A 55,514-nucleotide genomic window follows, 5' to 3' on the forward strand; every position below is an offset into this window, starting at 1 on the left:
AGGAGTTTTAACTTCTGGCACAATGGGAGATAGTTCTTCCTCGGCCTTAGGTTTTTCTTCTCTTCTCTCTTCTTTTATTATATCTTCCAAAGGGGCTGCTTCTTCACTTAAGATCTCTTCTATCCATGATAAGCCTGAACGTTTTTTCTTTTTCTCCTCCAAATTCACTCACCCTCATGAGGTTTTCCCATTTGATGCTGTAGGTGATTTCAAACTTATTACCTAAAAACACTATCCAAACCGGATAATCAAATTTTAGCTCAGGTTTTTTGGGTATCCGGGGTAACTCAGGCTCTTCTTTGCTCCCCGCAAGTAAACCAGTTCCAGAGGAAACAACTATTCTTGAAGAAAGCTCTGAGAGACTGCTTGAGCTTCCTTCAGGTGTTCCGTTCAGATACTCAGGTATGTACTCCCTAACGTATTGAGCATATTGGGAAAGAACAGTATCAACGTATTCGCTGTATTTCATTGTATACTCTGGAGTAAAGTCGCTCATTTCAGCCCCTTCAAAGAGTACCGGTAGTCCTATGGCAATATACTTTGAATTTCCGGGTGATGGATTCTCTATCGTTACCTTAACACTTCCGCTGTACTTGAGCACCTTCACATAACCATCTGAAATGAAGAACGTGTCAACTGCATAGTACTTCTGAGGATAGAGGATTAACTGAGGATATATAGGGCTGTAAAATATGTTTGGACCTTCCACTCCGCTTATTGTGCCCGTGGATAAAGGTTCGTTAATCTTTACATTTACCTGAAGTGTCTCATATGGGGCAATCCAAAATCCCAAGGTGTTAACGATTCCAATATCTCCGTCTTTCCTAAACAAAGTGTAGTTATAATCAGGATTTATTAAAACAAATTTGTAAAACGGACCCGCATTCACCAAGGTAACGTTTAGATCGACCGTGGCGGATGCGTTAACACTCTCTTGTGCATTAACCAAACCCGAAACTAGCAAAACAAGGAAAAAGAGCGGGAGCATCTTCCTTGGCATCCCGGTCACCCAACGATCTTTGTTATGTAGATGGCATTTCTATATTTAAGTATATCCTCAACGAATTCTGCTGGGACTTCAACTATCACCAAGACCTTAGCAGTGGGTTCCGTAGCCAATAACCCCGTGCTTTGCTCAAGGTCGAGCACCTTCCACCTGTACCTTGCGAGCTGCTCCTTAACTTCATCTGCCGCAGCTATCTTGTTGGCCGCAATGGCCTTTAATATCTCGTTTAGTGCAACATTGTAGGTGTAGGATGCACTTATCATCTGTGAACTTGATTGGGTTGTGGAGTGGCTTTCATCTTTATTCTGCTGGTATGAAATTGATTGATCACCGGGGGCATAGCTCTCCGAATATTGGTCTGAGTAGGAAGTTTCCGAAGAGGTCGTTATATCTTTGGTCTCTTGCTGTGACTCCGATACTGCAATCACACCAGAGTCTGTTAGGAAGAGAACCATGTTCACATATCCTTCATCCGCTATCTTTTGAATAGATGTTGAATTTATCTGAGCAAAAATCTTTATCTTGTCACCCGATGAGAGGAAGGCACCATTAACGTTCTCCCTTGGCAAAACTAAAGCGACTTGCACCATTTCAGCTTTCTCTACTGTGTACTGAAGAAGCTCAGTGAGGTACGTAACTTTGCTGAGCATGTACTTTGCTTCTGCTTTCGTGTATATGCTCTTTTCCGCACCTTTCTTGAGGATCACCTTTTGGGTGGGAGTGATGTCTATGAGGTAATAGTAATATTTCCTCCAGAGCTCAAGCAGATACGGATTGGGGTCAATTAAAGATACCTCATCTTCTGTTTTTGCAGAATTAACCTTATCCTTTAATTGGTTTAGAGTTTGAATAGCTTCGCTCTTTATCTCCTCTGGGAGAGGCTGAGAGAGGAGAAGTTCAAAAGATTGCTCTATTTGTGATAACTTTGTGCTCTTTGCCTGTTGAAGCTCCTTCTGAAGACGCTCTTGCTCTAATTGAGCTTTTCTCTGCTCTGCTATCGCCTTGACGTTTATCTTCTCAAGTTCCTCTATGCTCTTTGCTTGGTTGATCTGATTTATTAGCTGGGTTTTCATTGTATCATTCTCAAGTTCCCCTGTGAAATACTGGTTGACCTCCCCGATCTTTGCAAGTTTGGCCTCTTGAAGCTGTTTTGCAGCACGATTTTGATAGGTTGTGTATATCCCTATAACAACAGCAATGAGAATGACAGCTATAACAGATGCGCCTATAATTATTCTTTTACGTCTCTCCCTTTCCCTAAGCCTTCCCAATCTTGAAGGTTTTCTGGGAGGTGAAGCTCCTGGGACAGGAGCAGCAGGAGTTGTTTTCTCTTCTTTCTCCTCAACAGAAACTCTACCCAACTCCCTCAAGCGCCTTATTTTTTCTTCAATATCCTCCGCCACGGCCAGCACCACCGGATAATATTTAACTTCTCTTAAACTGATAGTCCTAAGTGTGAATATTCCAGTTAGGTATTTTAGGCTTTACTCCTTATTTACTTTTTGGTGGTGGAAGGTGGAAAAGCTAATAATAAAAGCCGTGGAGATTAAAGGAAAGTGTCCGGTATTTAAGGTTGGGGATGAGGTAGTTATAGAAGGACCAAAAGTCAACTTAAAAGAGACTGATGCAATCTGCACCCATGCATTTGCCTCTTTCCTTCCTTACATAGTGGCACTGCGAAAAGGAATTAAGGCTTCAGAGATAGGACTTGGGAAAGGGGAAAAAGCCTATGTGCAGTGCCTCGACCCCGGGCCTCCATACACGGATGGAGGAACGGTAATATTTGAAATAACGGTGATAAAAGATGAAGCAGAAGAAAGCATGGAGAATAGTGAGAGAAGCTATTAAAGAGGGGGACATTATAATAGAGGTAGTCGATGCAAGAGACCCAATTGGAACAAGAAACCCGAAAGTAGAACGGCTCGTCCAAGAGGAAGGAAAAAGGCTTCTCATAGTAATGAACAAAGCCGATTTAGTCCCAAAGGAGTGGGCCGAGGAGTACAAGAGGAAACATAAGGATGTTCCAATAGTGTTCATCAGTGCAAGGGAGAGAAAGGGAACTGGGATTTTAAGGAAGGAGATAAAGAAACTCGCAAAGGAACTCTTTGAAGAAGGCAAAGAGAAAGTGAAGGTTGTCTTAGTGGGTTACCCTAACGTTGGGAAGAGCACAATAATAAACGTGCTGAAAGGTAAACATGCTGTTGGAACGGCACCAATACCGGGCTATACAAAAGGAAAGCAACTTATTAAGCTTTCAAAAAAGATATGGTTAGTTGATTCCCCGGGAGTTGTTCCGATAGATGATTTTGACGAGCTCGTTATTAGAGGAGGCTTTCCGGCGGATAAGATTGAAGACCCCGTTAAACCGGCATTAAAACTTATAAAAAGAATTTTAGAAACCAGAAAGGAAGCAATTACCGAAAAGTACGGGATAGAGGAGTTTGAAAATGAGGAGCAAATTCTTGAAGCCATCGGCAGAAAGAAAGGCCTTTTAGAGAGGGGAGGTAAAATCAATCTGGAAGAGGCCGCTCGTTATCTCCTGAGAGAATGGCAAACAGGTAGATTCACCCTTTTTGGAAGAGAGGAGGAGAAAAAAGAGTTTTTCATTCGGGATTTCGAAGAAATTCTCGACGAAATCGAGAAGGATCACCTCTTAGACCCCAGAAGAATACTCTGGAAGTATGGAGAAAGGCTAACCCTTGATAACAAGAAGAGGGTCGGATTTAGAGAGATTGAGGGGTTTACAGTAGGAATAGCAACAGGATTTAAAAAGTGCGACTCTGCAATAAAATTCCTTGAAGAAATAACCAAAAAGAAGGTTATCGCAAGCGAGTGCTTTGGAGGAAAATGGAAGGGCGTAATAGCAATCATGGAGTGATTGGGATGAAGTTTATATTAACAACCTCACAGGGGATTGAAGATTTAGCGAAGAGAGAAGTTGAGATGCTCATTGAAAAAGCCGGACTAAAGGGAAAAGCAGAAGAGAAGCCCTTTGGAGTTGAGGGAAGAATAATGGCAGAGATTGAGAAAGGGGGTTATTTTGATGAAAAAGGAAAGAAGAGGGAGTTTGAAATAGCCTCCTTTTTGAAGGAAAACTCCAAGCTTCTTCACAGGGTTATTCTCCACATATTTTCAGCAAAGCTTACCAGCTTAGAAAAAGAAAATGCCCTTAAGGAGATTTACGATTTTGTGTTTAACTCCCCTATCGAAAGATATGTAAAGGTAAGCGAAAGTTTTGCCGTAAGATCTTTTAGAAAGGGAGAACATGAATTCACAAGCGTTGATATCGCAAAAACCGTCGGAAGTGCCATCTACGATAAACTTTCACAGTTTGGAATGCCGAAAGTGAACCTCGACCACCCGGCGGTCATCTTCCGGGCAGAGCTCATCGGCGATGTCTTCTTCCTTGGGGTAGACACCACCGGCGACAGCTCGCTTCACAAAAGGCCTTGGCGTGTTTACGACCATCCGGCCCATCTAAAGGCAAGTATAGCAAACGCGATGATAGAGCTTGCAGAGCTTGATGGCGGAAGTGTTGTAGACCCGATGTGTGGAAGCGGGACAATCTTAATCGAGCTCGCTTTGAGAGAGTACAAGGGAAGAATCACCGGTATTGAGAAGTATAAAAAGCATTTAAACGGTGCGAAAATGAACGCCTTAGCAGCTGGAGTATACGATAGGATTGAGTTTATTCATGGAGATGCCATGAAACTCTCTCAATACATCGAAAGTGTTGATTTTGCCATAAGCAACCTCCCCTACGGGCTGAAGATAGGAAGAAAAAGCATGATACCAGAGCTTTATATGAAGTTTTTTAGTGAGCTCTCAAAAGTCCTTGAAAAGAGGGGAGTTTTCATAACAACCGAAAAAAAGGCGATAGAGAAGGCATTTGGGGAAAATGGATTTACAATTACCCATCACCGTTTAGTTGGGCACGGTGGTCTGATAGTTCACCTATATGTTATTAAGTAAATAAAAATCAGCAAAGAATTGAGCGCTCAGAAAGCACTTCCTCCTTCAAAACCCCAATTCCCTCTATCCAAGCCTCAACAACGTCACCATGCCTCAGAGGTCCAACGCCTTCGGGGGTTCCAGTCGCTATTATGTCGCCCGGTTCGAGGGTCATTATGCCAGAGACATACTCTATTATCTCATCTACCTTGAATATCATCTTGCTCGTCCTTGAGAGCTGCCTTATTTCGCCGTTAACTTTTAGACCAATTTCAAGGTCGTCAACGTTTATTTCCCTCCTATCAACTATTCTCGGCCCTATAGGAGCAAATGTATCAAATCCCTTCGCCACAGTCCATGGAAGGCCTTTTTTCTTCGCCTCCCATTGGAGATCCCTGGCGGTTATGTCGAGCATTATGGTGTAGCCCATGACGTAGTCCATTGCCTCCTCTCTTGAAACGCGCTTTGCGCGCTTCCCTATGATGACGGCAAGCTCTACTTCATGATCAACGTGATTGCTTTTTCTCGGCAAGATTATCGTTTGATTTGGACCTATTAAAGCTGAGGGGGGTTTGAGAAAGATCACCGGCTCTTCGGGAACTTCATGCCCAAGTTCCCTTGCATGTTCAGCGTAATTTCTTCCGAGACATATTATTTTGCTTGGCTTAACCTCGTAGAAGCCATCTCTAAAGGGTAAACGAATCATGGAATCACCAGACAAAATTATGCTTTACAGAGCTTATAAATTATGAGGTACAAACCTCACGAAAGTTTGAAGAAGAGAAAGCTATTCCCTTAAAGGCTCCGGAATGGCCTTATCCCACTGCTCCCTTGCCAGTTCTCCAGTGTACTTGAACTTCTCAACAAGCTTTTTAGCCTCTTCCCTCTTCTTCTGGTGCTCCCTCAAGAAGTTTTGAACCTTTTCTATGAGATAACGCTTGCACTGGCCGCATAACAGTTCTCCATTCTTGCATGCATGGTACCTCTCAAGCAGGGCTTTGTCGTCTTCCTCAAAAAATATCTCGAGCCATTTGAATACGACACACTTATCCGGCTCTCCCCCAAGTTCTCTCTGTTCCTTTGCTGTAGCTCTTCCTCCGGTTAAAGCGTACTTCCATATTTTCTTACCAGCTTCCTCGGGATCGTCTGTTAGGTAAATAGCAGTTTCTGGCTTTGAAGCGCTCATTTTACCTCCAAGACCCATCAATCCGGGAACGAACTTTGAGTGCAGGGCAGCTGCTTTGTAATAGCCCAAACTTTCGGCAAAGTCCCTCTGTATTCTCCAGTAAGGATCTTGATCTATAGCTGCAGGGATGAGGGAACGTTTTTTCTCAAAGAAAGTCGGAGCCGCTTGGATTGCCGGATAAAATATCATTCCGATTTTGCTCTGGTCGTTAAACCCAAAAACGGCTTTTGCCATTGAATAGGTGACTTTCTTTGCTATTGGAATTGCCATCTCGTAGATTTTGGTGAACTCACTATTCTGAAAGATGAACGTCCTATCCGGGTCAAAGCCAACTGCAATGATATCGAGGATGTTTTCATACGCCCATCTTTTGGTGTCGTCGAAGGTTAAATTTGACTTGAAGAGGAACTTTTCATCATCCGTTATTTGAATATACAGGTTAACTCCAAAATTCTCCTGGAGCCATTTTGTTGCAAAGAACGGAATTATATGGCCTATGTGCATTGGCCCGCTGGGGCCTCTTCCCGTATAGAGGAAAAAGCTCCTTCCTTCTTCGTAGTCTTTAAGTACAAGGTCATAGTCCCTATGGGAGAAGAAAAACTTCCTCCTAAAGTATATTGGAAGCTCACTTTTGGTGAGTTCTCTGGTCTTTTCAAGCAGCTCTTCGGTAAGCGGCGTCGTTCCGAATTCCTTGATAAGCTTGTCGTAGTCTACTACACCTTTCACTTCCCATGGAGTTACTTCAAATTCCATCCAGAACACCTCCAAAGTTCAAACTAGCCAAAAAAGGATTAAGGTTGTCATCACCAAAGCCAAAAGCAATCACCGTGCATGATCTAAGAGTAGAAAATAAGAATATAAAGTTTTCCCAAGGCGAACCTAAAGCATCTCCCTGAGATACTGCCCATATTTAACCAAGGCATATACTGCATCAACGCCATCTTCGACGGTTTCAAAAACCGGCACCCCAGTTTTTTCTATCCTCCTCGCCATTTTCTCCGGGAACTCACCACCGGGAGCTACGAAAACTATCGGCTTTCCATACTTCTGCATTTCGCCAACTTTTTCCACGATACCTTCATCCAAAGCCGGGCTCTGGAAGAGTGCTATTACAGCGAGAACGTCAACGTTCTCATCCTCCAAAGCATAGCGCATGGCAATTTCATATCTGCTGGAGGGAGCGTCCCCAATTATGTCAATGGGATTCTTGTAGCTCATATGCTCGGGCAGTTTCCCTTCCTCTATTGCCCTCGCGAATTTTTCTTTGGTTTCCTCACTAAGCTCAGCCATTTTTAATCCTGCCTCAAGAATCCCATCGCTCATCATCACCCCAGCTCCGCCACCGTTTGTAACTATTGCAATCCTATCCCCCTTTGCAGGCTTCTGCATTGCCAGTGCCTTTGCATAGTTAAACAGTTGCCTCATGCTTTTCGCTTCTAAAACGCCAGTCTGTTCAAAAGCCGCTTTGTAGATCGCATAGCTTCCCGCCAGACTCCCGGTATGGGATGCTGCGGCTTTGGCTCCGGCTTCAGTTCTCCCGCTCTTAAGAATCACAACGGGCTTCTTTTTTGTTGTATCTCTAGCAGCTTTTAGGAACTTCCGGCCATCCTTAACTCCCTCAAGATATGCCGTGATGACCTTAGTTGCTTTGTCATCCTTCAAATACTCCATGAAGTCGCTCTCATCAAGATCGGCCATGTTTCCGAGGCTTATGAATTTACTCATTCCCACCTCATGTCTCGCAGCCCAGTCGAGAATTGCTGCACCGAAGGCACCGCTCTGGCTCATAAACGCTATTCCACCAAATTCTGGCCTAGCCTGCCTTTCCGGAGGATTAAAGGTACAATCAAAGCCATTTTCAATGTTTGTAATTCCCAAACAGTTTGGCCCAACAACCCTTATGCCCCATTTTCTTGCCACTTCAACGAGCTTCTCCTCAAGTTCTACATTTCCAGCTTCTTTAAAGCCCGCACTTATCACTACCGCTCCCTTTACTCCCTTTTGACCGCATTCCTCAAGCACCTGAGGCACGAACCTTCCAGGGATTGCTATAACAGCTACATCGACTTCTTCAGGTATCTCCAAAACGCTCCTATACGCTTTAATTCCCATCACTTCACTTTCCTTAACGTTTACTGGATAGATCTTGCCCTTAAAACCGGATTTTATGAGGCTTTTCATTATAGCATTTCCGATTTTTCCTTCTTTGTTTGAAGCACCTATTACAGCAACACTCCTTGGGTAGAACAGGAAGTCCAGATTCATACCGTTCCCCCCACAATAATGATCATGCTTGTCGTTCGATGTGGGGATTTTACATTTATAAAATTTTCCGGGTTTAGGGAAAAGGTTATATGCCGGAACGCTTAAATTCTTGTTAGAACGTTAAAATTGGTGGGGGCAATGAAAAAGAAGGTTAAACTAATCACGGATCCAGAGGTAATAAAGTTAATGCTGGAAGATACGAGGAGGCAGATATTGAAATTGCTCAGAAGCAAGGAGATGACGATTTCCCAGCTTAGTGAAATTCTCGGCAAAACACCACAGACAATCTATCACCACATCGAAAAGCTAAAGGAAGCCGGCTTAGTGGAGGTAAAAAGAACCGAAATGAAAGGAAATCTGGTGGAAAAATACTACGGAAGGACTGCGGATGTATTTTACATAAATCTCTACCTTGGAGACGAGGAGCTTAGATATCTGGCCAGATCACGGTTAAAGACAAAGCTTGATGTTTTCAAAGCCCTCGGGTATGAGTTCGATGAGGAGGAACTCTTAAACATAATGGACAGACTTTTAGAGAAGGAGCACTCGTACACGGCGAAAATTTCTGCAGAAATAGAGGAAAAGGAAGAGGCCCTCAAGGAATTTTCAAATGAAGATATAATCCATGCGATTGATTGGCTTACCATGGCAGAGCTTGGAAGGGATGAAGAAGCGATAGAGCTCTTGAGAAAGCTTGGAGAAATACTTAAAAAGGAGTAAGTTCAAATGGAAACGGGATAGAAAATGGCAAAAGGCATTAGACTTCTCGTGTTAGACGTGCTTAAACCTCACCAGCCCATGGTTACTGAGCTGGCTTTGGGGTTGAGTGAGCTGAGGGGGGTAGAGGGGGTTAATATTACCCTCGTGGAGATAGATAAAGAAACGGAAAACGTAAAGATAACAATCGTCGGAGATAATTTGAACTATGAAGAGATTGTAAGAACTATAGAAGAGTTTGGTGGAGTTGTGCACAGCATTGATATGGTTGCTGCGGGAAAGAAGATTATTGAGGAAAGCGAGACCCCTCAAGATAGGCTGGAGGAATACTGAGTGAGGGAAGTTTTAATTATTACCGAGCCTGAAAGAATTAAAGTGCTATCCGACCAGACGCGCTTCCAGATAGTCAGCTTACTCAGGGAAAGACCTATGAGCGTTGGCGAACTCGCGGAACTCCTTAGAAAGGACCGTTCCACAATACACCGCCACATAAAAGCTCTTGAAGAGGCAGGATTCGTGGAGGAGATCGGAAGGGACGGCGTCGAGCGTTTCTACTCGAGAACAGCGAGGCTCTTCCTCCTCAAGCCCTTCGGGGAAGAAGAGGATATAGTGGCATTCAGGATGCGCTACCTTCAAGTGGAGGCCGAGCGCATCTACAACCTCCTCAAAAAGGCCGGCTTTGACATTAAAGACAGGGAAGAGTTCATAGAGCTCACGAGAGAAGTCCTGGGAGACATGGAGGACCTGGCCAGAGAACCTTTGAAAAGACTCGAAAACGTTGAGCTTACGGAGATTGAGCTTTTCCACGTCCTCAACATGCTCGTGTTTCTCGAGTCCTGCGAACTCTGCGAGAAGGCCAAGAGGGCAAGGGAGCTCCTCGGCATCGGGGAGCTTAAGTAAAATTTTTTGCTTACCATTTTACATCTTAGCCATATCCTCAATGTCTCCTTTCCACATCTTTGCATTATCCGATCCATCTGTCACACTCCGTTGATTAATATCCACTATTTTGCATCCATGACCACAAATGGAAAGGTTTAAATATTCACCTGTAGTGATATATTTTTTTGACAATGATGTTTGGGGTGTGTAAAATGGGGGCAAAGATTAGAACCACTGCCATTTTCGTGGCTCTCGTGCTCTTCATGGGGGTCTTTGCGGTTCCTGCAAGGGCAGAAACCCTCGAGAACGGCGGGGTTATAATGCAAGCCTTCTACTGGGACGTTCCGGCTGGAGGAATATGGTGGGACACCATAAGGAGCAAGATACCTGAGTGGCATGATGCAGGGATATCAGCCATATGGATTCCTCCAGCGAGCAAGGGAATGAGCGGTGGCTATTCCATGGGCTACGACCCCTACGACTTCTTTGACCTTGGCGAATACTACCAGCAGGGGACCGTGGAGACACGCTTCGGCTCGAAGGAAGAACTGGTGAGAATGATAAACACCGCCCACTCCTACGGCATGAAGGTAATAGCTGATATAGTGATAAATCACCGCGCGGGCGGAGACCTTGAGTGGAACCCCTTCGTTGGAGGCTACACGTGGACGGACTTCTCGAAGGTTGCTTCTGGTAAATACACCGCCAACTACCTCGATTTCCACCCCAACGAGGTCAAGTGCTGCGATGAGGGCACCTTTGGAGGCTTCCCTGACATAGCCCACGAGAAGAGATGGGATCAGTACTGGCTCTGGGCAAGCAGCGAAAGCTACGCCTCCTACCTCAGAAGCATAGGAGTTGACGCGTGGCGCTTCGACTATGTTAAAGGCTACGGAGCATGGGTTGTCAAGGACTGGCTGAACTGGTGGGGCGGCTGGGCCGTTGGAGAATACTGGGACACGAACGTTAATGCACTCCTAAACTGGGCCTACGCGAGCGGTGCCAAGGTCTTCGACTTCCCGCTTTACTACAAGATGGACGAGGCCTTCGACAATAAGAATATCCCGGCTCTCGTCTACGCCCTTCAGAATGGCGGGACTGTTGTCTCCCGCGACCCCTTCAAGGCCGTAACCTTCGTGGCAAACCACGACACGGACATAATCTGGAACAAATATCCCGCTTATGCTTTCATACTCACCTACGAAGGCCAGCCGGTCATATTCTACCGCGACTACGAGGAGTGGCTCAACAAGGACAGGCTTAAGAACCTCATCTGGATACACGATCACCTCGCTGGGGGAAGCACGAGTATAGTCTATTACGACAGTGACGAGCTTATATTCGTGAGAAACGGTTACGGGAGCAAGCCCGGCCTTATAACTTACATTAACCTCGGCTCAAGCAAAGCCGGAAGGTGGGTGTACGTGCCAAAGTTCTCGGGCTCATGCATACACGAATACACCGGCAACCTCGGCGGCTGGGTGGACAAATACGTCTACTCAAGCGGCTGGGTTTATCTCGAGGCTCCCGCCCACGACCCAACCAATGGCCACTACGGCTACTCCGTCTGGAGCTACTGTGGGGTGGGCTGAACCCCGTCCCCACTCATTTCCCATTATTCTTCCCGTTTCTCCAGGCCAAGCGTTTTTTCAGCCCCCAACGCCAGTCCAACCCTGAACAGCAGGAGCGTCCATAGGAACGAAATTACCGCTGTGGAGTACGGGTAAAATCTGAAAACCCATACAAAAATATTCGACGCCGGAACTACAGCCGAGTAAACGAACCCTACTCTGCCCTCCCTCGCGCAGTACTCTGAATCTCTGTAGGCAGAGCATATGAGCCATTCCAAAGTTGAAAAAGCCAACCAGAAGAAACCGGTGATAAGAAGGGCCACAGGATGAAACCCATGGCTTCCGAAGTAACCTCCCCAGAGTGCCAAGACCAGCTCGGCAATCCACCAGCGTAAAAATAAAATGGGAGAAACCTCAGCCCCGTAAAGCCTCATTATCACCACCCCACAATGTCAGACACACTCCGCTCTTACACGGTGGAAACGGTGGGTAGTAGTGCTTATAAGGATATACACTGTAAGAGAGCTTTACCAGTGGGTTGGTATATTTAGGTTCTCTCCATGCACCAATGCCCCATCCAAGGCTTTCGAGTGCATCATGGAAAAGTTTGCTGATGCCCCAACTCACCGTTCCAGAAAGTACTCCCCAAACTATGCCCGGAGGAGTATGGATCACTACACTAACCGCTATACTCACGCCCAAGGAAATCAATCCCCACTGGTTCCAAGTATGGAGGTAAAACATTGGCATGTTGAACTCTGAACCCAACCACCTATCATTGGGCTGCACTCCCACGTAGACTATCCCGTACCCAATGTCATCATCTACATCAACACGAATGACTTTGTAGTGAATTTTAACTTTTTCTACGTGACCGTCAGGGAATCTAAAGTCCACCCACTTTTCCTGCCACTCCGCAGGTTTTATTTCAATGTCTGTTTTTGGGTTGTAGTAGAACTCATTGACTTTCACGTAAACCCAAGGGTCACTTTTAAATATGGGCTCAGTTGTACCATCCTGATACTCAATTATCCAGGGTATCGCAATCCTTATCGGATCCTTAGTGCCATCACCTGCCTCTGTATATCCCCTCCAGCTCCAGACGAATGCCAACCAGATTCTGCCACCGTAGACGTACGAATCGTATTTTGAGAAGTATATGCTCAGCTGATCTTTATCCCCAAAGTTCTGGGGAGTTATTGGGACTGAGTTGTCATTTGAAATTGGCGCCGCCATCGCACTCCCGGCTGTCACTCCAACCATCAGCAGTCCCAAGAGGACTGCCATTAATGGTTTCCACTTCAAGTTGTTCATCCTCAATAGTTTTCACCTGAGTATTAAGGCTGAGCCTTTAAAAATTTTTTTCTTTAATAGTAAATTACAAACTAATGAAAAAATATTTTAACAGTTAAAACACAACCTAATTTGACGAAAAGAAGTTGAGTAAAAGAGATTTATCCAAATCTCAAGAAGGCATCGAGAAATCCAAAATTAGAACTCTATCATCCAGTCACTTCTCCGGCCCGCACCATTCTTTATTTATTGTCACGACCTCGTCTGCTAGAGATGTCCCGTTGATGTTCCCCGGGTTGCGGAGTATCGTTACGTTGCCACTGACTATTCTAGCAAATATCCCCGGGTTCTGCCAAGCACTTCAACAGTATCGTTCACGCAGGTCGTCCCGTTGGAAGCTTCGAAGAGGAAGTAGACAATTGAGCCCCTCTCGATTTCGTGGCCAAGGTAAGTGCCGTTGACGCAGGCGCTGAGGGTTATCCTTCTCTTGAGAGCGCCTTCAAGGAGTGGGGAGCAGTTTTCTTCACGAATCACAAAACGTCCGTCCTCAAAACTCGCCCTGCAGTAAAAGGTGTCCCCATCGCGAATCTCAGCCACCACGTAATCGGGAGAAACGTCAAAGTCCTCGGTGAAGTGAAAGTCCCGCCTACCATGCTCCGAATATCTGAATCTGAAGAGTGCAACATTGGTGACCTCGTTCGGATACTTCTTCAGCAACTCAATTCCCTCAAGCTCCGCGGGAGAAGCAAAGTGGACCTCCACGTTAATCCGGTATCTCTCCAAGGGAAGTAGTAAGACCCGCAACTATAATGACAACAGCAATGAAAAAGAGGAAAGCCTTTGAAAGGCGATCAGCTATGGAACCACCTCAGAACTCCTCAACCCACTTAATCGCTTGCGGTACCTTTTCGGCAACGTCCAAGGCCGTGAAGTTCTCTCCTCTCTCTTCCTTCACCATATCCCCAGCGAGGCCGTTGAGGAAGGCACCAACGGAAGCGGCCCTTAGCGGCGGGTTTCCAAGGGCAAGGAGGGCCCCAACTATTCCAGAAAGCACATCTCCGGTTCCTCCGGTGGTCATGCCCCTGTTTCCAGTTTTATTGTACTTCCAAACTTTTCCGTCGCTTATTATATCGTAAATCCCCTTGAGCAAGATAGTGCCACCCACTGCGTTGGCTTTTTCAATTACAAGCTTTGCTTTCTCCTCAAGGCTTCCTTCGGGCTTTTCTCCAAACAGTATCCTGAATTCACCGGCATGGGGAGTCAAGACAAACTTCTTGCCCTTCAGAACGTCCAAATCCCCGGCGACGGCCTTTAGAGCGTCGGCATCTATAACTACCGGTTTCTCACACCAGCGGAGGAACTCGACTACAAAATCCTTAGTCTCTGCTTTTTCCCCAATTCCCGGGCCTAAGATAACTGCATCAACACCATCAGCAATTGAAAGAACATCCTCAACGTCTTCCTTTGTGAAGTTTTTACCATCAAATGGGCGCAAAATTATGTTGGGATCGTTTATTCTTCTTGCTGAGTCTTCGGGCATCGCTAAATACACCAGGTCCACTATGTAGCTTGCCGCTTTCGCTGCCAAATATGGAGCCCCAAAATAATCTTCGCTTCCTCCAATTATGAGAAGCTTTCCGTTCTGCCCTTTGTGCTCGCCTTTCTTTTGTAAGGCAAACTTCGCATCGCCCGGCCCTACAAGATGATACAACTCTCTGGGGTATCCTATCTTTGCTACAACCCTTTCAAAGTCCCTATATTCTTCTTTGTCCCATTGAAAAGTTACTGCAAAGTCGCATTTAACGTGAACACCACTTGGATAACCGCTCGGCAGGTCAACGCTCACTATCTTTGCCCTCCCGGCGTATTCATTTATTTTCTCTATAGCAGAGCGTATCGGCTCCTTCGGCTCACCCTTTGTCCCCGCACCAAGGAGTGCATCCACTATAACGTCAAAGCCTTCAAGGCTTAGCTCCCTTATCTGGCTCGAATCATTGATAACTTTGATTGTGATAAAATCGAGCTTTTTTAGGATTTTCCAGTTCTGCTTTGCCTCTTCACTTCTGATTTTTGCCTCGTCCCCTATTAAGAAAAGCGTAACATTGTTTTCAAAGCTGAGATGCCTTGCCACGACAAAACCATCGCCACCATTGTTGCCCGTTCCAGAAAAGACCGCTATTTTTAAGCCCCTGCCAAACTTCTCCTCTATAGCCCTTGCAACGCCGGCACCGGCGTTCTCCATGAGCTGAAGTGGAGATATGCCGAGCCACTTGGCATTTATATCCCAGATGTAAACATCCTCAATGCGCATGAGTATCACCAATAGATGTTGGACAAAAAGAACAAAAAACTTATCCTAAAAAATTTCCCCAAGTTCCGTTATTGTTGCTATCCACAGCACATAGAGGACAACAAACAAGAGCAGATAGCTCAAGAAGAGCCTCAACCTTCTATTTCTTATTTTCTTAAGCCCAAAAATCTCAAAACCAGCATAGGAATGAACAAGGAGCAAAACGGTGAAGCCGTATCTTATGAGCCGATAGGAATGAAGCGTTGGGGCATTCTGGTATGAGACTAAGCCAAAAGTAAAGGTCGAGATGGTTCTAGGGCTCACAATCCCGTATCCAGTGATAACAAGGATCATGGAAAAAATAAAAAGCGGAACCGCCGTAAGTTCCACAATCTTGAATGCCCTCATGGCTTTTCACCGATGTATGCATCATCAGGATAGCCTTCACTCTCGTAAGTTCCCAAGAAGTTGTAATCAACCACCTCTATCTTAATCAAATACTTTATCCACTTGTACCCCCACATATCCGGCGCAACAAGCCTCGGCTCGATGGGTTTGTTGTTAAACTCATAGGCGATTATGAGCTCATCGTTTGTGAGGGCTTCTTCAAGGGTAAGATCGGTTGTGAACCCATCCTTTGCGTAGAATGCCACTTTTATTGCTCCGTCTTTTACTCCCGCTTGCTCTAAGATGTAAGACAGCTTAACTCCCTTCCACAACCCTTGTTTTCTGGCCTTTCCAGGATAGGCAACGCAATAAAGCTCGGAAAAAACCGCTGTTTGCGGCATCTCCTTAAGTTGTGAGAGGGTAATGTTCATGGGCCTTTCCACAAGCCCGGTGATTTCGATAACCCATTCATCTGCTTCCCGGGATGTGTTCTCTCCTCCCGTAAGAATTTCTTCATAACTGGAATCTGGAGAGTTTTTCTCTTCAGAAACTTGAGATGTCTCCATTTCAAGCCCAACTTTTGCTACTGTAAATACTGCCAAAACGACGAGAGAAACAGCTGCTACAATAAGTTTTCTTTCCACAATACCCACCATTTTCAAATGATTCTTTCAAAGTTATAATCTTAACTGGGCATTATTGGGAAATTAATGAGTTTTTGATAAATATCAAAAATTTTTAACGAGGTGAACCAAATAAGTTTCAACAGGATACCGAAATGTTATTACACAAACTGATGCCGTGAATATGGAGGATCGCCTCAAGGGTGGTGGGAACTGGGGTTAAACCGCCAAAGTTTTCAACGCCCTCTCGTAATCCTTCTCAGAGTATAACACCAGATAAACTTCCTCAACGCTTTTCGCTTCTCTTGAAAACCCCTTTACCGTCTCGACAAAGGTCTTCACAACCTCTTCAAAGGGACACCCGTAGATGCCAGCACTTATAGCCGGGAAGGCTATGCTCTTGACTTCCAACTCTTCCGCCTTCCTCAGCGCCCCGAGGATAGCTTTCTTGAGCTTTTCCTTCTTATCCTTCTCCCATCTACCACCACAGTAAGGCCCAACGGTGTGGATGATGTACTTTATGCCGTACTGCTCCATTTTCATTGCAGGGGTTACAACAACTTCCCCATGCTCAATCCAATCCCTTCCAATCTGCTCTTTCATGGCTTCTTTGCTTATTCTTATGTATTCTCTAACATCTCCAGTGGCTGCTTTTGCTATTGAGTAAGCAACCCCACCACCGTGTTCAAGATATTTGTTAGCGGCATTGACGATTGCCTCAGCCGGAAAGCGGGTTATGTCCCCTTGGGTAACTTTAAATGTGAGAGACCCAAAATTTAGTTCCATAATGCCCACCGCATAAAAATACGCACCAAAAAGATAAAAGGTTAGCGAAGCTCATCGACTATCTTCTGAACCTTATCCAAAACTTTTTCTTCATCAATGGTCAGAACTTCTCCGTCGAGCATTACTATTTCCCCGTTTATTATAGTTGTCTCAACATCGTTCCCGTTGGCCGAATAAACTACGTGGGAGAGCACGTTGGTTATTGGCCTCAGGTGGGGCTTGTTGAAGTCAAATATAACAATGTCGGCAAACATTCCCTCTTTTATAACTCCAGCGTCCAAATTGAGAGCTTTCGCTCCGTTTTGGGTAGCCATCTTGAAAACTGTTCTTGCATCGGCAAGGGTGGGGTTTAAATTGTGAACCTTGTGGAGTAATGCCGAGATTTTCATCTCCTCTATCATGTCCAAGTTGTTGTTGCTTGCTGCTCCATCCGTGCCCAGTGCTATGTTAACTCCAGCTCTAAGGAGCTTCCCCAAGGGCATTACACCGCTGGCGAGCTTCATGTTGCTTGCAGGATTATGAACTACCGTAACTTTCCTTTTGGCCAGGATTTCGATCTCCCTATCAGTTAACCACACCCCATGGGCCGCTATAACATCGCTTTTCAAGAAACCCAACTCGTCCAAAAACTCCACCGGGGTTTTACCGTATTTTTCCTTTATCTGTTTTACCTCATCTCTTGTCTCGTTTACGTGTATCGTTATTCTCTTTTTACTTTCATCGGCTTTTTCCCTGACCCATTTCAAAAGCTCTGGAGAGCACGTGTAAGGAGCGTGGGGTCCAAAGAGGAACCCTATCCTTGAAGAATCTAACTTCTCGATAAACTCCAAGAGTTTGAGGGTTTCTTTGATCTCAGCATTCCTCTTTTCTTCATCTCCAAGATCCACCATGCCATAGCTCAGATAGGCTCTTATTCCAGCCTCCTCAGAGGCCTTTGCAACCTCCTCCATGTGGAAGTACATATCAACAAAGGCCGTTGTTCCACTCTTTATCATCTCAAGGATTCCAAGGAGGGCGCCCCAGTATATGTGTTCCGGCTTGAGCTTTCTTTCCATTGGCCAGATGTAGTTTTGAAGCCATTTCATAAGGGGCAGGTCATCGGCAAGACCCCTTAGAAGAACCATTGGGGAGTGGGTGTGAGCGTTCACAAATCCGGGAGAAAGGACTTTTCCCTTAGCGTCAATCACATAATCCGCTCCGAGATTGAGGTTTTTCCCAACTTTGGAAATTCTGTTCCCTTCAATGTAAACATCGGCCTTGATAACCTCAAGGTTCTCACCGTGGATTAGGTAGCCATTTTTTATGAGAATGCTCATGGAATCACCCGCAAAATGTAGAAGAGAGAATTAATAAAATTGTTGGATTCAAACGAACATCGTCTTGAGAACATCAGCACAGCCGCACTTTCTCTCTTCTGGAATCTTTGGAATTCCTGCCTTTAAGAGCTTCCTAATTTTTTCATTGTTTTCCTGCATAACTTTGAGCACTTCTTGAGCATCCACCGGCTTCTCAGCCCAGACATCGTAGTCCGTAATTGCTGCAATGTTGACGTAGCACATTCCGAGCTCCCTAGCAAGATTTACCTCCGGCACAAGGGTCATTCCAATTATGTGGGCGAATTGTCTGAACATCATTGACTCAGCCCTCGTGGAAAACCTTGGGCCTTCAATACATACATAGGTTCCCCTCTCATGAACTGGAATGTTTAGTTCTTTGGCGGTTTCGTAGAAAATCTTCCTCATCTCCGGGCAGAAGGGGTCGGCCATTGAAACGTGAGCAACCTTTGGGCCATTGTAGAAGGTATAGTCCCTCTTTTTTGTGAAATCGATAAACTGGTCGGTTATAACTATATCCCCCGGCTTGTACTCTTCTCTAAGAGATCCTACAGCAGTAATTCCTACGATTCTCTCGACGCCAAGCTCCTTAAGGGCCCATATATTAGCCCTATAGGGGACCTCGTGGGGTGGAAACTCGTGGTTCTTTCCGTGCCTCGGGATGAAAGCAACCTCAACTCCTTCAATCTCCCCTATTTCCACTGGGGCCGATGGCCTGCCATAGGGAGTGTGCACCTTTATTGCTTCTCTTGGCTCAAATACCCCATAAACTCCGGAGCCGCCGATGATCCCTATCTTCGGCATTTGACATCACCAAGATAGAAAAATCTTGAAGAAATATTTAAGGGTTGTCTCCCTCGGACACCAAAGTGCCAACCTGAAGAATGTTAAATAAAAACTCATTTTGGGTACCTCCCTTTTTGTATCTTTTCAATTAATTCTAATAATTCTAAATGCGTCTTCCAAGAAGCTTTTGGCATGACTCTAAGCATAATCGACGGCTCAGATTCAAGCTCTTCGATTTTATCTAATAATAAGTATTCAATGATACCATCTTCAAGAGAAAAGCCTTTTTCCGCAGATGAACGAATCCAAACGCCATACTGTAGTGTTATAAGGTTTATAGCATTTATGTAGTCCCAAACTTTTTTATCATCACTTGGTTTTACTCCTGATTTGAGATCATGTATTATAAGGTTGTGAAGACGAATAAGATGCGATAGAAGTACGCCAATTGTTGTTATATGAGTTTCTAATACTTCATTTAAAGCTTGTCTTAAACTCTCTTTTAGCTCTTTTAGCATTTCTGCAATCGCAATACTAATTGCTATAGACGACTTTGAGCTATTTATATCTTCAATTCTTCTTCTAAGTTCAGTCTTTAATTTTTGTATATCTTCGATCTTTTTTGGATCTTCTTTTTCCAGTTTCTTCTCAGCATGTTCAAGTTCTTTGAAATGGTATAGCAATTCTCTTGCAGCTTTTATAATCTCTTCATCCTGCTCAGAATTTACGTAAGTTTTCAGGATTTCTAAAATGTAATCTACATACATCTCAACCCTATCAATGGGCTCTCTAAGACGTTTTAGTCCGATAGATTTCTCGGGATTTACTATTTCCTCTTTTCTATATAAAAAGAGATTTACGAAATACTCTTCAGGTTTTTGCCTGAGTTTCTCTTTAATCGCACTTATCATTTCGTCTTTTGACTCCATACAAAGTCACCCATTATTTCTTTTTGTAAAGAGAATATATAATATTATCGTTAACAGTCCGTCGTATACTCCTATATCCATGAGATGCAAGCAATTTTTCTAGTTGTGAACTTACTTTATCTCGATAACCTACTATTATCATTGTATTATCTTTATAAAAATTTTTAGTAGCATTAACCGAAGGCGCGCGTTCAACAACTAAATAGCCTATTTGACCTTCTGGAATTTCCACAAGGGCATGTATACCTTGTTTCTTCCTAATTCTATACCAAAAGTCGTATTTATACCCTAGTTCCCATCGGGTTGTTAGATTTATATGCATTTAAATTTTTTGGTTGATTGGGGATTGTTATGGACTTCCAGAAGGAAATCCTGATCATAAAATCCGAAATTTGCCCGATAGTCAGCAAACACTACCCGAAAAACACCCGTAGGGAAGTAATCAGCCTCTACGCGTAACGCGCAATACTGACACACTTACACTTTAACGGAGTTTACAAACACGCTTACAGGGTTTTAATTGAGGAAATGAAGCTGTTCCCCAAAATCAGGTACAACAAACTGACAGAACGCTTGAACAGGCACGAAAAACTCCTGCTCCTAGCGCAGGAAGAATTATTCAGAAAACACGCCAGGGAATACGTCAGAATAATCGACTCGAAGCCAGTTGAGACTAAAGAGCTGGCCAGAAAAAACAGGAAAGGGAAGGTAGGTTCTTCAGAAGTCATAACTGAAAAGCCCGCAGTTGGGTTTGTTCCATCTAAAAAAGTTCTACTATGGGTACAAGCTGATTTGTTACTCTGATGGGAATTTGCTGGCTTTGCTGTCTGTTGATCCGGCGAACGAGCATGATGTGAGCGTTGTCAGGGAAAAGTTCTGGGTGATTGTTGAAAAGTTTACTGGCTGTTTTCTGTTTTTGGATAAGGGGTATGTCAGCAGGAGCTCGGGGGAATTCCTGAAGTTTGGCGTTGTTTACACGCCGGTAAAGCGGGAGAGTCAGATTGGTAGTCTGGGGGAGAGGAAGTTTTACAAGTACCTGTCTGATTTTCGCAGGCGGATTGAGACTTTGTTTTCGAAGTTTTCTGAGTTTCTTCTGAAACCGGGCAGGAGTGTTAGTTTGAGGGGTTTGGCTGTTAGGATTTTAGGGGCGATTCTGGCCGTGAATCTGGACAGATTATACAACTTTACAGGTGGTGGGAACTAGGGTAAAATTCATTACTCAGCTTCTCCTGTTTGGAGCATCTTGCTTCCAAATATCTCCATCCCCCGTTGCCGAGAAAATTATGGACAAAACTATTAAGTCTTCTGCCCAGTATTAATCCTTGGTGACATCTATGAGCAAACTGATGGTTTACGTATGTGGGAATGGAGAAAGAGAGTACTGGAAGCATGCATACAAGGCTGAAGAGCTAATACTCAAACTTTCTGAGTCGCCCATAAGCATGGAAAACGCTTTGCAGCTGGTAGATAAGGAATCCTTGAATTACTTCCTTTGAGAGAGCTTCTTAAAAGAAGAAAGTGGGCAGATTAAGCTCAACTTCTGCTTTACACCATGGGAAGACGTTTTGAAACTTAGGGAGATTGGAGTTAAATATGGAGAAGCCTTAGCAGAATATTTAATTAAAAACTTTAAGTGGGTAGATGATGACCTGAAAAGATTGAACTGTTTGAGATACTCAAAGCTAGAATACCTCCGTTTTGCTGTTGTTGGTTGCTACGCCTTAGATTTGAAGTTCCTAACCATGCTGGAAAATGAATGGGGCGAAAAGAGGAAGTTCATTCCTTATGCCCGTGAAATTAGAGGTGACTGGGGAAAGATTGCAAAGGACTTTTACTGGGGCTGTCATTCGGCAAAGTTTGGAAATTACATGTTCTACTCCTTTGGTAATCACACTGGCTCAAGAAACGCTTTTCCCGACTTAGTCTGGTCTGGAAAAGCAGAGGAAGATGAAGCAGAAGCTTTAGGCAGGGCACTCGAAGAATTCCACAAAAGTGGAAAAACAAGTGAAATTTTAGAAAAATACGAATATGTTGGAGTTCCGTTCTTTGATAGAGATGATGGGAAGATAGCGTGGGAAGTTGCTAGTAGAGTTGCAAGCGAAGTAAAAAGACTTGTGACTGAAGTGGAAGAGCTGAAAGAAAATTTAAGCAAATTGAGAGCAAGCCAGTGGTGTTCTTTTGAAGAACTGTTCATTGAAGCTTGGCACTGGATTTTTGGATGGACAAACAACGTTTTAATTAAGGAAGACTATTTTGCAGAGCCCGAAGAAAGTGGAGATGGGGGGAGGTACGTTAAGTGGGTGTCCTTTAGTGCATAAGATTCGCAATCTCCACAATTCTCTTTGCTAAATAATCAACCAGCATTTGAGTTTTTGAGTTATTTATGGTTTCCCCTTTTTTTTTTGATATCCCGGCACAATAACGGCACCAGCAATTATAGCTTGAGCATCTAAGATTAGCGAAGATGTTAGAGTACAGAGAGCTTTTACACCGCCTAAGTTTGAAACAATCAACAGAGCCACGACTTTATTTTTTAAATAGTTCTCAAGAAAATCACGCTCCAACAAAGCCTTCAGCTTAGAAGGAACGTCCATATTGTAAGTTGGCGTTCCGATGACTATTACATCAGCACTTTTCAACACTTCAAAGAGCTTTACTCTCTCATCAAGGGCATCGACTTTGCATGCATTCTCTCTTAAGCATTCAGCACTGCAGAGCTCACCACATGCTTTTATATCGAAATCGTAAAGGTGTATTATCTCTTTTTGCCAATTTGTTGATAGTTTCTCTAAAAGTAAAGAGATGGCTTTTGATGTGTTTCCTTCCTTTCGGGAAGAGCAACAAAGAGCGATGAGTTTCATATTTTATTTCCTCCTTTTTTACTTGTTTTCATCAATTCCTCCCCTCCAATAATGATTATCAGGATTAAGTTAAAATCCATATGCTCTATGGATATACCTCCGAAAATTGAGAACTAACAGCCAAAGTATGAACACAGCAATCCATACTCGCTTCATTTCCTAATCCCCCTCTTTTGGAAAGGTAAAGTGTGCTGAAGTGAAAATACACCTAACCGTGCTCCGCTCCTTAACCACTTCAGGCTCCTTTTTGAGATCTTTTTTAAAGAGGACTGTCAGTGAAAGTTTTGAAATTTTCCCACTTTTCAATTATGGATCTCATAATATCCCTTTCTTTAAAAGCTCAATTCTCATATGCTTTTTCCTTCACTTTTGACCACACCCGCCACAAAAATTCTATCACTGAATTTTTTTAACAACTTGAACCCACCCATTCTCCCAGAGATCTTTTCTCCAAAGAAGCTCCCCCTCTTTACTTATTTTTATCAGAATTGCCTTTCCATCAAGTTCTCCACCTGCTAAGCAACGTAGAACTCCCTATCATGTTCGCCAGCTAAAAGAATTCCCTTCTCAGCGCTGACGACATCGAAGATCACACCATTGACAAGAGCTTTCTTTTCTAAGACTTCACTCTCGTTATTGACCTGTATGAGATTAATCTTCCAGCCATTCTCATCTTTGGAGCTTCCGATCAGCATAATACTGTCATTCATCGGCAAAATCCAGTACTTCCTCTCCCAGATTTTGTCCCCATTTTCGTCCACCTTTGTAGGCCTTCGACTACTATTGAATGTCCCTCCTAGTCATCTTTGCCGCCATAAAATTTAACCCATTTAAGATCTCCCCTTCCTGTTCAGCTTGAGAGGTACGATTTTGTAGTGTTCACCGATGATCATGGCACCCCTGTTGACAGCTACTCCAGCAGTAAGAACGGTCTCCTTTTCGAATTTGTAGGACCACATGTCTCTATCCAAAATTACACAATTTAAAACAGTTTAAAAGCTTTTATTAATGAAGTGTGTGGTTCAAGGCACATATTCTTCCAGAGTTGTTTTTCCCAGAGGGTTTCGCTGGAAGTTTCTAGGGATGCAGTACTTTTATGTTTCATCTTCAGTTAGCCTTTTTGCTGCTCTCTAAAGAGTTCACGATACCTCTGGCACGACTGAAGCAACTCATTGTGCCGTCCTCTGCATGTCACCATGCCCCCGTCAAGCACCCATATCTCTTCCATTTCCCTGACGGTTGAAAGTCTATGAGAGATGACCACCACCGTCATATCCATCATCTTGAGCCTCTCTAGGATTTTTGCTTCAGTTTCCGAGTCTATGCCCGAAGTTGCCTCGTCTAGGATAAGTATTTTCGGTCTTCTAACCAATGCTCTTGCCAGAGCAATTCGTTGCTTCTGCCCGAGTGAAAGGTTCTTGCCGCCTTCTTCAATTAGAGTGTTCATATCAATGCCCCCAAGCTCAACGAGCTCAAGCAATTTTGCAATATCATTGTCATTAACGTTCATGCCCAGAGCAATGTTTTCCTTAACAGTCCCTGTAAAGAGATGGGGGGAAGAGGGTATATATATGAGAGAATTACCTAAAATGGAAGATGGATGACAGCCTCCTATGCTCACAGTGCCCTTTGTTGGGCTTAGTATTCCTGCAAGAAGCATGGCTAATGTTGTTTTTCCAACACCTGATGAACCTACAATTCCAAGTTTCTTTCCATAAGGTATTATAGCTGATATGCCCCTGAGCACTTCTTTCTCGTCATCAAAGGAAAAGTGAACGTCTTTAAGTGTAATATCGAAGGAGTATGGATTACATGCAGACCTTTCTGAGGACTCCCCTATTTCGAGTATTCCCCATATCCTGTTCAGAACTGGAATTGCCCTTTGATATGCGCTCCATAGAAACGCAAAGCGCTCTATGGGGTAGTAAACTTTTCCTAGATATGAGAAGACAGCAATGACGACGGAGAGTGGGGCCATTTCCTTCTTAACAAGCAGAAGGCCTGCAAGAAGTATGGTCAAAGGCAAGATAGTTGAGAGGTATGACTGGAGACCATAGTTTGCCGTTTGATAGAACGCCATCTTCTTTGTCGCCTCGACCCATTCATCGAGATTTTTGGATATCCTAGAGATGAGATACTCAAAGGCGTTCAGAGCTTTGGCATCCAGCCTGCCATCAAGTCCTTCCTTGAAAGCGGTAACTGTCTTTGAGTATTTTTCCCTCTCATTTGATGAAGCAATCTTCAATCTATGGACAAATGCCCTCATGGAGAAGCCATATATCGGCATTGTGATGAGTGTGAGTAATCCCAGATAAACGTTGAGCTTGAAGACGACAAAAACGGCCATAGCGAGAGAAAATCCCTCAATTATTACAGCAGGTATAAGAGACATTCCAAGTCTGCCTACTATTTCGGTATCTGATTGAATCCGCGAAAGGGCATCCCCAGGTTTTATGTTTTCTGCGTATAGGGTTGAGATAAAAAGCCTTCTCTTCAGCCATGCTGCAGCTTTGGTCTCGGCAAAGTTGCTTATGAAACCAGCATAGAGGTATATTACAGTAGAAAGTGTGTAAAGACCAAGTATAATCCCTATCTCCCTAAGTATCTGGGAAAGTGTTAACATTTCAAGCTCATCCAAGAGGTTCCTTAAGTAAAATGGAACCATGGCAGAAAGAATCGTTGATATAACTCCCAGTACAACGAGCAGGAGTATGTATTTCTTGTGTGCTCTCCCAATCTCCATGAGTTTTCGGAAGTTCTCACCCAACTATATTCCCCCCGAGGGTTTCTATGACTTTCTTCATATCCCTAGTAGCAACATTGTATAGTATGTGCTCAAATGTCCTCTCATAGGCCCTAGGATACTTAAGAACGTAGGTACCCTTCACTTTTTCTTTTAAATGGATTCTACAAAAATCACCAAGATTGCTAAACCAAGCGTCATGCAATTTCAGCTTTGACATAGTAAAATGTTCTGTTACCTTGGATATCCTCTCTTTTAAGAGTTTTGTGAAATCTTTGTCTCTTATATTTCCTAAATAAAATCGCCTGTCTAAGTACGTTTGATGGCATGGATACACATCTCCATCGTAAAATACAGTTATCCTCAGAGGCATCTCGGAACATATGTACGTTTTCACATGATATTCTGGATCGAGAATCTCCCTAAGGATTCTACATACGCCCATTTCTTTTATTGGTATACCCTCTTCCCATTTGTCAAACAGATAATCCACTAGTTCCTTCAAGAATTCCTCAATTTCCGCTTCTTTTAATGCATATTTATCCCTAATAATGTTATTTTGAAATTGCACTGGCGGAAGAACATACCCAACTATAAATGTCTTTGAATATTTACTCAAATGAGACAATATGTCACGTATGGAATATTTCTGAATGTAATTTCTGGCATATGTTACTTCTAATGCTAGTTTGATACCCCTCTCATTTAGCAGTTCTAGTCCTTTTATAATATCTGCGTATGTGCCTTTCCCATTTTTATACTTCCTATTCAGGTCGTTTACTACTTGGGGACCATCAACGCTGACCGTTACTTCAAAGTCATACTGGGTAAAAAAATCAGCAATTCGCCTATTAATTAACGTTCCGTTAGTTACAATACCATATCTAAACTTGTATCCATTGATGTCAGCATATTCCACCAACTTCTCTATTGAATCGAAGTTTAATAATGGCTCGCCACCATAAAACTGAACAGTGCCCACTCCTAGTTCATTTGCTATGTCTAGGGCTCTTTTCCCTAGTTCTATTTTAAGTATACCTGGCTTTGTGTATGTACCCTCAAATGCGTAGCAATATGCGCATTTCATATTACAGGTTTGAGAGACCATTAAAACCATCATGTTTGGATTAATCTCTGCAGGCACTATTATCGGATTTACATTCTCACGTTTTGAATCTAACGTTTTTTGGATTTCCAATAGCATCTGCCTCTCACTTAATGTCAATGGAGCATTCCGTTTAATCTTGTTTATGACCTTAACTTCTTTAGAATCTAAAATTAATAATGTCTTGCTCAGGGGATCAAAGCCCATATACTTGTTTTTTATTTGAAACGTATGAATAAAACCCACCATAGTTATCCCCCGGTTTAGGGTTTAAAAATAAAAAATAACAATAAAATTATAGCGTCATTTTCCAGTTCCAACCTTGTCGCAACAACATGCAAGACCAACACCACCAGCACTTGGGGCAACTGGAGGTAGCTTTGCTTTTAGTTCTACAACTTCCATACTTCGCCACCCCCTTGATTTTTTGCTTCATTGTTGCCTCGGCATACTTATTTAAGTTGTATTTAATACTTAAATCTTTCGTAAACTTTTAGTTAATAACTCAAAGTTAACAAATTTCTAAAAAAAGTAAGTCTCAGAATCCTTACTTTTCGTGAATTCTAATGTTCTTAATAAAGTAAAACTTTGTAAAGTAAACCCTAGTTCCCATTAGATCGTTAGAGTTATAAGCACTTAAGTCTTTTGGTTGATTGGTGGTTGTATTGAGCTTTCAAAGGAAAATCCTGATCATAAAATCCGAAATCTATCCGATAATCAGCAAACACTACCCGAAAAACACTCACAGGGAAATAATCAGCCTCTACGACCTAATAACCTTCGCAATACTAGCACACTTGCACTTTAACGGAGTTTACAAGCACGCTTACAGAGTCCTAATCGAAGAAATGAAGCTGTTCCCCAAAATCAGGTACAACAAACTAACAGAACGCTTGAACAGGCACGAAAAACTCCTGCTCCTAGCGCAGGAAGAATTATTCAAAAAACACGCCAGAGAATACGTTAGAATACTGGACTCAAAGCCCATTCAGACCAAGGAGTTGGCCAGAAAAAACAGGAAGGATAAGGAGGGTTCTTCAGAAGTCATCTCTGAAAAGCCCGCAGTTGGGTTTGTTCCCTCTAAAAAAAGTTTTACTATGGGTACAAGCTGACCTGTTACTCTGATGGAAATTTGCTGGCTTTACTGTCTGTTGATCCGGCGAATAAGCATGATGTGAGTGTTGTCCGGGAAAAGTTCTGGGTGATTGTTGAGGAGTTTTCCGGCTGTTTTCTGTTTTTGGATAAGGGGTATGTTAGCAGGGGGCTCGAGGAGGAATTTCTGAGGTTTGGCGTTGTTTACACGCCAGTAAAGCGGGGGAATCAGATTAGTAATCTGGAGGAGAAGAAGTTTTACAAGTACTTGTCTGACTTTCGCAGGAGGATTGAGACTTTGTTTTCGAAGTTTTCTGAGTTTCTTCTGAAGCCGGGCAGGAATGTTAGTTTGAGGGGGTTGGCTGTTAGGATTTTAGGGGCGATTCTGGCCGTGAATCTGGACAGATTATACAACTTTACAGGTGGTGGGAACTAGGGTTATTACAAACTGAAGCAACGCGGGTGGAGAGAGCGGAAGAGCAAGGAACAGAATTCCCACAAGTACCAGGAATAAAGACACTAGAATAACTACCAAGCTCTCAACTAACACCTTCGCAAGGATGTAACCACTTAAACTGTCCCCCGAAAATGGAGGTTCTCACTATCCCAAACCTAACATCATTAAACGTTGTTGGGCTAACAACAAGGTAAGAGTAGAATATTTGGATTGCAATAACGCCGGGGAGGGCATAAAGAAGGTAACTCACTATTTTTCCATGATATTCAAAGCTCACGGTTCTCGAGAGGGAGAACGCAAAAAACAGAAAATACATTAACGGAGTTATAAACTGGGATATAAATCCCCCCACGGCCTCTTTCTTTAAAGCCAAGTCTCATTCTTCAATCCCCCCAACGAGTTTTATAAATCCATCAAGTAGTGTCTCCTCTTTAACAGGAATCTGGGTGATATCAAACCCAACATCCCGCAAAAACAGGAGAAGCTCATAAAATGCCGATTTATCTTCAAGTTCTACTTTATCATCTCCAATAATTTTCCCTAAGTTGTTTCGTTTTAGGTGATCTGATAACTTTCCAATGAGTTGAGGCGGGAGTTCTTTTTTTTTTTTTGAATGTAACCAGTACCTTGCCTGCATAAACATGTTTGAGTTCCCCAAGGGTCGTATGAAGGATTATCTTTCCTTCTATTTATGAAAACCATCTCATTGGATAAGCTCTCAACTCCTGCCATGTCGTTGGTCGTCAGGATGAAATAGTATCCTTCCTTACTCATTTCACGAATAAGATTCCAAGTAAATTTTTTCCAATAGGATCAAGACCCAATGTTGGTTCATCCATAAATATCAGCTTACTTCGTTGGTCTAAGAAAGCTCTGGCAAGCTGTGTCCTTCGCATCAATCCCCCAGACAGCTCAAAAACCCTTTTGTGTTGATGTTCAGTTAAACCGAACAGCTCAACAACTTCATTTATCCTCTTTTCGAGCTCGTTCTTTGCGATTCCACGTATCATGCCGTAGAATTTTAGATTCGTTCTAACAGAAAGCAAGACATCAAGCTCAACGTCTTGGGCACACAAAGCCACAATTTCCCTAATCTAGGTGTGTCCCAAAGAAAGATGTCGTTTGGAATTTTCTCCAGCACATAGACGCAAAATATCAAATTGAGCATAAGTGACAAACATGAATTTGTTTTCCCTTACTTATTATGGCATTATGCCTACCCCCATCTTAAGACTCATGTCATATATTGGTTTTGTCTGCTCCATTCATATCATCTCCCAGTTTTTGCATTATTGTCATCATAGTTAAATCACATAAACTTTTTCCATACAGAATTTTATTACTATACAACATAGTAACAAGAAACCGTACACTAACACTATAAAAATAGTCTTCCGTGTAGATGATCTCAATTACTCAGGAAAGACTACGCTACACCACAAATTATATATGCCAGCTTGTGGTATATCGCTTTGATGAACAAGGAGATAAACAAAGAAGAAATTGAATTTTTAGTAAACCTGCTGGACAAATACCCGCTCGAAAGCATCAACTGCATAGCCAAAAAAGAAAAGATCAGCTATGCAAAGCTCAAAAAGCTCTTTGATAAATATTACGGACCGTCCAAAAGCGTCACTGTATCTGCTTCCATAAGCATAGCCAAACTCGGTCTCATGAGCTACGTGGCATTTCTATCGGTTCCAAGGGAGAACATAAAATCCACAATCGCCAAAATGTACCGCAACCCCTTTATTCCCGTTGCAGTCCCGTTTTTCGGTTTTATAAATGGGGTCTCCACAGTAATGTATATCCCTCTAGAGCAGAGGGACAAAATAGACGAACTTCTCTCAAGGTATTCCCCAAATTATGAATACTACGAAGTATACGCCTTTCCTCCAGGGAAAGTGGAGTTTGGAAAGTGGGAGTTCAGCTATGACTACGCTCTCTTGCTCGACATCTTAAAAAGGGATGCAAGAACACCAATGAAGGAAATAGAAAAAACCTTGGGAAAAAAGAGGCCAACGATAAGGTACATGATCAACAGGCTCAAAGATTTGGGCATACTACGGGGCTTTATGACGGTAGTAAATGAAGAAGCCTACAACAGAGGGTTCTGTGGAATAGCAAGGTCTCTCAACGAAGAATTCATAGAGAGGTTCAAAGAGCATGAGATAATGATCGGTGTGATAAAGCCTGCGGGCTATCTCATAGAATGGTACTTCTCAAGTAAAGAGGACATATACCAAAAAATTCTCGAATTCAGTAAGTACGTTGATAGGTTCGGCATATACTATTTTGACATGTTTGACTTCGGGATAAGAGGGTTTTCGTTTTCCAAAGCAGTGAAAAAAGATGGAAAGGGATACCACTCTATTCTGGAGTTTGATTAAAGTTAATCCCCAAAAACTCACAGTATTCCATGCCGCAGATTTCCCCGGATGCTTGATATTCAAGCGCCCTGCAGTCATGACAAGTGTATTTAAAGGGGCACGAGCGACAGAGAGGGATATTCTCTTTGGTGAGTGTCCAAAACTGATTTAGAACTTTCTTCCTCGGCAGATACCAGAGCTTATCCCTTCTTATGTTGCCGACCACGAAATTCCTCAGCAAGGGACAGGGAGTTATGTAACCGTCCGCCGCTATAGAGATCGTACCAGCCAAGCAACTGTGGTACCTGTTTGGAGAAGACGACAAAAGCTTCTTAACCTCAAACAGGTTAAAATCAACTTTTTTTAATGAGCCCGGAAAAAGGATGTCCACATAAACTTCCCCAGGAAACTCAACTTTCTGCTGAAGAAGCTCAGTGTATTCCTTATACTTTGCCATTATTAGCGCCCCATGAGCCCATTTTAGATGTTTCAGTTCCGAGAGAGCATCTTCCGAATATTCCATCTCCACTATTACCTTTAAGCCTTCTACCGGCTCAAGGGCGTCGATATCTTCAATTCTAATCGTGGCAAAAACATCTCCAGGAAAGCTCGCCAAGATATGCCTTGAAATTTCACCTAACTCTTCAACTTCGTCATAGTTCACCAAGTATATTTCCTGACCACCCACTCTTGTAAACTCTTTAACTACTTTTTCAATTTCTTCCATCCCTATTTTTTCGTCTCTTAAGATAAACCTGTTGTTTCCTATGCAGCCGAGAGAGCGAGGAATGCCGTGAAGCTCTGAGAATTTTCCCTTTCCCCTACCCAAGCTTAAAATAATCCTTTCCAGTTTGCCATCGTGAGGTTTATGGCTCCATGGGGGCTTTGCTACAGTTGCAATCTTTAATCCATTGGTACTAAACTTCCAATGATCGCTACCACCCACGCCAATCACCATAAAAGGATTGCGTTTATGGTTGATATACTTTTTCTATTCAGATTTTATTGACCACTAATAAAAGTAACACAAACTTGTACACAATCAACGGCAAAAGATTTAATAACTTTTGATTACTAAATTGTTGTGGAGGTGGGAAAATGCAAAAACCAGTTGAGTTGATACTTCCAAAAATTGAAAGGCCCATTTTTATTGAAGGATATCCCGGGATTGGGCTTGTAGGCCACATTGCGGCTAATTTTATAGCCAAAGAACTCAACATGGAAATGATAGGCTACATTGAGAGTCCATTCTTGCCCCCAATGTCTCTAATTCTGGAAGGCAAACCAAACCCACCGTTGAGATTCTACGGGAAGGACAACGTTATCATTGCCGTTGCAGATGTATACATTCCTCCAACTTTGGTGAACGAGATAGCAAAAGAAATCATTGGCTACCTAAAAGAAAACAACACCGAGAAGGTAATTTCACTTGGCGGCATGGGGATTGGCTTTTTCAAAGAACAAATGGAAGTCTGGGGCGTAGGTGGGAGCGAAGAGGAGAACAGGGATTTGGAAAAATTGGGGGTCAAGATACTGAAATACGGCTCCATAATGGGGATGAGCGGAAAGCTGCTATGGGAAGCGAGTAAAGAAGGACTCAAAGCGTATGCCCTTTTGGGAGAGACCTTCGGTGATAGGCCCGATCCAAGGGCAGCGGCAAATGTAATCGAGATACTCAAAAACCTCGCCCCAATAGAGATTTCAACAGAGCCTTTACTCGAGGAAGCACAGATGATAGAGGAGCAGCTAAGAAAAATGCACGAACAAATGGAGTCCGCTAGAAGAAGGGCTGAAAAGGAATATGAAAGCGTTTATCTGTGAGGTGGAAGTATGGAACTTCTTGTACTTGGTGGGATAGCCCGGAGAACCCTTGACCAGCTTTTAAGAAACCCCTACAGAACGATAGAAGTGAGGAGTGCAAGAAACGTTATCGTTACTCGAAAATTAAAGCAAGGAGAAAGGGTATTCTTAACTTATGAGACCCTTCAAGACGTAACCCGCGGAACGGAGGGAATAATAGCAGAAGTGTTAAAGATAGAAGAAATGGAACAAAGGATACCTTGGGAAGAAAGCGATGAACGAGAAGTTACGGTATGCAGAATACAGCTAAGGCTTGTGGGGCTGGGGAAAGTGATTGAGATTTCAAGCGAAGACAACGTAATGAAAGTAAAAGTTAGAGAAATGCTCCCACAGGAAATGGCAATGGGCTAATCGAAGAGCGTTTTTTGCCTTCCCCTCTTGGATTTTCCTCTTTTTGGAGGGGTCAGCCTTCTAAACTCCAGCCCCTCTTTCTCCAGAAGTTTTTTGGCACCGGAAGTCAGGGAAGGAGCGACCAAAATGCCGCGCACTTTTTCATGCTCTTCCTTCATGGCCTCGACATATCTCTTTAACTGACTGACAGCATGCAAATCTGCCCTCCTGCGTTTGAGCTCAAGGACAACAATATTTCCCTCTTTGTCCACCCCAAGAACGTCCACGATTCCATGCTTTATGGGCTTCTCTTTAAATAACGGTTTAAAGCCGTCTTCAATAACCGAAGGGTTCTCAAAGATTAGATCCGCCATTTCAGCTTCACTACCAGTTAATGCCAACTCCTCATAGTCTTCCGCCTGAAAATAGGATATAAGGTAAACATGGAGGAGCTCCACTTCAAGAATCTCCCGAGGCTTTCGCCGGATGCTTCTTAGGAATATCCTGCCTTCTTTTACCTCAAGCCCGACAGAGCTCCCGGGAGGTTGCCAGTTGACGGGCTCTCGCTTTTCCTTTTGATGAATTAAAAAGGAGCCATCAGGCTTTATTAATATAACTCTATCACCCGGGCCGAGTTCACTTTTTGCTCTTCCATCATAAAAAACCCTACAATGGGCAAAAATATTTACTATAGCCTCCTTTGAAAGGGCCCGGTTGAAAATATCCACTATCTCTTCGTAAGTGGGGTTAAGCTTTGCCTCAACTTTCATAACTCATCAAAGGAAATTTAAAAAGGGGCTTAAAAAGTTAAAGGGCTAATCCTCAATTCCTTTTTCAGTGATACTAAACGCCGCTTCTCCTTCAGGGAGATGTGGAGAGTCTATAAGTCTTGCAATTCTCTTTCCAGCCTTTCCTTTCCTTAAATAAACTCTAACTGTTGCGGAGTGTGCCAAGATATGACCTCCTATTGGTCTTGTTGGATCGCCAAAGAATGCATCGGGTCTCGCTTGAACTTGGTTGGTAACAAACACCGCTATATCGTAAAGGTTGGCCAAACGATGGAGGTCAGCCAAGTGCTTGGCGAGCTTTTGTTGCCTCTCCGCCAATGTTCCTCTTCCAACGTATTCGGATCTAAAGTGTCCTGTGAGAGAGTCCACGACAAGAAGTTTAACCGGCCTGTCGCTTGCAGCTTTTTCCTTGATTATTTCCTCCGCCTTTTCTACGAGGAGCATTTGATGGTTGGAGTTAAAGGCCCTGGCAACGTAAATGTTCTTTAATACTTCCTCCGGATCCATGCCCCTGTTTTCCGCTATTTGCTTTATTCTTTCTGGCCTAAATGTATTCTCGGTATCAATCCAGATTACACTTCCATTCAAGCCGCCCTCCTCTGGGGGCTTTTGGACGAGAACAGCCAGTGTGTGGGCTAATTGGGTATTGTGGAGTATCAGCCCGTTTGGTGCAACAAAGTTGTGAACCTCTGGAACCACCAGATCGTAGACGTAGTCGTTGTATTCCACCAAGCTAACGCTCTCAACTTCGTGGAATGAGAGCTTCCTAGCTAAAGATATCACCTCAAGTGCGTGCCTTGCTATTTCTCTTAGGTGTTGAATTTCAGATTTCAGCGCGGATATAACTTTAGCTCTTAATTCTGTATCTTTAGGAATCCCCCGGTAGCGGTAATTTTTAATTTGACCTTCTGTAAAACCATATTTTCTGAGGACTGTCCATGAAAATGGTAGCTTTGGCTTATCAGTATTGCAAAGTTCTTTTTCAGCACGCTCAAGCTCTGCAAGGGCTTTTTTAAAGTACGCTTCTATTTTCTCCAACGTCTTTTCAGTAAACCAAACTTCCTTTGAACGTGTTAGCAAGTGAGATGCCGTCTCACCTTCTTGTTTAGGCAACTTGAAGTGTGAATAAAGCTTTCCTAGGTACCGTGCAAGCTGTGGTGGATACCTTCCAACGCCTCCCGAATTAAATCCACCAACTTTAATTAAAGAATTTGCTGGTACTTTCCTAACCCCTACAAGCACATCTCCCCTTTTGATTTCTCCAGCCTTTATCCACTGGAACCCATCCCTAAATACCAACACGGGGTGAGGAAGTGTTACTTTAATGTTGATCCCAGTTGAAAGCTTAAGTTCTACAAGGTTTGAGACCTTCTCCCGGTAAATGTAACTTGCCTTTGTCCTTTTTACTTCCCCACTGTCAAGATCAAAGGCGTAAACGGTCACAGTATCCACTGGAACAGCGAAGCCATTGTCAAATGGAACTTCGCCATTTTTGAGTGCATACTTTGTATACATTTCCTCTATGCTCTCAAAATGCACTACTGTGTCATTTTCGTAATAGATTGGAGTGTCCTTTGCAAAGCATTTTCCACTTCCAAACTCTCCAAATACCTCTGAAATAGCCTGTGTCTCAATCCCACCGCCGAGAAGCTTGTCCAAGGACTTGCTTCCGGTAGTAATCTTGCCCACAACAGCTCTCTTTTTCAAATACTCATCGGCACGCATAAAGGTTCCGATATTGACGGCTTCTCTTGCGGCTTGAATGATCTTTAAAGCGGCCCCTTCACTTATTCCAGCAAGCTCTTTTAATTCCAAGGGAGATGCAACTGCTATTGCTTCCAAACTATCATAACCTGCCTCTCTAAGCTTTTCAGCAGTTGCGGGTCCAACTCCGGGGAGATCTTCCAGGCTTCTTATTTCTTTCTTTTTTGTTGTTTCACTCTCTGCTTCAATAGACAATTCTTCAAGATCGTCGAGCTCTTCAAACTCTTCAAGCTCTTTAATTTCATCCTCAACTTTCTTTTTTCTCGCCATAGTTACCACCCGTAAGCATGATCCTAAATAGTGATGAAGTCAGAATGCTTATATATTTTTCCCATGCCCTAAAAAAGGATTTAAAGGCTGAAAATTACAAAACCATTGATTAGTAAAGCCAGAATACCAAAATAAAGGCCTTAAGTTTGAGATTTCCATTGGAAATGAAACTCTACTTTGCAGACTTGATAACCAACAGCTTTGCACCTTCTGGAATCGGCTCATCAAGAGGTGGCATGAGGTGGATTTCATCTTTTGCATACCCGAGAAGGAACAAACCCTTGGAATAGAGAATTTTGAATGCCTCTCCAAAAGCCATTCTATCCATCTCGGGGAGTCTTAGAGAAGTTACATCGTATCTCCCGAGGGCCGTTGTTATATCATCTATGACGTCAACAACCTCGGGCTCAAAGACTGCGCTTGCAAGCAACCTTCCAGCCAGAGTTCTACTGGTTATTACCCTATCCGCTCCGGCCTGTCTCAAGAGAGGAACACTCTCGCGTTTAAGAACCTCCACAAAGACCTTTGCCTCAGAGAGCTGTTTTATCATCAACGTAACGAACACGGACTCGGAATCATCGCCCAAAGTCAGGAGAACATAACCAGCGTTCCCGATATTTGCTCTCTCCAACGTTTCCCTATTCGTGAACTCCCCAATGATAACTTCCACTTCCTCTGGAATGGTAAGCTTTTTCCTTTCATCATCGTTCGGAAGAATGACGATTATTGGCTTGTTGGGAGCTTGATTTTTACCTATGGCATCCATAAGCTCCAGCAAAGCGCTTTCTACAGTTTCTCCCCTCCCCATGATAACGTAATGGTCCTTAAACTTTACCCTCTGCATCCCCATCATCCTCCTAATCGAGCCAGACAAGAAATATTCCGCAAGGATTGAAACAAAAGCTGTGAACGTAGCTATACCACCGATAGAAGCAAAAATCGCTATAATCTTGCCAAGGGTGGTCGATGGAGTTATGTCCCCATATCCAATGGTTGCCATTGTTATGACCGCCCAGTAAAGAGCCGTGAAGAAATCTACCCCCTCAGCATACATGTAAAGTAATGCCAGGATTATTGCAAGCAGAACCACGGCTAAGGCAAGGGCGAATATTTTGCTCCTTTTCAGCTTTATCCTTATCCTCAAAAGCCTCCTAATCAATGGAACCGGTATCATTGCATTAGAAGTTAAGGTTTGACCTTAAAAAGCTTCACTTTCCAGTGGAAATAAAACACCACAATTTTGAGTACTTATGTATGTTATAATACGTCAACGTTCAGAAGTTCCAGCGGAAATAAAGCCCTTTTTCTACACTCATCTAAACGTTCATAAAATTGTCTGACAAACCCCCCAGAGTTTCATTTCCACTGGAACCTTGTTTTGAGAAATGGATGGATTTTATGGACGAAGAGAATGTAAACAGCATTTAAAAAGGCATTTAACGTTTACAAATATTTGTTTGTTCATGATGCTTAAATAATAAAACATCGATTAGTTATTGTTTTTACCAGCATATACGTTATTTTTTGAACAATGTTCATAGATAAGTATATATATCCAAAAACACAAAGAAAACGGGAGTGTTTGCACCAATTTAAAATAAAAGGATTGGTGTTTTGCGCCGCTTCCACAGGAAATACAACTCTGGGGGGTTGAGTTGTTGTTTAACAATTAACTTTTTGGTAAACATTTTTGTTGAACTCAATGTACATCTAAGGCCATCACTGTTCTTATTTTTGAGTACATCTCTGTTCATTATCTCCTCCATAGGAAACGGGGAACTGATTGCTCAGTGCTTGTTAATTGTAAAATTTCTATGTGACCTTTGTGTCCCTTAAGGGTATCGCTTCCATTGGAAGAGTGAGTTTAAATACTTCAAAGTTCAACTTCATATGGTGGTTCCTGTGGAAGTACTCAAATGGTTGGAGGAAGGAGAAGACAATGCAAAGGACATAGTGGATCTACCGTGGAAAGTGACAAAAATAGCGGAGGGAGTTTATCTCGCCGAACATCCAAAAATCCCCGTTGTTCTCAACATAGTAATAACTGATGAGTTCGTTCACCTCATAGTTCCTCTCGGATTGGAAACAGTCGCCTTAGAACTGCCGGAGCGCTTGAAAGTTTACCACACCCTTTTGACGCTGAACGATAGGCTAAATCTGATAAAGTTCTGCATAACTGGGATGAATGAGGAGATAACCCTGAGGGTTGACTTGGACAGGAAAACCCTTGGAAAAGGGGAATTTAACGATGCCCTTACAAGTCTCTTGATAGGTTTGAACCAAGTTATAGCTGCCTTGGGACTTGAAGAAGAGTTTGCTAGGGCAGTTTTCGAGAGAGTTGCAATGATGGTGCTGGAAAGACTTGAAAAGGGTGCCAAAAAAGAAGAAATTCTGAACTTTTTGGTAGCTAAGGTAGGGATGGATCCAAAAGATGCCGAGGAATTCTTGAGGGAGATAATTGAGACTAAAAGCCCGAAAGATGATATTGGTTACTTTTAACTACCTTTCAATTTTTAATTCCATCAGCCTTCTGCACAGGTTCCAGTGGAAATTAAACTCTTGATGTATGTCCTTCTTAAAGACCAACTTCAATTCGTTTAGCCCAGTTTTTCCCCTAAATTCACCAAACAAAAGCACGTTGTTCATTTCTATAACACCAAAAACTGCCGCTAAATTGAAGATTAGGGTTCTCAGCCGGTAACCGGTCGCGTAGTGTTCGCTTAGCTCTTCGTGGGGGTATTCAAAGAGAAAATATTCAACCCCTTCAATTTTCGCTATGTCCGTCATGGCTATATCTGCCGTTAAGAGAACTACGAGTGACGGGGTGTTTTTGTCGAACTCCTTCAAGGTCTTTACTATCAGTTCGTCGTTTGTGTTTGCCTTTTCATCAATGCTTTTTACCTCTATTACTTTGTCTTTTATCTTTTCGTATTCTTTTAGGGCTATGTACGCTGCTTTCCTCGATTTCTTCATCCTCCTGTTGCTGAATTCTTGGAGCAAATGCGAATTGTGGAGAATTTTCCTCAGCTCTTTTAGTTGTGCTGGTTTGTACTTGAAGTTCATTGAGTTTTCTATTTCCTTCTTTACTAAATCCACTATTGCTATCTGAATCCCCTCCGCCCCCTTGAGCTTGGATAAAAACGCGTGGTACAATAGGTTGGTATCCGGAGCAAAGATTATTCTTTTCGTGAGGCTCTTATATGCGTTAAGCTTCTCCTGGAACTCATCAATGTTTGCGTAGTTTATTATTCCACTGGAAAGGAAGCACTCATAAAAATCTCTGTATGTGGGGAGGTCATAGAGATACCTTTCTTTTCCTCGGAGTACTTTATGAAATTCGTCTTCTCTGGCTAACACTCTTATTTTGTACCCCTCTCTGTAGGGAAACGCCTCTAAAAGCGGGATGTTGTAGACGGGACTGCTCACTCTTATTTTTTCTCCCATCTGGACTAAGTTGATGAGTATCTGAAGTTCAGGCTTCTCTATAATCTTTTCCATCTTCTGCCCTCCATAAAATCCTTTAGCTTTTGGATATGCAGGGGAATCATCATGTAAGGCCTATTTGCATATTCCAAGTCTCTAAGCGAGAGGTAGAAAAGATGCTCCACCTCCAGTGGAAGTGCATGGATAGCGGCTCCAGCCACCAAGGCTTTCCTTCCAGAGGTTATGTCAACAGAAACCTCGTACCCTTCTTCTTTCAGCTTTTTGAGGAGTTCTCCTATCTTCTCATCTGCCTCGAGAAAGTTGTCTTCCTCTATTACCACCCATTCTATTTCCGGAGAAAAGCCGTATTCACTGGAAATTATCTTCAGGGCTTCAACGGCTTTGGGGAGTTTTTCAGAATAGATATCTTCCAGAAAGATGTAAATCTTGTCCGGCCTATAGCCTTGCATAACCACGGCATAATAGGAGTTTATCATGGCCCAAGTTGACCTTCCGAGCATTGTGATGTATGCCTTCATGGACTCCACTTTAATCTATAAGAATGAGCCCATACAAAACACTTTCGGAGAAGTCGAGCTTGACTATTTTTGAGAGCTCTATTCCTACAGCATCTATTGAAGGCCTCACTTTACTTGGCATTTTGCACTCTCCACTTTTCTCGAATTCGCACTCTTCACAGAGGTTGCAGTTTCCCGGAAATAGTGCTGTTGCATAGAAATTCCCGCTTTTGAACAGCTCTTCCTCTCTCTTCAGGATATAATTCAGCACCTTCCTCTTTTCTTCTTCAAAATTCTCGAAGTTGATCTCAAACTTTATCAGAAGTGCTCGCTTGTAATGTTCTACCAGCTCCTTCGTTTCCTTCCATGGAGGAGCATGAGGTGGGCAGGAAGGGCTTTTTCCATAGACTGGGCAACTTCTGCACTTCCACACCGGTCTTGGTGAAACAACAATTTCCTCTGCTGCTATCTCTTTCTCCCAGATTACCCTCATAAAGGAAAAATTGAAAAATCTCAATAAAAATTTAATCCATCAACCGGCCTCCGTTAACGTCAACGACTTCTCCAGTTATGTGGTCATTTTCGAGGAGGAATATTACTGCGTGGGCTATATCTTCTGGTCTGGCTATCTCCCCGGTTAATGAAAGCTTTCTTAGCCTTTCTCTCATCTCTTCATTTATCATATCAGTTGCAACGGGTCCCGGGGCAACGGCATTTACTAAAATGTTCGGTGCCAAGTGCCTCGCGAGATTAAAAGTGAATGCTATTAACCCTCCTTTTGATGCCGCATAGTGGGCTCCTACAGTCCCGCCGTCTTTACCGGCTATTGAGGCTATGTTAACTATTTTGCCTTTCTTCATGCATTTGAGAACTTCTTGCGTAACTATGAAGGCTCCCTTTAAGTTAACTCCCAAAACTCTGTCCCACTCTTCATCGCTTATCTCCATCGGGTTTATTGTCTTTCCAAGGATTCCGGCATTGTTGATTAGGATGTCAATTCTTCCAAACTTCTGGATAGCTTTTTCCACCATCTCTCTGACTTCTTCCCTGCTGCTTACATCTGCCCTGACTACGAGGGTTTCTACACCATAAGCTCTGCACATTTCTTCGGTTTTCTTTGCGTTTTCTTCATCCCTTGCATAGTTTATAATCACGTTGCATCCCTTCTTTGCCAGAGCAACTGCAATTGCCCTCCCTATTCCTTGGGAGGCTCCGGTTACCAAAGCCACTTTCCCTTTCAGCTCCATGTTGATCACCAAAATAGATTTGGGAAATTACCATAAAAGCTTTATTAAGTAAAGGAATAATGCCGAAATGCTTTTACGTTCTTAATCGTAATATTGAAACATGAAAACCATTCCTTTGCTCCTTGGGGTTTTGGTTCTAACTGCAGGATGCATTGGAGGAGGTGAAAAGATGGATTTGAAAGTTAGCTCCGTTTTTAGAAACAACGAGTTTATCCCATCGAAGTACACCTGTGAAGGGATCGATGTGAATCCCCCGCTGAAGCTCGAAGGATTGAGCGACAAGGCTGTAAGCATAGCGATAATAGTTGATGATCCAGACGCTCCGATTGGCACCTTCACACATTGGGTGGCTTGGAATATCCCTCCTACTGGGGAGATACCGGAGAACATTCCAAAAGAAAAGATCGTTGAAAGGCCAATAAAAGTCATTCAAGGAAAGAACGACTTTGGGAGGATTGGCTACAATGGCCCCTGCCCTCCAAGGGGGCATGGGGTGCACCACTATCACTTCAAGGTCTACGTTCTCGATACAACCCTTGACTTAAAACCCGGGGCAAGCAAGAGGGATTTGGAAAAGGCCATTGAAGGGCACGTAATTCAATTTGGGGAGCTGGTTGGCCTTTATGAGAGAAGGTGATTATTTGTATCTTAGCTTAACGTAGAGATTGACGCCACTCTGGAGAGCTGCCAAGGAGTTCAAAGTTAGGAATACCCAGTCCCCTATTAGATAAGAGTAGATTGCAAGCAGTGTTGATGCGGCAACGTACACCAAGACGAACTCCAAATTCAGCGGACACTTCTTGTTTTTGATTGTTTCCCACGTTTGAGGAATCCAAGAGCTCACGAGAAGAAGCATTCCTATGAGTCCCACGAGTTCCTTCATTCTATCACCCCGCTTATTCTCTTGCACCGAGGAGCTAATAACGCGGTTTTAAAAAAGATTGTGGACTAATGCAGGTGTATTTCGGAAAAAGAAAAGCTCGGAATAATCAAAAGAATGTCAATGCTTCAATTCGGAGGCAAGCTTTGAAGTTGCCCATGTTTTGACGTCGTCATCAAGAATATCGTTAATAATCTTAAACGCTTCCTGAATCTTCCCCTGTCTTGCGAGAGCCAATGCCACCTCAGCCTGTATTTTTGACCTGTTGGATATGTCCTTTATAAATCCGGCTATTTTTAGGGCTTCATCCAGTTTGTTGAGCTCAAGAAACTCGAAGGCCAAGCTCATTAGGGCCTTTACAATGCTTTCATCGTTTTCTATCTCCAGTATGGCCTCTATCGCCCTTCTAAGGGCTTCACTGTAGTCCTTTCCTTGCTTTGCCATTTCAACCGTAACCATCGACATTGATTTTGCCCTTATCCCCTTGTCTGGGATGGATTCTGCAATTTGAAGTGCGTTCTCGAAGTCCCCCCGTCTTATGAGTTTTGAAACGGTTTCGTAGAGGGCTCGCGATTGGTACCATTCCTGCATGCAAACACCAGATAGATTTTGCATTTGGAAAATTTAAGCTTTCCTACATCCCAAGGATAACGTATACTCCAAGAAGTATCAACAATGCTCCAGCGATCATTGAAAGCTCCCTGGACTTTTGAACTATTCTCTGCGAGACCGATTTGCTCTCCGTTATGCTTCCAACAGTGAGTAGTATGATGAGGAGTGGAAGGATGAAGATGACGTTGTAAAGTGCCAGAAGGATTAGCGTTAAAGCCTTTCCCACCTTGGATATGAGAATTGCGTATGCCAGATAAGTCCCGGAGGAGCAGGGGAGGAGTGTGAACGATATTATAACACCGAGGGAAAAAGCTCCAAAGATAGTCGCTTCCCTTCTGAATATGTTCCTTCTCACCTCCTCCTTCTTCACTATCCTGCTTTTTTCCATGTAGCCGGTTACGAATGTGTAAGCGCCAAAGGCTATTGAAACAACCCCCGCGACCCATACCGGAATCGTCTTGGTGAGTATCACCAGCCCAATCCCGAGGAGGTAGTAGGAGATGTAAATTGCAGCAACAAATGCCAGCCCAACAGCGTAGATTCTCCTTTTGGAAATATTTTCTTTTAGGGAGAGGGCTATGAGGAGCATCGTGTAAATGACAAACGTACAGGGGTTTATCGAATCCGCACCGGCAAGTGTTAAAAGGGGGTAGATTAGATTTCTTAAGCCAAGAAGTGACAATACGCCCGCCGTTAGTCCAATTGAAGATAAAATTATTAAAAGGAGAACCCTGATTTCAGATCTCACTCGGCTCACCATTGGTGAAAATGTATTCAAGCTTATTAATGATTTCGGTCGTGTTCTCTGGGATAAGGTAGGTTTTGTCGGCTATAAACAGTACTCCCTTGACGTTTTTGGCTTCTTCAACGAGGTCATCCGCGTATTCAACCGGAAACTCCCCGTTTACTATTGCGTATAGCTTCCCATCGTAGAATATCCCCGTTACCGGAACACCGGTCACTCCGAGGATTTGGTAGAGCTGCTCAAACATCTTTCCGTTGTAGTCGTTTCCCTGCAGCTCATAGTATGTTAAAGCTTCTTTTCCAAAAAATTTTGGTATTTCTTCTTTCATTTTCTTACAGTGGGGGCACGTTGCCAGTCCGTACATGTAAAAGTGGAATTTTGCCTTGTCCAGTGTGAAAGTTTCCGTTGCTGTGCTGGAAGAGGGAGGGATAGACGTGGTAGTTTGATTGCCCGAGATGCACATGCTGGTGAACACTATCACCACAAGGAGCAAAACCCCTAAAGCTTTTTTCATCAAAATCACCTAATTCAATGGTATACTTTGTGGGTTATAAATGTTTAGGAATGTAGATTTTTTAGCACGTAGCTTTTTAAGAACTTTTAAATAAGCTGATGGTGGTGAGAGTATGAATGACGTTGAGAGGGCTCTCCAGACCTTTTATTCAATGAAGCTAAAAGACATAATGCCATCAATAACCTCAATGCCCATTGTTACGGTTGATTCCCCCATCCTTGATGTGCTCAAGCTGCTCAGGACGAGGCATCACGTATGGGTTGTGAACAACAAGGGTGAGATGAAACTTGAAGGAGTTATAAGGTATCTTGATGTCGTATGTCTTCTTCTTCCCCCAGAAAACACAAAGGTAAGGCTTGGCAACATAAGCGCGGTTTTTAAATCCATTCTGGGAGGGGCGGAAAAAGCCTCCGATGTAATGGAGCGCAATGTGATGACAATAGACGAAGATGCCACGGTTTTAGATGCACTGACAAAGATGAGAAGGTACAAAGTGCAAATCTTGGCGATTGTCGATGGAAACAATACTCTGAAGGGCGAAATAAGCCTGAGGTTGCTCATTGACGAGTTCCTAAGACTGATGAAGGTGGGTGGTGTGCAATGGCTCCAGAGTGGGTCCTCTTCACCCTCGGAGTAGCCCTTATCTTTGGAAAGATTGGAGATCACTTAATGGAGCGATTTGAGCTTCCGGGAGTTTTGGGCGAGATACTGATGGGCATGATATTGGGGAATCTAATATATTTTGGCCTGGTAAACCCTGAGTATCTTACACTGCACTCTAATGAAACCTTTGAATTTCTTGCTCGCTTGGGCATAATTTTTCTCCTCTTCTTGGGCGGTCTTGACATGGATGTTGAGATGCTCAAAAAGACCGGTGCTGTTGCAACTGTTTCTACCCTCACGGGGGTTTTTGTTCCTCTGGTTCTTGGGTACTTTGGGCTCAGGCTAATGGGATACCCCTCCAAGGAGGCATTTGCCGCCGGGATTTTGTTGACGGCAACCAGCATAGGAATAACTGTTAGGGTAATGATGGATCTTGGCGTTTTGAGGAGCGAGGTAGGAGTGGCTTCTTTGAGTGCGAGCGTTATGGATGACTTCCTTGGAATAGCCCTAATCATATTTGCGGTTGGTACTGGAAGCCTTCTGGGATTAATAAGCAAGATGGCTGTCTTCTTCATCATCACGGGTTTGGTTGCGTGGTATACGATAGAAAAGTACATTCGCTTTTCGGAATGGCTGCATGTGGAGAAAGGGGTCCTTGGTATGGTGCTCGCTTTGATGTTCCTCTTTTCTGCCTTGGCGGAGCACTGGTTTGATGCCGCCATAGAGGGCTCATTTATGACCGGTCTGGTTTTATCAAAACTTCCGGAGGGCAAAAGAATAATGGAAGACGTGAAGGCAATAGCCTATGGTTTTTTAGTTCCTGTATTCTTCGTGTACACCGGGGCGATGCTTGACTTGAGGGTTTTTACCAGCTCTGAGGCCCTCTCCCTTGCGGGAGTTTTAACAACGATTGCAGTTATTGGAAAAGTTCTCGGCAGAGGAATAGGGGCTATGATTATGGGGTGGAGCACTAAAAAAGCCCTCCAGATGGGTATTGGTTCAATTCCACGAACGGAGGTTGCACTTGTTGACCTTATGGTGGCAATTCACGGAGGCGCAATCCCAGAAAGCGATGCCCCGAAGTTCATTGCGGCTACTCTGGTTTTCATAACTGTTTCTGTTTTAATTACTCCACCACTGCTCAGGTGGGCATTTAAAGAGGAAATTGAGGCCATGAAACAAGGAAAAGCCGAGAAGAGGGTGGAAGCGGTGCAGGAGACAAAGAGGAGAATCTCACTATTGAAGAGACCAAGGAGGAATCGCTAAAATACCCTTGCATATCCCCATTTTCTAACGCTTGTTAGGATTGAGGTTTCCGTGCTCTTTATTCCTTCAATTTTTCCAAGCTTTTCTATTAGAAAGTTCTCAAGTTCCTGAAGGTCCTTCACGGTTACCTGCATTAATACGTCGTGGGCCCCGGTGGCTATTCCCAAGACATCAACTTCCGGAAGTTTGGAAAGCTCTTCAACTGCTCTTTTGATTTTGTTGGGCTCGATGTCAACGGCTATAAACGCCACTATGTTGTAGCCAGCTTTGAAGGGGTTTATTAAGGCGGCGAACTTTCTTATTACTCCTTCTTCGATGAGCTTTTTTACCCTGAGCCTTACGGTTGATTCGGGTATTCCTATTCTCCGGGCTATCTCGGAATAGCTCATCCTCCCGTCTTCTTGAAGCAACCTCAAGATGTTCTTATCCGTTTCGTCCAATTTCATTTTGTCACCCAATTAGTATTTTGTTTAAATATTGTACTGATGAATTTTAAATGTTTTGTGGTATTTTTGTCAGATTCAGCAAAATTTGACCGAAAATGCTATTAATTTCAAACGCATATTTAACTCGGTGGAAGAATTGAGAAAGGAAGAGATTATAGAGCGGTATTCACGAATCTTTCCGAAGGCTTCCCGTGTAACCTACGCCCCAATAGTTGCGGTTAAAGCTAAAAACGCGAAGGTGTGGGACATTGAGGGGAGGGAGTACATAGACTTTTTGAGCGATGCAGCCGTTCAAAACGTTGGTCACAACAACGAGAGGGTTGTTAAGGCAATAAAAGAACAGGTTGAGAGGCTTATTCACTTCACTTTTATCTACGGCTTTACACTTGAGCCCCTTCTACTCGCGGAAAAGCTTGCTGAAATTTCTCCAATTGAAGAGCCAAAAATAGCCTTCGGTTTAAGCGGGAGTGATGCAAACGATGGGGCAATAAAGTTTGCCCGGGCTTATACCAAAAGGAGAACCCTTTTAAGCTATCTTAAGAGTTATTACGGCTCAACTTACGGTGCATCAAGCATAACAGGTCTTGATTTTCATGTTAGGGCGTTGGTGGGGGAGCTTAGCGACGTTCACTACATTCCTTATCCGGATTGCTACAGATGTCCCTTTGGAAAAGAGAGAAACTCCTGTAAAATGGAATGCGTCGAGTACATTAAGGCGAAGTTTGAGGGAGAAGTTTATGCAGACGGCGTTGCCGCTTTGTTTGCCGAACCGATTCAAGGAGATGCTGGAATGATCGTGCCTCCGGAGGATTATTTCAAAAGGCTCAAGAGAATCCTCGATGAGCATGGGATTCTTTTAGCTGTGGATGAAGTCCAGAGCGGCCTTGGGAGAACTGGGAAATGGTTTGCCATAGAGCACTTCGGGGTTAAGCCGGACATAATAACCGTGGCGAAGCCCCTTGGTGGTGGCTTGCCAATAAGTGCCGTAATCGGAAGGGCTGAGATCATGGATTCCCTACCCCCTCTGGGGCACGCCTTTACCTTAATCGGAAATCCCGTGGCGAGCAGGGCCGCTTTAGCTGTTATTGAGGAGATAGAAGAGAAGGGTCTCTTGAAAAGGGCGGAAAAGCTTGGAAGCTATGCTATGAAAAGACTGGAAAAAATGAAAAAGGAGCATGAGCTAATTGGCGACGTGAGAGGAAAGGGGCTTATGATAGGAGTTGATTTAGTTAAGGACAGGGAGACCAAGGAGAGGGCATATGATGAAGCTAAGAAGGTCGTCTGGAGGGCTTATGAACTCGGATTAATCGTTGCTTTCCTACAAGGGAACGTCCTGAGAATACAGCCCCCGCTAACGATTGAGAAAGAAACCCTCGATGAGGGCCTTGATAAGCTTGAAAGGGCAATAGCCGACGTTGAAGAGGGCAAAGTCGGGGATGAAGCTTTGAAGTTTGTTCAAGGCTGGTAGCTTTTTTTATTTACTGCTGTCTTTTGATATTGGAGCACTTGTTTTGGGAAGCTTAGCAGTTTTTGTGGTCTCACGGGTGGATTTTATCCTAAACTTTGCCGTGGCATCTTCAATGAGAGCCTTTTGGCAGTGGTTCCGCTTTTCAGCATAATGGCTCTTTCGTTTGTGTCTCCATTCTCAGTTCTTCCACAAATAAGAAGGAAAAATTAATGTGTCTCTGCATTTCCAAGCCTTATGTACCTCCCATGCCTTTTCACGAACTCCAAAAAGCGTTTATACGTTGGATGGGCACTTAGGGTTCCGCTGTCGCCAACTGCAATCAGCTTTCTCTTTGTCCTTGTTAGAGCAACGTTGAGCCTTCTCAGATCAGTTAAAAACCCCAGCTCAGCGTTCTTGTTTGACCTGACAAAAGACAGTACTACCACCTCTTTCTCCCTTCCTTGGTAGCCATCCACACTGTGAACCTCAATTTCTTCACCGATTAGGGAGCGTATCAAATCCACCTGGTCGTCGTAGGGTGTGATGATCCCTATCCACTCCTCCTTAACCCCCATTCTTAAGAGCCTCTCAACAATTTCTTTAACCAGAAGGGCCTCGAGGGGGTTTTCTCTTGAGGTGGAGCCTTTCCTCTGCCTCTCCCACTTGTCTCTTCTCTCCGCTGTATCGACAAAAACGAGCGGCTCTTCTCTTTTTAGGATTGAGTCCCAGGGCTCTCCGAAAAACGGTTCCCTCACTTTCAGGTTGGCTAAAGTTATGTTCTTTACGCTTTCATCCGCTTTTATTTTGCCATCGTAGAACTCTCTGCTCGGAAACTCCATGAGCTTCTCGTTCATCCTGTACTGTATTTCGAGCATCTTCGCTTTCTCTGGGTAAAGCTGGATAAGCCTTTCAAAAAGCGTCTCGCTGAGCTCCTTTGCCTCTTCACTTAGAATTGTTGGGGGTAGCTGCTTGTGATCTCCAGCGAGAACAAAGCGTTTTGCCTTTGCGATTGGAATTAAAACACTTGGAATCGTCGCTTGGGATGCTTCATCTATTATCGCAACGTCGAACTCCACATCCCTTACAAACTCAAGGGCTGCAGAGGAGTTTGTGCTCAAGATTACATCCGCTTTGTCGATTATTTCTCTGATTATCTCTTCCTCTATCTTTCCGGCAAACTTGTAGAGCTTCTGCACCTCCTCGTTTAGCACTATCCACCGGGCCATCTCCTTAACGTCCTTTGCGGGGACTCCCCTTGCCCCTCTGCCCTTCTCGGCCAGCTTTAGGATTTGCTTGTTGGTTAGCCCTCTTCTAAGGCCTGGCGCTGGTCTTTTGTGTTGATCCCTCATCATGGCCAGTCTCTCGGCTTTATTTCTAAGCTCTCTGACCCTTCTGTATCCCTCGTGACTTTCAACCTGAAATGCGAGGGTTGATTCCTTCAGGTGCTTTGAGACCCGTGAGGGATGCCCAAGGCGAACGAGCTTAACCTTTCCCCAGAGCCTTTCAACGAGGTTGTCAACTGCTACGTTGCTCTCAGCTGTTGCGAGAACTTTGTTTCCTCTCTTGACCTCTTGGAGGATGAGCTCGGCAAGGGTTCTCGTCTTTCCGGTGCCAAAGGGGCCGTGGATTAAAAAGAAGTCCTCGCTACCAAGGGCAAGACTTATAGCTTCTCTCTGTGTGGGGTTGAGGTTTTTATCGAAAGGTTCAAATTCTTGGAGGATGCTCTTCAAGGGTTTTTCTTGTTTTAGGATGAGCTTCAAAGCTTTAACGCCATTTTCGCTGAGACTTTTTAGGTTCTCTATCTGCCTTCTGAAGGTTACATCGTTTGCATAGAGGTCTATTCTAACGTTTCTCAAAGCCCATGAAGGGACGGATTCCAAGGCGACAACAATAAACCTGCTCCCCTTTTCAACAACGGTTCCAACAAGGTCACTCATTAGAGGATTTCCCCGGCTGATTAAAACAAGATCCCCGACGCTTATCTCTGTTTTAAATGGTTCCCTCCTTCCATACTTGACGAGCTTAAAGCCGAATTCCTCACCGGTTATTTTTCCGTTGAGGTTCAAAACAGCTCTACCAAGCTTTTCCCTCTCGTAACCCCTTAACTTCTTTATCTCTTCGCGCATTGCTTCTATCTCAGCCTCTCGCTCAAGCTCGACAAGCTCGATTAGTTTTGCAATGTAGCTTTTGACGTGCATGACCCATCACTGGGGAAGTAAAAAACTCCTGTAGAAGAGCGTTTTAGTGGGCCCGCGGGGCTTCGAACCCCGGACCTCCCGCTTATCAGGCGGGCGCTCTGACCAGGCTGAGCCACGGGCCCATTGTTTGGTGCCCCGGCCGGGATTTGAACCCGGGGCGCGGGATCGAGAGTCCCGCATGTTTGACCGGGCTACACCACCGGGGCGTCGATGTTGATAACCAAAAATTAATTTATAAATCTTTCGATGCTCCATGTGCTCCATTGGAATCTTAACGGAATTAACGCATGGTGGAACTGGGCATGAAAGCTGAAATGTCCATGTGATTTCTAAAGCTTATGGGGTGAAAGTTTCTTTAATGCTCTTTATTCCCGTGGTTTTGTTGCTCCAGGTAAACCTCCAGATATTTTATGAGCTCCTTAACGCTTGGCATAACAACGTCGGGTTTTGCTTTGCTCCTTTCGATGTCCTCAAGTGTATTAACCCCGGTGAGCACCATTATCGCTTTGGCGTTTATCCTCCTTGCAAACTCTATATCTGTGTCTAGCCTATCCCCCACAACCCAGATTTCATCGGCGTTCAGCTTCTCTTTTACAACTTCAAAAACCGGCCTGTTGGGCTTGCCGATTATTAAGGGCTCCTTCTCTGTTGCAGCTTTTAGGGCGGCAATTATCGAGCCGGCCCCAGGTAGAATGCCCTCTTCACTTGGGTAAGTTGTGTCGGGATTAGTCCCTATGAAGAGTGCACCATTCCTTATGGCCAAACAGCCGTATTTGAGCTTTTCGTAGGTTAAAGCAGGGTCAAGGCCGACCACAACGTATTCTATTTCCTTCCATCGTTTTCTTGCCTCCTCAACGCTTATTATGGGCCATCCTATTGATTTTATCTCTTCCAGAAGTCCTTCTCCACCGATTGCAAAAACGTTGCCCCTCTCAAAGTTTCTGCTCAAATACCTAGCCGTCGCATATCCTGAGGTTATTATCCTATCTTCCCCAACGTCAATTCCCATCTTTTGGAGCTTTTCCCTGTACATTCTGGCATTTCTCGTGGAGTTGTTGGTGAGAAAAATGAATGGGACTTTATTCGCTTTTAAAAACTCGATAACCTCATTTGCTCCTTCAATGGGCTCTTTCCCCCTGTAAATGACACCGTCCATGTCAAAGATGATTCCGATCATAACTGGCACCAAGAAAGAAAGGGAAAGGGGGTTTAAAAATTCACTGCTCTGCGTAAATTTGAAGAGAAATTAAGCACAGGTCTTTTTGGATTTCATTTCCAGCTTCTGGGTTCACGAGGAAGAACATTGAAACCTTGGCCACCTCTGACGGCTTAAGAGGGGAGGTGAGGATTGATATTGAGTGACTGTTTAGATCGAAAAGGGTTTTTCCGGAATAATCGTTTAGGGTGTAGGTTTGGTTTTCAACAGTTATGGTTATCCGCTCCAGTATGAGGTTCCTGCTGAGCTCTCCAGCATCTGGGCTCGAGTCCACCAATGCCTCTGCATCGATGAGATCTCCATTTTCCAAGTCTTTGATGCTTGGGATTATTAGTATCTTGGAGACGTTGAAATCGCCGCTGTTTTTTATGTAGAACTCCGCCTTTACTTCGTCTCCGGGCTTTAGGTCATCGAAGGCGAAGAGCCTTAAGTCGTTGTAAAAAGTATTTCCGGTCTTGCTTATTCTGATGTCAAACTCTCCCGTTGAAATTTCGTTGTTCTCTGAGGTGCTCACGTCACTGAAAATCGCCATCCCTATCCTGAAGCCTGCTGCACCAAGTAAAAGCCCTACAAATATAAGGCCCAGTTCTCTTTTCATAGCTTTCACCCGGGGAGTTTTTACAATTATTTTAAGTAAAATGTTAATTAAAAAGTTTTTGCCAGCATTACTACATTTAAGTAAAATGCAAAAGCAGATTGCCCTTACTTTTGAAAGCCGTTCACGGAGGACAAGAACTCCACAAAAATTCAGATCTCCCTAACTTCAATGTTGAGCTTTAGAGCCTGTATTTTGCCTTCTATGGCATCCAGAATTCTCTGCGTGGCATTTGTTTGGGCATAATCGCCGTTTACTGGGCTTGGCAGTGGCGGTCTTTCATCTTTGAAGAGTAGAAACCAGAGCTGCCACTTTCCGGGCTTGTCCATGCTGAAGGTGTAGTTCCTCTCCCACTGCGGTGTCCAGTTACCTTCGATATCAACTGGCTTGTGGGGGAGCGTCACGTTGAAGTAATCCATAAGGTACATGTTATTGATATGGGTTTCATTCGTTTCGAAGTCGTATGTGAGGTTGACCAGCCAGACTTCGACGTGATATGTTACGTTTCTATACTCATGATTTGCTATGCCCATTATCACCGTTCCGTTCTCCCCAACGAAGAGCCTCGTCGGATAATCGGCAGCTTTTCCTCCCGGCCCGAGGATGTAGAACTCCGTAAACTTCTCCCCAGGCTTCGGGTGGGTTATGACGTAGCCAAGGGTTGCTATGGAGGAGATGATTGCTATGATTAAGATTACCGTCAGGACTTTGTCGAGTTTGCTCGCTTCCTCCCACTCGAGCTCTTCTTTGATCCTCTCAATGCTTATTCTTGGAATCCAAGGCTCAATGGCATTAACCCTTCTGTATATTGCTACAAGGGCGAAGATTATGTTGAAGACGGTTAAGCTCACGAGGATCGGAATTAGCCTTATTCCCCAGGGGGTGTAGTTGAGAGCCAAACCGATTAACGGCACGATGGCAATGCTTAGACCAAAGCTTAAGGCCAGTCTCTCGAGGTTGTCAAGCTCTTTCTTCTCTGGGAATAGGGCTGTTATGAAAACGTAGCCCGGAAAGAAGAGCACGAAGGCTAAGCCAAGGGCTTTTCTAAGCAAACTATCTGGATAGAAAGCTATGAGAAGGTCAAGGAGGAGCGATAGTGTGATTATTGTTATTAAATCCCAGTAATCTCTAAGGTTCATTTGACCACCGGAGGGATAAAGAAGGGAAGGCTTAAAATTCTTCGCTCATCTAGGTATTCTGGTTGATATTAGTTCTGGGAACCACCCCCACCTGTTATTCAGAATCAACGCCAGAAAGTCCAAATAACCCTGCAACTCAAGCTGGCACACGATACTTCCTCAGATAAGCCCTCAGAAAACCGTGCCTGTTCTCACAACTGTTAACATGCTCACAACGTGCAAACTCCCTCCCAGAATGATTAACCCGCTCATGAGAATTAATAACCCCCAAACCCTCCCTCAGAGAATCATAAATGGAATACTCGTCAGTAAACTCCCGCAATCAAATTTCCAACTCGATGCTTGAGCTTCTGAGGAAAATCCCGCAGATTCTCAAAGACAAGAAAGAGAACCTGCCCCGTCTTCCTGTAGAGTCACTACCGGCGGTTTCCGGAGTTTGCAGTCCCTCTGCCGCGTTTGTGCCTGCCTCTCTGCCTGGGATTCTTTTTTAAAGCCTTTACTGCCGGCGTGGGGGTAAACTTCGTCAATTTCAATAACATCCTCCAGCCTGACTTTAGAGTTTCCGGCTATCCTCTGCACTTCGTGGACGAAGTTTAGGACTGCTTGGTAGTCCCTGTTGAGTTATTCTGAGATTAGTTTGGTGCTTTTGTGGGGCATTGACCCGTTAAGTCATTTCGTTGATTGGGAATTTGTGGTGGTCGAATATTGTTCCTGTTAGGTCGTTGAAGTGTTTTCCGCAGTTTTTGCAGTGGTATTTCTGGGCTCTTTTCGGCGTGTGTCCGTTTTTCTGTGATGTTTTTACTGCCGTAGTATTAGCTACTCCGTTTGGCCAGCGGATTTGTCTGATTGTCTTGTAACACTCTTCTTGGTCTGGTAAGAATAATCTTCGGGCGATTATGTCGTTTGTAATTGCCCCTGTCATAATCTAATACTTGGGAAGAAAACTTAAAAACCTTTCAGCCACAATAAGTAGATGAGCCATGATAATATAGGCATCTCAGAGGGGTTAGAGATAATGAATTCACTAAAAACCGTAATATCTAAACACGGTCTCTTCAGGGATACGTTTATCATGATGGTTGCAGTAACACTTTCAAATTTCTTTAACTACCTATATCAGCTCTCCATGGGGAGGCTATTGACTCCGGTAGAGTATGGAGAGCTTTTTAGTTTGTTGTCCCTATTCTATATATTCTCAGTATTCTTTACAACGGTGAACACTTCCATAACAAAGTTTACATCAATTTACAAGATAAACAATGAATATGGGAAAATTAAGACAATTTTGGTGAAGGCTAGCAAAAGTCTAGCACTAATTGGTGGGCTAATTTTCTTGGGCGTAGTGATTTTAAGCCCATATATATCCAAGTTCCTCAACATTGATAATTCTTTATTAGTGATTATACTCTTCGCATCAATACCCTTCGGATTTGTTCTCCCCGTGTATCAGGGAATTTTGAGGGGACTACAAAGATTTGGAGCTTTGGGGATAAGCGTCTCTTCATGGTCGTTCTTTAAACTCTTCTTTGGTGTTGTTCTTGTTTTGCTTGGCTTTGGGGTTGTTGGTGGCATTTCTGGGATGTTTTTGGCTCATGTATTTGCCCTTTTTATAACATTGGTCTTTCTCGGGGATTTGCTTAAAGTTAAAGGAGATGATGGGATAAATCTTAGAGATATGATGAACTACAGCAGTTTAGCCTTTTTGGCAATATTTGCTTATACAACAATGTGGAACATTGATGTTATTTTGGTTAAGCATTATCTCTCTCCTTTGGAAGCGGGGCAGTATTCTGCCATCTCTGTGCTGGGGAAAATCGTTTTGTTTGCTCCTGGAGCAGTTGGTATGGTAATATTCCCAAAAGCCGCTGAGATGCATGAGAAAGGGGAAGAGCATTTTCACGTATTGCTAAAGGGATTAGTTTTGACGCTTTTGATCTCTGGCGGAATGGTTTTAGCCTATGCTCTGTTCCCAGATTTTATTATCACGTTTATTTACGGAGGAAAATACCTAAATATTGCGCCGTATTTGTGGAAGTATGGCTTGGCGATGATGTTCTTTTCGTTGGCGGGTGTAATGGTTAATTATTCTTTATCCATAAACAAGATAAATATTTCTTTCTATCTATTAGGACTGCTCGCAACTGAGATAGTCCTGCTGTCTCTTGGTAGTAGGAACATTCCTACAATAATAAATATGTTAACTGGAGTAAGCATTTTAATGGTAATTGTGCTGTTCATATATACAGGGAGGCAGAAGTAATGCCTACAATATCAGTGCTAATGCCTGCATACAACGAGGAGAAAAACTTGGAAAAAGCAGTTAGAGAAACGATGAAAGAGTTGAAGGGATTGGACTACGAAATAATTATAATCAACGATGGCTCCAAGGATAACACATTGCAGGTAGCAAAAGAACTCTGTGAATCATTTAGAGATGTCAGGTTAGTAAGCTATTCTAAGAACAGGGGGAAGGGGTATGCCCTGAAAAAGGGCTTTGAGAAGAGTAAGGGTGAGATAATCGTATTCTTCGATGCGGATTTAGATATTCCTCCTTTTCAAATAAGAAGGTTCTTGAAAACCCTCCAAAATGGGTGTGATGTTGTCATAGGCTCGAAATATCTCCCGGGAGCAAGAGTTAGGTATTCTGAAAGAAGGAGGCTGTTCAGCATTTGGTATAGAACACTGGTTAAAATGTTGCTCAAGTTAGATGTCAGTGATACTCAAGTTGGACTTAAAGTGTTTAGGAGGGAGGTTTTAGAGAAAGCATTTTCCAAGATTTTGGTCAAAAAATATGCTTTTGATGTGGAACTTTTGACCGTGATAAGTATGTATGGGTACAAGATTTATGAACTGCCAATTAAAATTGAACATAAAAGTTTTGATTCCTCTATAGGTTATAGAGCAATAGCAAGAATGTTCATAGATACTATGGCAATATTTTACAGGAAAAACATTTTGCATTACTACAACGGTGATAGTAAATGAGAGTGCTGTGGCTTAACTGGAAAGATATAAAGCAT

General features: G+C 43.5%; 63 protein-coding genes, 2 tRNA genes and 1 pseudogene (2 of these 66 running past the window's edge). 22 read left to right on the forward strand and 44 right to left on the reverse strand.

The window, feature by feature from the left end:
• The 3 genes in view from ADU37_RS09905 to ADU37_RS09915 are tightly spaced (at most 5 nt apart) and all read right to left on the reverse strand, a layout consistent with a single transcriptional unit that may run on beyond the window.
• On the reverse strand, positions 1-162 hold the beginning of the coding sequence (locus tag ADU37_RS09905; RefSeq protein ID WP_058947429.1) for an ATPase, T2SS/T4P/T4SS family. Its footprint begins 3,174 nt before the window's first position; only the first 162 of its 3,336 coding nucleotides appear in the window; the start codon lies at positions 160-162; its stop codon lies beyond the left edge, outside the window.
• Complete coding sequence (locus ADU37_RS09910) at positions 104-1,000, reverse strand: hypothetical protein (protein WP_058947430.1); 897 nt, start codon at positions 998-1,000, stop codon at positions 104-106. The genes ADU37_RS09905 and ADU37_RS09910 overlap by 59 nt, the downstream gene beginning before the upstream one ends.
• A gap of 5 nt (positions 1,001-1,005) precedes the next feature.
• The gene (locus tag ADU37_RS09915; protein WP_058947431.1) at positions 1,006-2,409 is read right to left on the reverse strand and encodes a DUF515 domain-containing protein; all 1,404 of its coding nucleotides are present in this window, start codon (positions 2,407-2,409) and stop codon (positions 1,006-1,008) included.
• 112 nt (positions 2,410-2,521) lie between these two features.
• On the opposite strand from ADU37_RS09915, the gene ADU37_RS09920 reads away from it, so the two are divergent.
• From ADU37_RS09920 to trm14, 3 genes are read left to right on the forward strand one after another with little or no spacing between them, the layout of a single operon-like run.
• On the forward strand, positions 2,522-2,854 hold the full coding sequence (locus ADU37_RS09920) for a TIGR04076 family protein (RefSeq protein ID WP_058947432.1): 333 nt from the start codon (positions 2,522-2,524) through the stop codon (positions 2,852-2,854).
• Positions 2,811-3,884, forward strand: a complete 1,074-nt coding sequence (locus ADU37_RS09925; protein ID WP_058947433.1) for a GTPase — start codon at positions 2,811-2,813, stop codon at positions 3,882-3,884. The genes ADU37_RS09920 and ADU37_RS09925 overlap by 44 nt, the downstream gene beginning before the upstream one ends.
• Before the next feature lie 5 nt (positions 3,885-3,889).
• Positions 3,890-4,978 carry a tRNA (guanine(6)-N2)-methyltransferase gene (trm14, locus tag ADU37_RS09930; protein WP_058947434.1) on the forward strand — a complete coding sequence of 363 codons (1,089 nt, stop codon included), beginning with the start codon at positions 3,890-3,892 and terminating at the stop codon, positions 4,976-4,978.
• Between the two features lie 7 nt (positions 4,979-4,985).
• Here the strand turns inward: trm14 and ADU37_RS09935 are convergent, their stop codons facing one another.
• From ADU37_RS09935 to ADU37_RS09945, 3 genes are all read right to left on the reverse strand, one after another.
• Positions 4,986-5,663: a fumarylacetoacetate hydrolase family protein gene (locus ADU37_RS09935; RefSeq protein WP_058947435.1), complete on the reverse strand. Its 678-nt coding sequence runs from the start codon at positions 5,661-5,663 to the stop codon at positions 4,986-4,988.
• Positions 5,664-5,744: 81 nt separating this feature from the next.
• Positions 5,745-6,896, reverse strand: coding sequence for a tryptophan--tRNA ligase (locus ADU37_RS09940; protein WP_058947436.1), 1,152 nt, complete (start codon positions 6,894-6,896; stop codon positions 5,745-5,747).
• A gap of 126 nt (positions 6,897-7,022) precedes the next feature.
• Entirely contained in the window at positions 7,023-8,408 is a 1,386-nt protein-coding gene (locus tag ADU37_RS09945; protein WP_058947437.1) for an acetate--CoA ligase family protein, read from the reverse strand.
• Positions 8,409-8,546: 138 nt separating this feature from the next.
• Between ADU37_RS09945 and ADU37_RS09950 the strand changes: the two genes are divergently transcribed.
• The 4 genes from ADU37_RS09950 (at position 8,547) to ADU37_RS09965 (ending at position 11,599) form a co-directional block, all read left to right on the forward strand.
• Entirely contained in the window at positions 8,547-9,128 is a 582-nt protein-coding gene (locus tag ADU37_RS09950) for a winged helix-turn-helix domain-containing protein (RefSeq protein WP_058947438.1), read from the forward strand.
• Positions 9,129-9,152: 24 nt separating this feature from the next.
• Positions 9,153-9,458 carry a DUF211 domain-containing protein gene (locus ADU37_RS09955; RefSeq protein WP_058947439.1) on the forward strand — a complete coding sequence of 102 codons (306 nt, stop codon included), beginning with the start codon at positions 9,153-9,155 and terminating at the stop codon, positions 9,456-9,458.
• Positions 9,459-10,025 carry a transcriptional regulator gene (locus ADU37_RS09960; protein ID WP_058947440.1) on the forward strand — a complete coding sequence of 189 codons (567 nt, stop codon included), beginning with the start codon at positions 9,459-9,461 and terminating at the stop codon, positions 10,023-10,025.
• Positions 10,026-10,219: 194 nt separating this feature from the next.
• The gene (locus ADU37_RS09965; protein ID WP_058947441.1) at positions 10,220-11,599 is read left to right on the forward strand and encodes an alpha-amylase; all 1,380 of its coding nucleotides are present in this window, start codon (positions 10,220-10,222) and stop codon (positions 11,597-11,599) included.
• Between the two features lie 23 nt (positions 11,600-11,622).
• On the opposite strand, the gene ADU37_RS09970 is transcribed toward ADU37_RS09965, so the two are convergent.
• From ADU37_RS09970 to ADU37_RS10015, 10 genes are all read right to left on the reverse strand, one after another.
• Positions 11,623-12,012: a hypothetical protein gene (locus ADU37_RS09970; RefSeq protein ID WP_058947442.1), complete on the reverse strand. Its 390-nt coding sequence runs from the start codon at positions 12,010-12,012 to the stop codon at positions 11,623-11,625.
• Positions 11,993-12,898 carry a hypothetical protein gene (locus tag ADU37_RS09975; protein WP_058947443.1) on the reverse strand — a complete coding sequence of 302 codons (906 nt, stop codon included), beginning with the start codon at positions 12,896-12,898 and terminating at the stop codon, positions 11,993-11,995. The genes ADU37_RS09970 and ADU37_RS09975 overlap by 20 nt, the downstream gene beginning before the upstream one ends.
• 297 nt (positions 12,899-13,195) lie before the next feature.
• Entirely contained in the window at positions 13,196-13,654 is a 459-nt protein-coding gene (locus tag ADU37_RS09980; RefSeq protein ID WP_144433260.1) for a hypothetical protein, read from the reverse strand.
• A gap of 85 nt (positions 13,655-13,739) precedes the next feature.
• Entirely contained in the window at positions 13,740-15,182 is a 1,443-nt protein-coding gene (locus ADU37_RS09985; protein WP_058947445.1) for a bifunctional ADP-dependent NAD(P)H-hydrate dehydratase/NAD(P)H-hydrate epimerase, read from the reverse strand.
• A 45-nt stretch (positions 15,183-15,227) separates the two neighbouring features.
• The gene (locus tag ADU37_RS09990) at positions 15,228-15,569 is read right to left on the reverse strand and encodes a hypothetical protein (protein WP_058947446.1); all 342 of its coding nucleotides are present in this window, start codon (positions 15,567-15,569) and stop codon (positions 15,228-15,230) included.
• A complete protein-coding gene (locus tag ADU37_RS09995; protein WP_144433262.1) occupies positions 15,566-16,204 on the reverse strand; it encodes a molybdopterin-dependent oxidoreductase in 639 nt (212 codons plus the stop codon). Before ADU37_RS09995 ends, ADU37_RS09990 begins: the two co-directional genes overlap by 4 nt.
• A gap of 186 nt (positions 16,205-16,390) precedes the next feature.
• Positions 16,391-16,957, reverse strand: a complete 567-nt coding sequence (locus tag ADU37_RS10000) for a [protein ADP-ribosylglutamate] hydrolase (RefSeq protein WP_058947448.1) — start codon at positions 16,955-16,957, stop codon at positions 16,391-16,393.
• A gap of 41 nt (positions 16,958-16,998) precedes the next feature.
• Entirely contained in the window at positions 16,999-18,273 is a 1,275-nt protein-coding gene (locus tag ADU37_RS10005; RefSeq protein WP_058947449.1) for an amidohydrolase family protein, read from the reverse strand.
• Positions 18,274-18,321: 48 nt separating this feature from the next.
• Positions 18,322-19,095: an S-methyl-5'-thioadenosine phosphorylase gene (locus ADU37_RS10010; RefSeq protein WP_058947450.1), complete on the reverse strand. Its 774-nt coding sequence runs from the start codon at positions 19,093-19,095 to the stop codon at positions 18,322-18,324.
• A 95-nt stretch (positions 19,096-19,190) separates the two neighbouring features.
• A complete protein-coding gene (locus ADU37_RS10015; protein ID WP_058947451.1) occupies positions 19,191-20,006 on the reverse strand; it encodes a hypothetical protein in 816 nt (271 codons plus the stop codon).
• A gap of 351 nt (positions 20,007-20,357) precedes the next feature.
• Here ADU37_RS10015 and ADU37_RS11135 point away from each other — a divergent pair.
• From ADU37_RS11135 to ADU37_RS10035, 3 genes and pseudogenes are all read left to right on the forward strand, one after another.
• Positions 20,358-21,210 (forward strand): annotated as a pseudogene (locus ADU37_RS11135) (IS982 family transposase).
• 130 nt (positions 21,211-21,340) lie between these two features.
• Complete coding sequence (locus ADU37_RS11455) at positions 21,341-21,502, forward strand: hypothetical protein (RefSeq protein ID WP_158508495.1); 162 nt, start codon at positions 21,341-21,343, stop codon at positions 21,500-21,502.
• Between the two features lie 69 nt (positions 21,503-21,571).
• Complete coding sequence (locus tag ADU37_RS10035) at positions 21,572-22,324, forward strand: hypothetical protein (RefSeq protein WP_058947454.1); 753 nt, start codon at positions 21,572-21,574, stop codon at positions 22,322-22,324.
• Positions 22,325-22,387: 63 nt separating this feature from the next.
• On the opposite strand, the gene ADU37_RS10040 is transcribed toward ADU37_RS10035, so the two are convergent.
• The 5 genes from ADU37_RS10040 to ADU37_RS10055 all read right to left on the reverse strand — a co-directional run bounded on the left by ADU37_RS10040 (position 22,388) and on the right by ADU37_RS10055 (position 26,964).
• Entirely contained in the window at positions 22,388-22,867 is a 480-nt protein-coding gene (locus ADU37_RS10040; protein ID WP_058947455.1) for a flavodoxin family protein, read from the reverse strand.
• A 515-nt stretch (positions 22,868-23,382) separates the two neighbouring features.
• Complete coding sequence (locus ADU37_RS10045) at positions 23,383-23,628, reverse strand: hypothetical protein (RefSeq protein ID WP_042698308.1); 246 nt, start codon at positions 23,626-23,628, stop codon at positions 23,383-23,385.
• 69 nt (positions 23,629-23,697) lie between these two features.
• Positions 23,698-23,838 (reverse strand): hypothetical protein, encoded by a 141-nt coding sequence (locus ADU37_RS11460; protein WP_158508496.1) that lies wholly within the window; start codon positions 23,836-23,838, stop codon positions 23,698-23,700.
• 140 nt (positions 23,839-23,978) lie between these two features.
• Positions 23,979-25,634: an ABC transporter ATP-binding protein gene (locus ADU37_RS10050; RefSeq protein ID WP_058947456.1), complete on the reverse strand. Its 1,656-nt coding sequence runs from the start codon at positions 25,632-25,634 to the stop codon at positions 23,979-23,981.
• Positions 25,627-26,964: a radical SAM protein gene (locus ADU37_RS10055; RefSeq protein ID WP_058947457.1), complete on the reverse strand. Its 1,338-nt coding sequence runs from the start codon at positions 26,962-26,964 to the stop codon at positions 25,627-25,629. The genes ADU37_RS10050 and ADU37_RS10055 overlap by 8 nt, the downstream gene beginning before the upstream one ends.
• 407 nt (positions 26,965-27,371) lie before the next feature.
• Here ADU37_RS10055 and ADU37_RS11140 point away from each other — a divergent pair.
• Positions 27,372-28,243 (forward strand): IS982 family transposase gene (locus ADU37_RS11140; RefSeq protein ID WP_144433304.1). Its coding sequence is split into 2 segments (ribosomal slippage): positions 27,372-27,797 and positions 27,800-28,243, totalling 870 coding nucleotides; the frame shifts between segments, so codons are not numbered across the junction.
• A 103-nt stretch (positions 28,244-28,346) separates the two neighbouring features.
• Here the strand turns inward: ADU37_RS11140 and ADU37_RS10070 are convergent.
• From ADU37_RS10070 to ADU37_RS10080, 3 genes are all read right to left on the reverse strand, one after another.
• Positions 28,347-28,580 (reverse strand): hypothetical protein, encoded by a 234-nt coding sequence (locus tag ADU37_RS10070; protein WP_144433264.1) that lies wholly within the window; start codon positions 28,578-28,580, stop codon positions 28,347-28,349.
• Positions 28,581-28,640: 60 nt separating this feature from the next.
• Entirely contained in the window at positions 28,641-28,907 is a 267-nt protein-coding gene (locus tag ADU37_RS10075) for a hypothetical protein (protein ID WP_058947460.1), read from the reverse strand.
• Between the two features lie 127 nt (positions 28,908-29,034).
• Positions 29,035-29,346: an ATP-binding cassette domain-containing protein gene (locus ADU37_RS10080; protein WP_058947461.1), complete on the reverse strand. Its 312-nt coding sequence runs from the start codon at positions 29,344-29,346 to the stop codon at positions 29,035-29,037.
• 393 nt (positions 29,347-29,739) lie between these two features.
• Between ADU37_RS10080 and ADU37_RS10085 the strand changes: the two genes are divergently transcribed.
• Positions 29,740-30,654 (forward strand): Lrp/AsnC family transcriptional regulator, encoded by a 915-nt coding sequence (locus tag ADU37_RS10085; protein WP_058947462.1) that lies wholly within the window; start codon positions 29,740-29,742, stop codon positions 30,652-30,654.
• On the opposite strand, the gene ADU37_RS10090 is transcribed toward ADU37_RS10085, so the two are convergent.
• Positions 30,635-31,591, reverse strand: coding sequence for an SPASM domain-containing protein (locus ADU37_RS10090; RefSeq protein ID WP_058947463.1), 957 nt, complete (start codon positions 31,589-31,591; stop codon positions 30,635-30,637). The two genes, ADU37_RS10085 and ADU37_RS10090, sit on opposite strands and share 20 nt — an antisense overlap.
• A 140-nt stretch (positions 31,592-31,731) precedes the next feature.
• Here ADU37_RS10090 and ADU37_RS10095 point away from each other — a divergent pair, with 140 nt between their 5' ends.
• Complete coding sequence (locus ADU37_RS10095) at positions 31,732-32,454, forward strand: proteasome assembly chaperone family protein (RefSeq protein WP_058947464.1); 723 nt, start codon at positions 31,732-31,734, stop codon at positions 32,452-32,454.
• Positions 32,455-32,463: 9 nt separating this feature from the next.
• Complete coding sequence (locus ADU37_RS10100) at positions 32,464-32,844, forward strand: DUF473 domain-containing protein (RefSeq protein ID WP_058947465.1); 381 nt, start codon at positions 32,464-32,466, stop codon at positions 32,842-32,844.
• Here the strand turns inward: ADU37_RS10100 and nucS are convergent.
• The 3 genes from nucS to ADU37_RS10115 form a co-directional block, all read right to left on the reverse strand.
• On the reverse strand, positions 32,841-33,593 hold the full coding sequence (nucS, locus tag ADU37_RS10105) for an endonuclease NucS (protein ID WP_082663057.1): 753 nt from the start codon (positions 33,591-33,593) through the stop codon (positions 32,841-32,843). The genes ADU37_RS10100 and nucS overlap by 4 nt on opposite strands.
• A 45-nt stretch (positions 33,594-33,638) precedes the next feature.
• A complete protein-coding gene (gene radA / locus ADU37_RS10110) occupies positions 33,639-35,645 on the reverse strand; it encodes a DNA repair and recombination protein RadA (RefSeq protein ID WP_058947466.1) in 2,007 nt (668 codons plus the stop codon).
• A 172-nt stretch (positions 35,646-35,817) separates the two neighbouring features.
• Positions 35,818-36,819: a TrkA family potassium uptake protein gene (locus tag ADU37_RS10115; RefSeq protein ID WP_058947467.1), complete on the reverse strand. Its 1,002-nt coding sequence runs from the start codon at positions 36,817-36,819 to the stop codon at positions 35,818-35,820.
• Positions 36,820-37,535: 716 nt separating this feature from the next.
• Between ADU37_RS10115 and ADU37_RS10120 the strand changes: the two genes are divergently transcribed.
• On the forward strand, positions 37,536-38,144 hold the full coding sequence (locus ADU37_RS10120; protein ID WP_058947468.1) for a hypothetical protein: 609 nt from the start codon (positions 37,536-37,538) through the stop codon (positions 38,142-38,144).
• On the opposite strand, the gene ADU37_RS10125 is transcribed toward ADU37_RS10120, so the two are convergent.
• Genes ADU37_RS10125 through ADU37_RS10140 form a run of 4 tightly spaced genes read right to left on the reverse strand, consistent with a single transcriptional unit; the run spans position 38,145 to position 40,833 of the window.
• Entirely contained in the window at positions 38,145-39,143 is a 999-nt protein-coding gene (locus ADU37_RS10125; protein ID WP_058947469.1) for a PIN domain-containing protein, read from the reverse strand.
• On the reverse strand, positions 39,128-39,607 hold the full coding sequence (locus ADU37_RS10130) for a hypothetical protein (RefSeq protein ID WP_004069949.1): 480 nt from the start codon (positions 39,605-39,607) through the stop codon (positions 39,128-39,130). The genes ADU37_RS10125 and ADU37_RS10130 overlap by 16 nt, the downstream gene beginning before the upstream one ends.
• Positions 39,608-39,617: 10 nt before the next feature.
• Positions 39,618-40,079, reverse strand: coding sequence for a DUF2284 domain-containing protein (locus ADU37_RS10135; RefSeq protein ID WP_058947470.1), 462 nt, complete (start codon positions 40,077-40,079; stop codon positions 39,618-39,620).
• 31 nt (positions 40,080-40,110) lie between these two features.
• The gene (locus tag ADU37_RS10140; RefSeq protein WP_058947471.1) at positions 40,111-40,833 is read right to left on the reverse strand and encodes an SDR family NAD(P)-dependent oxidoreductase; all 723 of its coding nucleotides are present in this window, start codon (positions 40,831-40,833) and stop codon (positions 40,111-40,113) included.
• 100 nt (positions 40,834-40,933) lie between these two features.
• On the opposite strand from ADU37_RS10140, the gene ADU37_RS10145 reads away from it, so the two are divergent.
• Entirely contained in the window at positions 40,934-41,470 is a 537-nt protein-coding gene (locus ADU37_RS10145) for a YbhB/YbcL family Raf kinase inhibitor-like protein (protein ID WP_058947472.1), read from the forward strand.
• Here ADU37_RS10145 and ADU37_RS10150 read toward each other — a convergent pair whose 3' ends face one another.
• The 4 genes from ADU37_RS10150 to ADU37_RS10165 form a co-directional block, all read right to left on the reverse strand.
• On the reverse strand, positions 41,471-41,716 hold the full coding sequence (locus tag ADU37_RS10150; RefSeq protein WP_058947473.1) for a PQ-loop domain-containing transporter: 246 nt from the start codon (positions 41,714-41,716) through the stop codon (positions 41,471-41,473).
• 117 nt (positions 41,717-41,833) lie between these two features.
• A complete protein-coding gene (locus tag ADU37_RS10155) occupies positions 41,834-42,304 on the reverse strand; it encodes a hypothetical protein (RefSeq protein ID WP_058947474.1) in 471 nt (156 codons plus the stop codon).
• Positions 42,305-42,347: 43 nt separating this feature from the next.
• On the reverse strand, positions 42,348-43,073 hold the full coding sequence (locus ADU37_RS10160) for an electron transporter (RefSeq protein WP_058947475.1): 726 nt from the start codon (positions 43,071-43,073) through the stop codon (positions 42,348-42,350).
• The gene (locus tag ADU37_RS10165) at positions 43,063-43,584 is read right to left on the reverse strand and encodes a thioredoxin family protein (RefSeq protein ID WP_058947476.1); all 522 of its coding nucleotides are present in this window, start codon (positions 43,582-43,584) and stop codon (positions 43,063-43,065) included. The genes ADU37_RS10160 and ADU37_RS10165 overlap by 11 nt, the downstream gene beginning before the upstream one ends.
• Positions 43,585-43,696: 112 nt before the next feature.
• Here ADU37_RS10165 and ADU37_RS10170 point away from each other — a divergent pair, with 112 nt between their 5' ends.
• Together ADU37_RS10170 and ADU37_RS10175 are read left to right on the forward strand one after the other, a co-directional pair.
• Positions 43,697-44,221: a CBS domain-containing protein gene (locus tag ADU37_RS10170; protein ID WP_058947477.1), complete on the forward strand. Its 525-nt coding sequence runs from the start codon at positions 43,697-43,699 to the stop codon at positions 44,219-44,221.
• Positions 44,185-45,453 carry a cation:proton antiporter gene (locus ADU37_RS10175; RefSeq protein ID WP_058947478.1) on the forward strand — a complete coding sequence of 423 codons (1,269 nt, stop codon included), beginning with the start codon at positions 44,185-44,187 and terminating at the stop codon, positions 45,451-45,453. The genes ADU37_RS10170 and ADU37_RS10175 overlap by 37 nt, the downstream gene beginning before the upstream one ends.
• On the opposite strand, the gene ADU37_RS10180 is transcribed toward ADU37_RS10175, so the two are convergent.
• A complete protein-coding gene (locus ADU37_RS10180) occupies positions 45,450-45,899 on the reverse strand; it encodes an Lrp/AsnC family transcriptional regulator (protein ID WP_058947479.1) in 450 nt (149 codons plus the stop codon). The two genes, ADU37_RS10175 and ADU37_RS10180, sit on opposite strands and share 4 nt — an antisense overlap.
• A gap of 136 nt (positions 45,900-46,035) precedes the next feature.
• Here ADU37_RS10180 and ADU37_RS10185 point away from each other — a divergent pair, with 136 nt between their 5' ends.
• On the forward strand, positions 46,036-47,367 hold the full coding sequence (locus tag ADU37_RS10185; protein ID WP_058947480.1) for a leucine/methionine racemase: 1,332 nt from the start codon (positions 46,036-46,038) through the stop codon (positions 47,365-47,367).
• Between the two features lie 206 nt (positions 47,368-47,573).
• Here the strand turns inward: ADU37_RS10185 and ADU37_RS10190 are convergent, their stop codons facing one another.
• From ADU37_RS10190 to ADU37_RS11365, 7 genes are all read right to left on the reverse strand, one after another.
• On the reverse strand, positions 47,574-49,544 hold the full coding sequence (locus ADU37_RS10190; RefSeq protein WP_058947481.1) for an IGHMBP2 family helicase: 1,971 nt from the start codon (positions 49,542-49,544) through the stop codon (positions 47,574-47,576).
• Between the two features lie 47 nt (positions 49,545-49,591).
• Positions 49,592-49,666 (reverse strand) — tRNA-Ile (locus tag ADU37_RS10195).
• 6 nt (positions 49,667-49,672) lie between these two features.
• Positions 49,673-49,750, reverse strand: a tRNA-Glu gene (locus tag ADU37_RS10200).
• Positions 49,751-49,899: 149 nt separating this feature from the next.
• On the reverse strand, positions 49,900-50,721 hold the full coding sequence (locus ADU37_RS10205; protein ID WP_058947482.1) for an HAD-IIA family hydrolase: 822 nt from the start codon (positions 50,719-50,721) through the stop codon (positions 49,900-49,902).
• Between the two features lie 40 nt (positions 50,722-50,761).
• Entirely contained in the window at positions 50,762-51,358 is a 597-nt protein-coding gene (locus ADU37_RS10210; RefSeq protein WP_058947483.1) for a TasA family protein, read from the reverse strand.
• A 149-nt stretch (positions 51,359-51,507) separates the two neighbouring features.
• Positions 51,508-52,494 carry a DUF1616 domain-containing protein gene (locus ADU37_RS10215; RefSeq protein WP_058947484.1) on the reverse strand — a complete coding sequence of 329 codons (987 nt, stop codon included), beginning with the start codon at positions 52,492-52,494 and terminating at the stop codon, positions 51,508-51,510.
• Between the two features lie 664 nt (positions 52,495-53,158).
• Complete coding sequence (locus ADU37_RS11365; protein WP_144433266.1) at positions 53,159-53,416, reverse strand: transposase; 258 nt, start codon at positions 53,414-53,416, stop codon at positions 53,159-53,161.
• 51 nt (positions 53,417-53,467) lie between these two features.
• On the opposite strand from ADU37_RS11365, the gene ADU37_RS10220 reads away from it, so the two are divergent.
• The 3 genes in view from ADU37_RS10220 to ADU37_RS10230 are tightly spaced (each overlapping or abutting the next) and all read left to right on the forward strand, a layout consistent with a single transcriptional unit that may run on beyond the window.
• Complete coding sequence (locus ADU37_RS10220; protein ID WP_082663058.1) at positions 53,468-54,754, forward strand: oligosaccharide flippase family protein; 1,287 nt, start codon at positions 53,468-53,470, stop codon at positions 54,752-54,754.
• Entirely contained in the window at positions 54,754-55,479 is a 726-nt protein-coding gene (locus tag ADU37_RS10225) for a glycosyltransferase family 2 protein (protein ID WP_058947486.1), read from the forward strand. Before ADU37_RS10220 ends, ADU37_RS10225 begins: the two co-directional genes overlap by 1 nt.
• Positions 55,476-55,514 carry the 5' portion of a glycosyltransferase family 4 protein gene (locus tag ADU37_RS10230; RefSeq protein WP_058947487.1) on the forward strand. 1,038 nt of this gene lie beyond the right edge of the window, so 39 of the gene's 1,077 nt are visible here — the first part of the coding sequence; it begins with the start codon at positions 55,476-55,478; the stop codon falls past the right edge of the window. Before ADU37_RS10225 ends, ADU37_RS10230 begins: the two co-directional genes overlap by 4 nt.

The organism is Thermococcus sp. 2319x1, from assembly GCF_001484685.1.
Taxonomy (GTDB): domain Archaea; phylum Methanobacteriota_B; class Thermococci; order Thermococcales; family Thermococcaceae; genus Thermococcus_A.

Excerpts from the sequence above, each read along its gene's own strand:
- ADU37_RS09910 (WP_058947430.1), bottom strand. The coding sequence starts at position 1,000 with ATGCCAAGGAAGATGCTCCCGCTCTTTTTCCTTGTTTTGCTAGTTTCG.
- ADU37_RS09925 (WP_058947433.1), top strand. The coding sequence starts at position 2,811 with ATGAAGCAGAAGAAAGCATGGAGAATAGTGAGAGAAGCTATTAAAGAG.
- trm14 (WP_058947434.1), top strand. The coding sequence starts at position 3,890 with ATGAAGTTTATATTAACAACCTCACAGGGGATTGAAGATTTAGCGAAG.
- ADU37_RS09935 (WP_058947435.1), bottom strand. The coding sequence starts at position 5,663 with ATGATTCGTTTACCCTTTAGAGATGGCTTCTACGAGGTTAAGCCAAGC.
- ADU37_RS09940 (WP_058947436.1), bottom strand. The coding sequence starts at position 6,896 with ATGGAATTTGAAGTAACTCCATGGGAAGTGAAAGGTGTAGTAGACTAC.
- ADU37_RS09945 (WP_058947437.1), bottom strand. The coding sequence starts at position 8,408 with ATGAATCTGGACTTCCTGTTCTACCCAAGGAGTGTTGCTGTAATAGGT.
- ADU37_RS09950 (WP_058947438.1), top strand. The coding sequence starts at position 8,547 with ATGAAAAAGAAGGTTAAACTAATCACGGATCCAGAGGTAATAAAGTTA.
- ADU37_RS09955 (WP_058947439.1), top strand. The coding sequence starts at position 9,153 with ATGGCAAAAGGCATTAGACTTCTCGTGTTAGACGTGCTTAAACCTCAC.
- ADU37_RS09965 (WP_058947441.1), top strand. The coding sequence starts at position 10,220 with ATGGGGGCAAAGATTAGAACCACTGCCATTTTCGTGGCTCTCGTGCTC.
- ADU37_RS09970 (WP_058947442.1), bottom strand. The coding sequence starts at position 12,012 with ATGAGGCTTTACGGGGCTGAGGTTTCTCCCATTTTATTTTTACGCTGG.
- ADU37_RS09985 (WP_058947445.1), bottom strand. The coding sequence starts at position 15,182 with ATGCGCATTGAGGATGTTTACATCTGGGATATAAATGCCAAGTGGCTC.
- ADU37_RS09990 (WP_058947446.1), bottom strand. The coding sequence starts at position 15,569 with ATGAGGGCATTCAAGATTGTGGAACTTACGGCGGTTCCGCTTTTTATT.
- ADU37_RS09995 (WP_144433262.1), bottom strand. The coding sequence starts at position 16,204 with ATGGTGGGTATTGTGGAAAGAAAACTTATTGTAGCAGCTGTTTCTCTC.
- ADU37_RS10000 (WP_058947448.1), bottom strand. The coding sequence starts at position 16,957 with ATGGAACTAAATTTTGGGTCTCTCACATTTAAAGTTACCCAAGGGGAC.
- ADU37_RS10005 (WP_058947449.1), bottom strand. The coding sequence starts at position 18,273 with ATGAGCATTCTCATAAAAAATGGCTACCTAATCCACGGTGAGAACCTT.
- ADU37_RS10010 (WP_058947450.1), bottom strand. The coding sequence starts at position 19,095 with ATGCCGAAGATAGGGATCATCGGCGGCTCCGGAGTTTATGGGGTATTT.
- ADU37_RS10015 (WP_058947451.1), bottom strand. The coding sequence starts at position 20,006 with ATGGAGTCAAAAGACGAAATGATAAGTGCGATTAAAGAGAAACTCAGG.
- ADU37_RS11455 (WP_158508495.1), top strand. The coding sequence starts at position 21,341 with ATGAGCAAACTGATGGTTTACGTATGTGGGAATGGAGAAAGAGAGTAC.
- ADU37_RS10040 (WP_058947455.1), bottom strand. The coding sequence starts at position 22,867 with ATGAAACTCATCGCTCTTTGTTGCTCTTCCCGAAAGGAAGGAAACACA.
- ADU37_RS10055 (WP_058947457.1), bottom strand. The coding sequence starts at position 26,964 with ATGGTGGGTTTTATTCATACGTTTCAAATAAAAAACAAGTATATGGGC.
- ADU37_RS10070 (WP_144433264.1), bottom strand. The coding sequence starts at position 28,580 with ATGTATTTTCTGTTTTTTGCGTTCTCCCTCTCGAGAACCGTGAGCTTT.
- ADU37_RS10075 (WP_058947460.1), bottom strand. The coding sequence starts at position 28,907 with ATGTTTATGCAGGCAAGGTACTGGTTACATTCAAAAAAAAAAAAAGAA.
- ADU37_RS10085 (WP_058947462.1), top strand. The coding sequence starts at position 29,740 with ATGAACAAGGAGATAAACAAAGAAGAAATTGAATTTTTAGTAAACCTG.
- ADU37_RS10090 (WP_058947463.1), bottom strand. The coding sequence starts at position 31,591 with ATGGTGATTGGCGTGGGTGGTAGCGATCATTGGAAGTTTAGTACCAAT.
- ADU37_RS10095 (WP_058947464.1), top strand. The coding sequence starts at position 31,732 with ATGCAAAAACCAGTTGAGTTGATACTTCCAAAAATTGAAAGGCCCATT.
- ADU37_RS10100 (WP_058947465.1), top strand. The coding sequence starts at position 32,464 with ATGGAACTTCTTGTACTTGGTGGGATAGCCCGGAGAACCCTTGACCAG.
- nucS (WP_082663057.1), bottom strand. The coding sequence starts at position 33,593 with ATGAAAGTTGAGGCAAAGCTTAACCCCACTTACGAAGAGATAGTGGAT.
- radA (WP_058947466.1), bottom strand. The coding sequence starts at position 35,645 with ATGGCGAGAAAAAAGAAAGTTGAGGATGAAATTAAAGAGCTTGAAGAG.
- ADU37_RS10115 (WP_058947467.1), bottom strand. The coding sequence starts at position 36,819 with ATGATACCGGTTCCATTGATTAGGAGGCTTTTGAGGATAAGGATAAAG.
- ADU37_RS10120 (WP_058947468.1), top strand. The coding sequence starts at position 37,536 with ATGGTGGTTCCTGTGGAAGTACTCAAATGGTTGGAGGAAGGAGAAGAC.
- ADU37_RS10125 (WP_058947469.1), bottom strand. The coding sequence starts at position 39,143 with ATGGAAAAGATTATAGAGAAGCCTGAACTTCAGATACTCATCAACTTA.
- ADU37_RS10130 (WP_004069949.1), bottom strand. The coding sequence starts at position 39,607 with ATGAAGGCATACATCACAATGCTCGGAAGGTCAACTTGGGCCATGATA.
- ADU37_RS10135 (WP_058947470.1), bottom strand. The coding sequence starts at position 40,079 with ATGAGGGTAATCTGGGAGAAAGAGATAGCAGCAGAGGAAATTGTTGTT.
- ADU37_RS10140 (WP_058947471.1), bottom strand. The coding sequence starts at position 40,833 with ATGGAGCTGAAAGGGAAAGTGGCTTTGGTAACCGGAGCCTCCCAAGGA.
- ADU37_RS10145 (WP_058947472.1), top strand. The coding sequence starts at position 40,934 with ATGAAAACCATTCCTTTGCTCCTTGGGGTTTTGGTTCTAACTGCAGGA.
- ADU37_RS10150 (WP_058947473.1), bottom strand. The coding sequence starts at position 41,716 with ATGAAGGAACTCGTGGGACTCATAGGAATGCTTCTTCTCGTGAGCTCT.
- ADU37_RS10155 (WP_058947474.1), bottom strand. The coding sequence starts at position 42,304 with ATGCAGGAATGGTACCAATCGCGAGCCCTCTACGAAACCGTTTCAAAA.
- ADU37_RS10165 (WP_058947476.1), bottom strand. The coding sequence starts at position 43,584 with ATGAAAAAAGCTTTAGGGGTTTTGCTCCTTGTGGTGATAGTGTTCACC.
- ADU37_RS10170 (WP_058947477.1), top strand. The coding sequence starts at position 43,697 with ATGAATGACGTTGAGAGGGCTCTCCAGACCTTTTATTCAATGAAGCTA.
- ADU37_RS10175 (WP_058947478.1), top strand. The coding sequence starts at position 44,185 with ATGGCTCCAGAGTGGGTCCTCTTCACCCTCGGAGTAGCCCTTATCTTT.
- ADU37_RS10180 (WP_058947479.1), bottom strand. The coding sequence starts at position 45,899 with ATGAAATTGGACGAAACGGATAAGAACATCTTGAGGTTGCTTCAAGAA.
- ADU37_RS10190 (WP_058947481.1), bottom strand. The coding sequence starts at position 49,544 with ATGCACGTCAAAAGCTACATTGCAAAACTAATCGAGCTTGTCGAGCTT.
- ADU37_RS10205 (WP_058947482.1), bottom strand. The coding sequence starts at position 50,721 with ATGATCGGAATCATCTTTGACATGGACGGTGTCATTTACAGGGGGAAA.
- ADU37_RS10210 (WP_058947483.1), bottom strand. The coding sequence starts at position 51,358 with ATGAAAAGAGAACTGGGCCTTATATTTGTAGGGCTTTTACTTGGTGCA.
- ADU37_RS10215 (WP_058947484.1), bottom strand. The coding sequence starts at position 52,494 with ATGAACCTTAGAGATTACTGGGATTTAATAACAATAATCACACTATCG.
- ADU37_RS11365 (WP_144433266.1), bottom strand. The coding sequence starts at position 53,416 with ATGACAGGGGCAATTACAAACGACATAATCGCCCGAAGATTATTCTTA.
- ADU37_RS10220 (WP_082663058.1), top strand. The coding sequence starts at position 53,468 with ATGAGCCATGATAATATAGGCATCTCAGAGGGGTTAGAGATAATGAAT.
- ADU37_RS10225 (WP_058947486.1), top strand. The coding sequence starts at position 54,754 with ATGCCTACAATATCAGTGCTAATGCCTGCATACAACGAGGAGAAAAAC.